The sequence below is a fragment of the Geodermatophilus sp. SYSU D00815 genome (genome assembly GCF_054050035.1).
Genome location: NZ_JBJGYO010000025.1, coordinates 1 through 56140, shown reverse-complemented (window position 1 = coordinate 56140; position 56140 = coordinate 1). Strand labels below are relative to the sequence as shown.

General features: G+C 75.1%; 55 protein-coding genes and 1 pseudogene (1 of these 56 cut by a window edge). 19 read left to right on the top strand and 37 right to left on the bottom strand.

Features of this window, described 5'->3' with window-relative positions:
- From ACI78S_RS20855 to ACI78S_RS20835, 5 genes are all read right to left on the bottom strand, one after another.
- Window positions 1-635: the 5' portion of a M15 family metallopeptidase gene (locus tag ACI78S_RS20855; protein ID WP_456976888.1), read on the bottom strand. 52 nt of this gene lie to the left of the window's left edge; only the first 635 of its 687 coding nucleotides appear in the window; it begins with the start codon at window positions 633-635; its stop codon lies off the left edge, out of view.
- Complete coding sequence (locus tag ACI78S_RS20850) at window positions 632-1642, bottom strand: hypothetical protein (RefSeq protein ID WP_456976887.1); 1011 nt, start codon at window positions 1640-1642, stop codon at window positions 632-634. The genes ACI78S_RS20855 and ACI78S_RS20850 overlap by 4 nt, the downstream gene beginning before the upstream one ends.
- Window positions 1643-1738: 96 nt before the next feature.
- Window positions 1739-2851 (bottom strand): hypothetical protein, encoded by a 1113-nt coding sequence (locus ACI78S_RS20845; RefSeq protein WP_456976886.1) that lies wholly within the window; start codon window positions 2849-2851, stop codon window positions 1739-1741.
- Window positions 2852-2880: 29 nt separating this feature from the next.
- Window positions 2881-4404 (bottom strand): Mur ligase family protein, encoded by a 1524-nt coding sequence (locus tag ACI78S_RS20840; protein WP_456976885.1) that lies wholly within the window; start codon window positions 4402-4404, stop codon window positions 2881-2883.
- Window positions 4401-5141, bottom strand: a complete 741-nt coding sequence (locus ACI78S_RS20835; RefSeq protein WP_456976884.1) for an alpha/beta fold hydrolase — start codon at window positions 5139-5141, stop codon at window positions 4401-4403. The genes ACI78S_RS20840 and ACI78S_RS20835 overlap by 4 nt, the downstream gene beginning before the upstream one ends.
- Window positions 5142-5196: 55 nt before the next feature.
- Here ACI78S_RS20835 and ACI78S_RS20830 point away from each other — a divergent pair, with 55 nt between their 5' ends.
- Entirely contained in the window at window positions 5197-6633 is a 1437-nt protein-coding gene (locus ACI78S_RS20830; protein WP_456976883.1) for a phosphatase PAP2 family protein, read from the top strand.
- A gap of 6 nt (window positions 6634-6639) precedes the next feature.
- Here the strand turns inward: ACI78S_RS20830 and ACI78S_RS20825 are convergent, their stop codons facing one another.
- A complete protein-coding gene (locus ACI78S_RS20825) occupies window positions 6640-8331 on the bottom strand; it encodes an alpha/beta hydrolase (protein WP_456976882.1) in 1692 nt (563 codons plus the stop codon).
- Window positions 8332-8625: 294 nt separating this feature from the next.
- Here ACI78S_RS20825 and ACI78S_RS20820 point away from each other — a divergent pair, with 294 nt between their 5' ends.
- From ACI78S_RS20820 to ACI78S_RS20805, 4 genes are all read left to right on the top strand, one after another.
- Entirely contained in the window at window positions 8626-9126 is a 501-nt protein-coding gene (locus ACI78S_RS20820) for a GAF domain-containing protein (RefSeq protein ID WP_456976881.1), read from the top strand.
- Window positions 9127-9244: 118 nt separating this feature from the next.
- Window positions 9245-10198, top strand: a complete 954-nt coding sequence (locus ACI78S_RS20815; protein ID WP_456976880.1) for an alpha/beta hydrolase family protein — start codon at window positions 9245-9247, stop codon at window positions 10196-10198.
- Between the two features lie 121 nt (window positions 10199-10319).
- Window positions 10320-10898: a DoxX family protein gene (locus ACI78S_RS20810; protein ID WP_456976879.1), complete on the top strand. Its 579-nt coding sequence runs from the start codon at window positions 10320-10322 to the stop codon at window positions 10896-10898.
- The gene (locus ACI78S_RS20805; RefSeq protein ID WP_456976895.1) at window positions 10895-11956 is read left to right on the top strand and encodes a PHP domain-containing protein; all 1062 of its coding nucleotides are present in this window, start codon (window positions 10895-10897) and stop codon (window positions 11954-11956) included. Before ACI78S_RS20810 ends, ACI78S_RS20805 begins: the two co-directional genes overlap by 4 nt.
- Here the strand turns inward: ACI78S_RS20805 and ACI78S_RS20800 are convergent.
- Window positions 11950-12459 carry a sugar transferase gene (locus ACI78S_RS20800; protein ID WP_456976878.1) on the bottom strand — a complete coding sequence of 170 codons (510 nt, stop codon included), beginning with the start codon at window positions 12457-12459 and terminating at the stop codon, window positions 11950-11952. The two genes, ACI78S_RS20805 and ACI78S_RS20800, sit on opposite strands and share 7 nt — an antisense overlap.
- Window positions 12460-12782: 323 nt before the next feature.
- Complete coding sequence (locus ACI78S_RS20795) at window positions 12783-14006, bottom strand: hypothetical protein (RefSeq protein WP_456976877.1); 1224 nt, start codon at window positions 14004-14006, stop codon at window positions 12783-12785.
- 282 nt (window positions 14007-14288) lie between these two features.
- Between ACI78S_RS20795 and ACI78S_RS20790 the strand changes: the two genes are divergently transcribed.
- Window positions 14289-14477, top strand: coding sequence for a hypothetical protein (locus ACI78S_RS20790; protein ID WP_456976876.1), 189 nt, complete (start codon window positions 14289-14291; stop codon window positions 14475-14477).
- Between the two features lie 17 nt (window positions 14478-14494).
- On the opposite strand, the gene ACI78S_RS20785 is transcribed toward ACI78S_RS20790, so the two are convergent.
- From ACI78S_RS20785 to ACI78S_RS20775, 3 genes are all read right to left on the bottom strand, one after another.
- Window positions 14495-15565 carry a GNAT family N-acetyltransferase gene (locus ACI78S_RS20785; protein WP_456976875.1) on the bottom strand — a complete coding sequence of 357 codons (1071 nt, stop codon included), beginning with the start codon at window positions 15563-15565 and terminating at the stop codon, window positions 14495-14497.
- Between the two features lie 79 nt (window positions 15566-15644).
- Window positions 15645-16712 carry a GNAT family N-acetyltransferase gene (locus ACI78S_RS20780; protein ID WP_456976874.1) on the bottom strand — a complete coding sequence of 356 codons (1068 nt, stop codon included), beginning with the start codon at window positions 16710-16712 and terminating at the stop codon, window positions 15645-15647.
- A 53-nt stretch (window positions 16713-16765) separates the two neighbouring features.
- Window positions 16766-17794, bottom strand: a complete 1029-nt coding sequence (locus ACI78S_RS20775) for an acyltransferase family protein (protein WP_456976873.1) — start codon at window positions 17792-17794, stop codon at window positions 16766-16768.
- Window positions 17795-17881: 87 nt separating this feature from the next.
- Between ACI78S_RS20775 and ACI78S_RS20770 the strand changes: the two genes are divergently transcribed.
- From ACI78S_RS20770 to ACI78S_RS20755, 4 genes are all read left to right on the top strand, one after another.
- Window positions 17882-18403 (top strand): serine O-acetyltransferase, encoded by a 522-nt coding sequence (locus tag ACI78S_RS20770; protein ID WP_456976872.1) that lies wholly within the window; start codon window positions 17882-17884, stop codon window positions 18401-18403.
- A 150-nt stretch (window positions 18404-18553) separates the two neighbouring features.
- Window positions 18554-19678 (top strand): GNAT family N-acetyltransferase, encoded by a 1125-nt coding sequence (locus ACI78S_RS20765; RefSeq protein ID WP_456976871.1) that lies wholly within the window; start codon window positions 18554-18556, stop codon window positions 19676-19678.
- Window positions 19679-19934: 256 nt separating this feature from the next.
- Window positions 19935-20948, top strand: a complete 1014-nt coding sequence (locus ACI78S_RS20760; protein WP_456976870.1) for a hypothetical protein — start codon at window positions 19935-19937, stop codon at window positions 20946-20948.
- Window positions 20945-22267: an O-antigen ligase family protein gene (locus tag ACI78S_RS20755; protein WP_456976869.1), complete on the top strand. Its 1323-nt coding sequence runs from the start codon at window positions 20945-20947 to the stop codon at window positions 22265-22267. Before ACI78S_RS20760 ends, ACI78S_RS20755 begins: the two co-directional genes overlap by 4 nt.
- Here ACI78S_RS20755 and ACI78S_RS20750 read toward each other — a convergent pair.
- A complete protein-coding gene (locus tag ACI78S_RS20750; RefSeq protein WP_456976868.1) occupies window positions 22243-23283 on the bottom strand; it encodes a hypothetical protein in 1041 nt (346 codons plus the stop codon). The two genes, ACI78S_RS20755 and ACI78S_RS20750, sit on opposite strands and share 25 nt — an antisense overlap.
- The gene (locus tag ACI78S_RS20745) at window positions 23280-24845 is read right to left on the bottom strand and encodes a lipopolysaccharide biosynthesis protein (RefSeq protein WP_456976867.1); all 1566 of its coding nucleotides are present in this window, start codon (window positions 24843-24845) and stop codon (window positions 23280-23282) included. The genes ACI78S_RS20750 and ACI78S_RS20745 overlap by 4 nt, the downstream gene beginning before the upstream one ends.
- Window positions 24846-25045: 200 nt before the next feature.
- On the opposite strand from ACI78S_RS20745, the gene ACI78S_RS20740 reads away from it, so the two are divergent.
- From ACI78S_RS20740 to ACI78S_RS20725, 4 genes are all read left to right on the top strand, one after another.
- A complete protein-coding gene (locus ACI78S_RS20740; protein WP_456976866.1) occupies window positions 25046-26683 on the top strand; it encodes a WecB/TagA/CpsF family glycosyltransferase in 1638 nt (545 codons plus the stop codon).
- Window positions 26680-27951, top strand: a complete 1272-nt coding sequence (locus ACI78S_RS20735; RefSeq protein WP_456976865.1) for a glycosyltransferase family 4 protein — start codon at window positions 26680-26682, stop codon at window positions 27949-27951. Before ACI78S_RS20740 ends, ACI78S_RS20735 begins: the two co-directional genes overlap by 4 nt.
- A gap of 133 nt (window positions 27952-28084) precedes the next feature.
- The gene (locus ACI78S_RS20730; protein ID WP_456976864.1) at window positions 28085-28771 is read left to right on the top strand and encodes a hypothetical protein; all 687 of its coding nucleotides are present in this window, start codon (window positions 28085-28087) and stop codon (window positions 28769-28771) included.
- Window positions 28772-28835: 64 nt separating this feature from the next.
- Window positions 28836-30167, top strand: a complete 1332-nt coding sequence (locus tag ACI78S_RS20725; RefSeq protein ID WP_456976863.1) for a hypothetical protein — start codon at window positions 28836-28838, stop codon at window positions 30165-30167.
- Window positions 30168-30213: 46 nt separating this feature from the next.
- Here ACI78S_RS20725 and ACI78S_RS20720 read toward each other — a convergent pair whose 3' ends face one another.
- From ACI78S_RS20720 to ACI78S_RS20685, 8 genes are all read right to left on the bottom strand, one after another.
- On the bottom strand, window positions 30214-31410 hold the full coding sequence (locus tag ACI78S_RS20720; RefSeq protein ID WP_456976862.1) for a hypothetical protein: 1197 nt from the start codon (window positions 31408-31410) through the stop codon (window positions 30214-30216).
- A 258-nt stretch (window positions 31411-31668) separates the two neighbouring features.
- Window positions 31669-32619: a glycosyltransferase family 2 protein gene (locus ACI78S_RS20715; RefSeq protein WP_456976861.1), complete on the bottom strand. Its 951-nt coding sequence runs from the start codon at window positions 32617-32619 to the stop codon at window positions 31669-31671.
- Window positions 32616-33281, bottom strand: coding sequence for a polysaccharide deacetylase family protein (locus tag ACI78S_RS20710; RefSeq protein WP_456976860.1), 666 nt, complete (start codon window positions 33279-33281; stop codon window positions 32616-32618). The genes ACI78S_RS20715 and ACI78S_RS20710 overlap by 4 nt, the downstream gene beginning before the upstream one ends.
- The gene (locus ACI78S_RS20705; protein WP_456976859.1) at window positions 33278-33421 is read right to left on the bottom strand and encodes a hypothetical protein; all 144 of its coding nucleotides are present in this window, start codon (window positions 33419-33421) and stop codon (window positions 33278-33280) included. The genes ACI78S_RS20710 and ACI78S_RS20705 overlap by 4 nt, the downstream gene beginning before the upstream one ends.
- Window positions 33422-33437: 16 nt before the next feature.
- The gene (locus tag ACI78S_RS20700; protein ID WP_456976858.1) at window positions 33438-34925 is read right to left on the bottom strand and encodes a sugar transferase; all 1488 of its coding nucleotides are present in this window, start codon (window positions 34923-34925) and stop codon (window positions 33438-33440) included.
- Between the two features lie 265 nt (window positions 34926-35190).
- A complete protein-coding gene (galE, locus tag ACI78S_RS20695; protein ID WP_456976857.1) occupies window positions 35191-36171 on the bottom strand; it encodes a UDP-glucose 4-epimerase GalE in 981 nt (326 codons plus the stop codon).
- Between the two features lie 296 nt (window positions 36172-36467).
- Window positions 36468-37787, bottom strand: coding sequence for a UDP-glucose dehydrogenase family protein (locus ACI78S_RS20690; protein ID WP_456976856.1), 1320 nt, complete (start codon window positions 37785-37787; stop codon window positions 36468-36470).
- Window positions 37788-37806: 19 nt separating this feature from the next.
- Entirely contained in the window at window positions 37807-38469 is a 663-nt protein-coding gene (locus ACI78S_RS20685) for a hypothetical protein (protein WP_456976855.1), read from the bottom strand.
- Between the two features lie 228 nt (window positions 38470-38697).
- Here ACI78S_RS20685 and ACI78S_RS20680 point away from each other — a divergent pair, with 228 nt between their 5' ends.
- Window positions 38698-38868: a hypothetical protein gene (locus ACI78S_RS20680; protein ID WP_456976854.1), complete on the top strand. Its 171-nt coding sequence runs from the start codon at window positions 38698-38700 to the stop codon at window positions 38866-38868.
- A 99-nt stretch (window positions 38869-38967) separates the two neighbouring features.
- Window positions 38968-40062 carry an LCP family protein gene (locus ACI78S_RS20675; protein WP_456976853.1) on the top strand — a complete coding sequence of 365 codons (1095 nt, stop codon included), beginning with the start codon at window positions 38968-38970 and terminating at the stop codon, window positions 40060-40062.
- A gap of 10 nt (window positions 40063-40072) precedes the next feature.
- On the opposite strand, the gene ACI78S_RS20670 is transcribed toward ACI78S_RS20675, so the two are convergent.
- The 8 genes from ACI78S_RS20670 to ACI78S_RS20635 all read right to left on the bottom strand — a co-directional run bounded on the left by ACI78S_RS20670 (window position 40073) and on the right by ACI78S_RS20635 (window position 44627).
- Entirely contained in the window at window positions 40073-40258 is a 186-nt protein-coding gene (locus ACI78S_RS20670; protein WP_456976852.1) for a hypothetical protein, read from the bottom strand.
- A 34-nt stretch (window positions 40259-40292) separates the two neighbouring features.
- The gene (locus tag ACI78S_RS20665) at window positions 40293-41165 is read right to left on the bottom strand and encodes a hypothetical protein (RefSeq protein WP_456976851.1); all 873 of its coding nucleotides are present in this window, start codon (window positions 41163-41165) and stop codon (window positions 40293-40295) included.
- Window positions 41166-41230: 65 nt separating this feature from the next.
- Window positions 41231-41440: a hypothetical protein gene (locus ACI78S_RS20660; RefSeq protein WP_456976850.1), complete on the bottom strand. Its 210-nt coding sequence runs from the start codon at window positions 41438-41440 to the stop codon at window positions 41231-41233.
- A 34-nt stretch (window positions 41441-41474) separates the two neighbouring features.
- Window positions 41475-42140: an arsenate reductase/protein-tyrosine-phosphatase family protein gene (locus tag ACI78S_RS20655; RefSeq protein WP_456976849.1), complete on the bottom strand. Its 666-nt coding sequence runs from the start codon at window positions 42138-42140 to the stop codon at window positions 41475-41477.
- 93 nt (window positions 42141-42233) lie between these two features.
- A complete protein-coding gene (locus ACI78S_RS20650; protein ID WP_456976848.1) occupies window positions 42234-42962 on the bottom strand; it encodes a PP2C family protein-serine/threonine phosphatase in 729 nt (242 codons plus the stop codon).
- A 127-nt stretch (window positions 42963-43089) separates the two neighbouring features.
- Window positions 43090-43536 (bottom strand): DUF4190 domain-containing protein, encoded by a 447-nt coding sequence (locus ACI78S_RS20645; RefSeq protein ID WP_456976847.1) that lies wholly within the window; start codon window positions 43534-43536, stop codon window positions 43090-43092.
- 182 nt (window positions 43537-43718) lie between these two features.
- A complete protein-coding gene (locus tag ACI78S_RS20640; RefSeq protein ID WP_456976846.1) occupies window positions 43719-44105 on the bottom strand; it encodes a hypothetical protein in 387 nt (128 codons plus the stop codon).
- Window positions 44106-44471: 366 nt separating this feature from the next.
- Entirely contained in the window at window positions 44472-44627 is a 156-nt protein-coding gene (locus tag ACI78S_RS20635) for a hypothetical protein (protein ID WP_456976845.1), read from the bottom strand.
- A 193-nt stretch (window positions 44628-44820) separates the two neighbouring features.
- Between ACI78S_RS20635 and ACI78S_RS20630 the strand changes: the two genes are divergently transcribed.
- Window positions 44821-45411 (top strand): hypothetical protein, encoded by a 591-nt coding sequence (locus tag ACI78S_RS20630; RefSeq protein WP_456976843.1) that lies wholly within the window; start codon window positions 44821-44823, stop codon window positions 45409-45411.
- Between the two features lie 14 nt (window positions 45412-45425).
- Here the strand turns inward: ACI78S_RS20630 and ACI78S_RS20625 are convergent, their stop codons facing one another.
- Complete coding sequence (locus ACI78S_RS20625) at window positions 45426-45629, bottom strand: hypothetical protein (protein ID WP_456976841.1); 204 nt, start codon at window positions 45627-45629, stop codon at window positions 45426-45428.
- A gap of 29 nt (window positions 45630-45658) precedes the next feature.
- Entirely contained in the window at window positions 45659-46255 is a 597-nt protein-coding gene (locus ACI78S_RS20620) for a hypothetical protein (protein ID WP_456976839.1), read from the bottom strand.
- Window positions 46256-46491: 236 nt separating this feature from the next.
- On the opposite strand from ACI78S_RS20620, the gene ACI78S_RS20615 reads away from it, so the two are divergent.
- Window positions 46492-47295, top strand: a complete 804-nt coding sequence (locus ACI78S_RS20615; protein ID WP_456976837.1) for a hypothetical protein — start codon at window positions 46492-46494, stop codon at window positions 47293-47295.
- Window positions 47296-47723: 428 nt separating this feature from the next.
- The gene (locus ACI78S_RS20610) at window positions 47724-47897 is read left to right on the top strand and encodes a hypothetical protein (protein WP_456976835.1); all 174 of its coding nucleotides are present in this window, start codon (window positions 47724-47726) and stop codon (window positions 47895-47897) included.
- 26 nt (window positions 47898-47923) lie between these two features.
- Here the strand turns inward: ACI78S_RS20610 and ACI78S_RS20605 are convergent, their stop codons facing one another.
- The 6 genes and pseudogenes from ACI78S_RS20605 to fdh form a co-directional block, all read right to left on the bottom strand.
- On the bottom strand, window positions 47924-48856 hold the full coding sequence (locus ACI78S_RS20605) for a diguanylate cyclase domain-containing protein (RefSeq protein WP_456976833.1): 933 nt from the start codon (window positions 48854-48856) through the stop codon (window positions 47924-47926).
- Between the two features lie 93 nt (window positions 48857-48949).
- On the bottom strand, window positions 48950-49768 hold the full coding sequence (locus tag ACI78S_RS20600) for a glycosyltransferase (RefSeq protein ID WP_456976831.1): 819 nt from the start codon (window positions 49766-49768) through the stop codon (window positions 48950-48952).
- Window positions 49769-49891: 123 nt separating this feature from the next.
- The gene (locus tag ACI78S_RS20595) at window positions 49892-50482 is read right to left on the bottom strand and encodes a carboxymuconolactone decarboxylase family protein (protein ID WP_456976829.1); all 591 of its coding nucleotides are present in this window, start codon (window positions 50480-50482) and stop codon (window positions 49892-49894) included.
- 98 nt (window positions 50483-50580) lie between these two features.
- Window positions 50581-51609, bottom strand: coding sequence for an NrfD/PsrC family molybdoenzyme membrane anchor subunit (nrfD, locus tag ACI78S_RS20590; protein ID WP_456976827.1), 1029 nt, complete (start codon window positions 51607-51609; stop codon window positions 50581-50583).
- Complete coding sequence (locus ACI78S_RS20585; RefSeq protein ID WP_456976825.1) at window positions 51594-52676, bottom strand: 4Fe-4S dicluster domain-containing protein; 1083 nt, start codon at window positions 52674-52676, stop codon at window positions 51594-51596. Before ACI78S_RS20585 ends, nrfD begins: the two co-directional genes overlap by 16 nt.
- Window positions 52673-55960: pseudogene (gene fdh, locus ACI78S_RS20580) on the bottom strand (formate dehydrogenase). The gene ACI78S_RS20585 and the pseudogene fdh overlap by 4 nt, the downstream one beginning before the upstream one ends.
- Between the last annotated feature and the right edge of the window lie 180 nt (window positions 55961-56140).

Here is a 56140-nt window from a genome sequence, read left to right as displayed (position 1 = left end):
CAGCGCTGGTCGCCGTACGACCAGTGCCACCACTCCTCGGCCAGCGGGGCCAGCCCCTGCGCGGTGAGCGCGCCGGCGAGCAGCCGGCGCAGCCGCCGCACCAGGTCGTCGGCACCGGGGGCCTCGAACCGGTCGACGGCGGCGGCGCCCTCGAACGCGTCGAAGTCGGTGCCCAGCGCCAGCGGCCGGCCGTCGTGGGCGAGGGTGAGGTCGACCGCCCCGCCGGTGACGTGCGGCGGCGCCAGGTCGGCGTCCCCCGGGTCGGAGACGAACCCGTCGAGGTCCTCGTGCCGCCCGGAGTAGTAGTCCAGCAGCTCCCGCTGGAAGTCGAGGGACCGCCAGCCGTCCAGCACCACCAGGGAGAACGGCGCCGGCAGCGCGGCGTCGGCGTCCACCAGCCGCTCGGCCAGGCCCTGCCGCAGCAGGGTCCGCGCGGGCAGCGCGCGCAACGGCAGCTCCGCGTAGACCCGGCGCACCGGGAGCGGCACCGGGACCAGCGGCTCGCCGTCGTCGGCGATCGGCACCTCCCGGGCCCGCTCGGCCAGCCGCGCGGGGACGACGACCGGCTTCCCCGCCGGCAGGGCGTCGGCGCGCAGGCCCAGCCGGGCGGGGTCGGCCAGCCAGGCCCCGGTCACGGCAGCCGCGGGCAGGTGTGCCAGTCGAACAGCACGCCGCTGCCGGGCCACAGGATGCTGTCGCTGCCGCTGCTGAACGACGCGACCTTGCACAGGTCGTTCTCGCCCTGGACGACGTCCTCCCGCCGCTCCTCGCCGAGCCCGCGCGCGAAGAAGCTGTGCACGCGCAGCGGGGCGTCGGCGCCGAGGCCGTAGACCTTCGCCGTCACCACGGTGGCGCCCGCGCAGTAGTAGCCCCGGAAGAACACCGGGAACTCCTCGATGCCGGGGCTGAGCGGGAAGGTGAACGACACCCGGAGGGGGACGTGCGTCGTCTCCTCCTTGCCGGGGGTGAAGTACCAGCGGACGACGTCGGCCGCCTCGCCCTCCTTGCGCCGCACCTCCGGGTACGTGCCGTTGATCTCGACCCGCAGGTCGCACAGCTCGGCCATCGCCGCGTACCACTCCTCGGTGGGCAGCGGCACGCCGTCGTCGTCGCGCAGCTCGACGATCTCCCGGGACAGGCAGCCGGGAGCCGAGAACTCGTGGTCGAGCGCGAGCGGGGTGCGGGCCACGCTCACGAAGAACCCGTCGACCGGCGCCCGCGGCAGCCGGCGCAGGCTCACCGACGTCGTCTCCACCTGGGTGATGCGCAGGACGCGGTCCCCGACCGCGACCTTGCGGTCCAGGTGCACGGCGACGGTGTAGTCCATGTTCTTGACGACGACCTCGGGCGCCTTGGCGGCCGCCATCAGCGGCGCCACCGCCTGCCGGTGCACCAGGTCGTCCCACTCCGCGTCCTGGGAGTCGGCAGACAGCAGCGAGCGCAGCATGCCGTCCCGGCGGTGCCGCGGGACCAGCTTCTCGACCTCGTCCCGCGACAGGCGCCACAGGTCCGAGGACAGCTCGGGCAGGAAGACGGCGCTGGCCGCGACACCGGCCAGGATCAGCGCGACCTGCTGCAGCTCGTCGCGGCCGGTGAACTCCCAGCGGCGCAGCAGCGCGTAGAAGGCGACGCTGAGCAGCATGAGGACCACACCGGCCCGCGCGCGGGACCGGGTGAGGTGTCGCGCCAACCGGTGGACGACGTGGACGGTGCGGCTGCGCCCCTGGGCCACCGCCGGCTACCGGCCGAGGCCGGCGAGCTTGGCGGCGATGCCGCCGGCAGCGCGCAGCGCCTCGCCGCGGGCGAAGGCCGCCACCTCCTGGCCGGCGCGGAACGAGGCGACGGCCTGCTCCAGCGCGCCGAGCAGCAGCTGCGACGGCGAGTCGTCGGGCCACAGGTACAGCGACATCGCGCCGGGGATGTTGTTGACCTCGTTGACGTAGAGCTCGTCCTCGCCGTTGCTGAGGAAGTCCAGCCGCGCCAGGCTGCCCAGGCCGACCAGGTCGCTCACCTGCTCGGCGAGGGTGCGGATGCGGTCGGCGAGCTCGTCGGGGATCGGCGCCGGCATCTCGCGCGGGGCCCGGTTGATGCCCGACTCGTGCAGGTACTTGTCGCGGTAGCTGTAGAAGGTGTCGTCGCCCTCGCGCAGCGGCTTCTCGATGAGCGAGGTCCGGAACTGCGGGTGCGTGACCACGGCGATGTTCAGGTCGAACAGGTCGGGCCGGTAGGGCTCGACGACGGCGCCGGCCTGCAGGTGCACGCTCTGCTTGACCAGCCCGGTCGCCGTGGCGAGGTCCTCGACGATCTCGATGCCGATGCTCGAGCCGCCGAAGCGCGGCTTGACGATGTACGGCCCGTCGAACTCCGGCTCGCGGAAGCCCTTGCCCAGCGCCACCCGCGGCAGCGCGGGCAGCCCCGCGGCGGCCACCGTGGAGCCGAACGACAGCTTGTCCACCGACAGCGCGCCGGCGTACAGGCTGCCGCCGGTCGAGGGCAGGTGCATCGCGTCGAAGATCGCCCGGCCGCCGCCGGCCTCCGCGGTGCCGCCGTGGAACGTGCTCAGCACGGCGTCGGGCCGGTGGTGCTTCGGGCGCAGGCCCTTCGTCGTCCGCCAGCCGCCGTCGGGGCCGAGCACCGGCTCGACGCGGGTGGCCGCCTTCGGGGCGCCGTCGACGAAGTCGCGGGCCTCGCTCTCGACCGGCACCAGGTGCCAGGCGCCGGAGCGGTCCCAGTAGAGCGGGAGCACCTCCTTGCCGGCCTGCTCCAGCAGCCGCGCCGCCTGCAGACCGGTGAGGATGCTGATGTCGTGCTCCGACGAGGGGCCGCCGAACGCGACAGCTACCCGCTGCATGGTTCCTCCTGCCATCGGTCGTCCACCCGTCACGGGTAGTGGTCGGGTAGGTCGTTCTCGAAGAGGACGACGTCGCCGGGCCCGGCCGACGCGCCGACCTCGGTCATCGCCTCGCGGCGGCTGCGGGCCAGGATGCGCCGCTCGTCGGTGGAGCCCTCCACCAGGGCCCGCCGGTTGGTCTCCCCCACCACGACCAGCGTCGCCTGCGGCACGGCCATCACCTGGCGGGCGAACTCGGCGTTGCGCGCGTGCTGCTGGTCGCCCAGCTCCACCATGCCCGGCGTGACCACCCAGAGCCGGTGCCCCTCGCTCAGCGCCGCGGCGTGGTCGAGCGCCTGCTTCGCGCCGTTCGGGTTGGCGTTGTAGGTGTCGTCGATGATCGAGATGCCGCCGGCGTCGACCTGCACCTCGGCGCGGTGCGCGACCCCGGGCAGCCGGCGGCGCAGCGTGCCCACGATGCCCGGCCACCCGACGCCGAGGGCGCGGGCGATGCCGATCGCGACCGCCAGGTTGGTCGGGTGCCCGGTGCCCGGCGGCTCGGCGATCACCGTCTTCCGCTCGGTCGCGTCGCGCACCTCCCAGGTGCCGCCCTCGGCGACGACGGCGACGTCGGCGTCGGTGCCCGGCTGCGTGGAGACGCGGACGACGGTCTTGGTGGCGGCCAGCTCGTCGGCCGCGGCCGCCAGCTCGGGGACGTCGACGTTGAGGACGACGATCTCGGCCTGCTCGACGATCTCCAGCTTGGCGCGCACGATCGTCGCCCGGCTGCCCATGCGCTCGAGGTGGGCCTCGCCGATCGTGGTGATCGCGGCGACCCTGGGCGGGAAGATCTTCGTCAACCGCGAGATCTCGCCCGGGCCGTAGGTGCCCATCTCGGCGACGAACACCTTGGTGCCCGGCGCGAGCCCGTCGTTGACGCTGCGGGAGAGCCCCATCAGGTTGTTGAAGCTGGCCGGGCTGGCGTAGACGCTGGTCTCGCCGGCCAGCAGGGCCTCGGTGTAGGCCTTGGTCGAGGTCTTGCCGTACGAGCCGGTGATGGCGACGACGTCGGGGGCCACCTGCGCCAGCTTGGCCTGCGCGCTGGTGACGAACTTCCTCGACAGCGCGTTCTCGAGCGGCTTGAGCGCGGCCAGGACGCCGTCGGTGATCGGCGCGCCGAACGGGATGAGGACGGCGTTGACCGTCGGGTTGCGGAAGGCCACGGCGACCGCGGCGTGCAGCAGCACCCAGCCGCCGGCCAGCCGGCGCAGCCGCGGGGTGAACGCCGGCCGCGGGAACGGCTTGCGGATCACCAGCCCGGTGGGGGCGGCGGCGAACGACAGCGCCGCCGGGGCGACCAGGCCGGGCACCCGGGCCGAGGCGATCGCGAAGGCGGCGCCCAGCGCGTACGGCGCGCCGGAGGACGGCTTGCGGGTCAGCCACAGCCGCAGCGTGGAGGTGCAGCGGCCCGGCTCGTAGTGCTCGCGCTGGGCGACCCGCCACCAGGTCAGGCCGGCGGCCGCGGTGCCGGCGGCGGTGGCCACCCACTCCGCCGCGGTGAGCCAACCGTTCACGCGGCGTCCACCATGGCGCGCACGCGCTCGTGGATGGCCTTGGCGAGCGCGGCGTCGAGCAGGTGCGCCGAGCCGTCGACGACGGTGAGCGTGCCGCCGGTGCGCTCGGCGATCTGCCGGGCGGTGTCCAGCGGGGCGGCGGTGTCGTGCTCTCCCCACACCAGCTCGACCGGGCCGTGGAACTCCCGCAGCCGGGCCAGGACGTCGTCGTAGGTCTCGTTGACCGTGCGCACCAGCACCGCGCGCAGCACCCCCTCCGCCGCCTTGTAGTCGGCAGAACCGTACTTGCGCCGGGCCGCCTCCATGCGCACCTCGCCGAGAACGCCGACGCGGTGGGCCAGCTTGGCGGCGCGGTAGCCCAGCGGCGGCTTGCGCCTGCCCGTGTCCCTGCGCACCAGGGGGACGCCGGTGAGCAGCAGCCCGCCGACGAGCTCGGGGTGGCGGGCGGTGAGGCGGGCGGCGACCCGGCCGCCGAAGGAGTGCCCGACCAGCACCGGCCGGTCCAGCGACTCGACCAGCGGGACCAGGTCCTCGGCGTACTCCTCGGTGCCCCAGCCCTCCCCGGGGGCCGGCGAGGAGCCGAAGCCGCGCAGGTCGAGGGCGAGCGCGTCGAGGCCGGAGAGCACCGGCGCCCAGTCGTCGCGGGTGCGGCCCCAGCCGTGCAGCGCGAGCACCCGGTCCGGTCCGCGGCCGAAGCGCTCGGCCACGTAGCGGTCGTCCAGGAGGCTCACGAGCACTCCCGCAGGCTACCGGCCGGGCGCGGAACGGCAGGTCCGGCACTACCGTCCACCCGTGCCCCATCCCCGGACCTGGGACGCGCGGCTGCACGCGTACATCGGCCGCCTGCCCACCACGCCGGCCGACCGCTGGCTGCGCCGGCTCTCCCGCGCGGCCGACCACGGCCGGCTGTGGCTCGTGCTCGCCGTCCTGCTCGGCCTGCGCAAGGGGTCGCTGCGCCGCGGGGCGCTGCGCGGCGTCGGGTCGATGAGCGTGTCGAGCGCCGTGGTCAACCTCGTGCTCAAGCGCCTGTTCGGGCGGGTCCGGCCGGACATGGCCAACCTGCACGCCGACCGGAAGCTGCACCGCTCCCCCGTCACGCTGTCGTTCCCGAGCGGGCACTCGGCCTCCGCGGCGGCGTTCGTCACCGGGGTCGCGATGGAGAACACCCTCGCCGGGACGGCGCTGGCGCCGGTGGCGGCCGCGGTCGGCTACTCGCGGGTGCACGTGGGCGTGCACTACCCGGGCGACGTCGCCGCCGGGTTCCTGGTCGGCGCCGCGGTGGCCACGGCCGGCGAGCACTGGTGGAAGGTGCGCCCGCGCACGCCGGCCCTGGTGCGGCCGGCGCACGCCGCGCCCGCGCTGCCCGACGGCGAGGGCCTGGTGGTCGCGGTCAACCCGCGTTCGGGCACCGACGACTACGACCCGGCCGAGGAGATCCGCAAGCTGCTGCCCCGCGCCGAGGTGCGCGAGATGGGCGAGGACCACGGGGTGGACGCGATCCTGCGGGAGGCCGTCCGCGCCGGCGCCCGCGCGCTCGGGGTGGCCGGCGGCGACGGCAGCGTGGCCGCGGCCGCCGCCGTGGCCGTCGAGCACGGGCTGCCGCTGGCCGTCGTCCCGGCCGGCACCCTCAACCACTTCGCCCGGGACGTGGGGGTGGCGACGCCGGAGGACGCGGCCGCGGCCGTCACCGGCGGATCGGCGGTCAGGGTCGACGTCGCCACCGTCAACGGGACGACGTTCCTCAACACCGCGAGCATCGGTGCCTACCCGGCGATGGTCCGGCGGCGCGACCAGCTGGCCGGGCGGATGGGCCGGTGGGCGGCGATGACCGTGGCGGCGGCGCAGGTCCTGCGCACCCACGTGCCGGTGTCCCTGCTGGTCAACGGCCGGCCGGTGCAGGTGTGGATCCTCTTCGTCGGCAACTGCTGCTACACCCCGCGCGGGCTGGCGCCGGCCTGGCGGCCCCGGCTGGAGGACGGGCTGCTCGACGTGCAGTTCCTGCGCGCCGACGTGCGCTTCAGCCGCACGCGGGCGGTGCTCGGCAGCCTGCTGGGCATCAGCGAGCGCAGTTCCGGCTACGCGCAGCTGCAGGTCGAGTCGCTCGACGTCGTCTCGCGGTCGGGCCCGCAGCAGGTGGCCTACGACGGCGAGGCCGGCGAGACGACGGAGCGGTTCCGCTTCCGCAAGGGCGGGAGCCTGACCGTCTACTGCTGCCGCACCGACCGGTAGCCGGCGCTACCGGCTGCCGACCGGGAGCGTGAGGCGCCCGGCCGAGGCGAGCACCGAGGTGGCGGTCGACGCCTCCACCGGGACCGGCGCCGTGAACGGCACCTCCTGGGCGCACACGGTGCCGGGCGCCGGCAGCGCCAGGTCGACCAGGTAGGCCTCGGTGGCCGCGTCGACGCAGGGGCTGTTGCCGCCGTAGGCGGTGTGGCCGTCACCCTCCATCGTGAGCAGCCGGGCGTTGCCGAGCTGGGCGGACAGCTGCTCGGACCAGGCGTACGGCGTCGCCGGGTCGTAGGCGGTGCCGATGACCAGCGGGGTCGGCGAGGAGGCCGGCACGGTCCACGGGCCCCCGAAGGCGTCCGCGTCGTCGACCGGCCAGAGGCCGAAGCTGACGTCCGGGTAGCCGGTGTTCCACCAGAAGTGCGGGAACGAGGCCCAGGAGTTCGCTCCCACGTCGAGGTGGAACTCCACCTCGGGCCGGTACCGCTGCTCGGAGCCGGCGATGGTGAAGAAGCGGTCGCCGCCGGGGTCGAAGGTGCCGTCCGGCCGGCGCCCGTAGAAGGCCTCGTCCACGGCCGCGCGCATCGCCGAGCCGTCGCCGGCCGCGGTCTGCGCCAGGAACGCCGCGAGGTCGCCCCAGAACTGCTTGGCGTACATCGCGATGAGCGTGACGGCGCGGATGTCGTCGCCGTCCACCGGCCGCGGGTCGGGTGCGTAGCCGGGCGCCGGGATCGGGTTGGCGTCCGCCGCCGCGACCAGCTGGTCGTACGCCAGCCGCGGGTCGGCTCCGCCGAAGCCCGAGCACGCGACCTGGTCGACCGCGCACGCCTCGAGGAAGCGGGAGAACGCCCGCTCGAACCCGGCCGTCTGCTCCAGGCCCAGGCCCGAGGGGTCGTGGACGTACTCCTGCGGGTCGACCGCGCCGTCGAGGACCAGCGCGCGGTAGTTGTCCGGGAACAGCGAGGCGTAGGTGCTGCCCAGGACCGTGCCGTAGGAGAAGCCGAGGTAGTTCAGCCGCTGATCCCCCACGGCGGCGCGCAGCACGTCGAGGTCGCGGGCCACGTTCGCCGTCGAGACGTGCGCCAGGATCTCGCCGTTGGCCAGGCAGGCGTCCACGTAGGTCTGCGACTTCGCCACGAAGGCCGGGACGTCGACGTCCAGCGGCGTCGGGAAGGGCTGCGAGGCGAGGCCGACCGCCTCCTGGTCGACGCGGCAGTCGATGGCCGGCGTGCTCTGCCCGACCCCGCGCGGGTCGAAGGCGACGAGGTCGAAGCGCTGGTTGAGCGTGGCCAGGAAACCCGCGCCGGCCGTCTGCAGGAAGTCCACGGACGACGCCCCGGGACCACCGAAGTTGAAGAACAGCGAGCCGATCCGGTTGGCCCGGTCGACGGCCGGCACCCGCGCGACGGCGATCTGCACCTGCGCGCCTCCCGGGTCGTCGTAGTCCATCGGCAGCCCGGCCGTGGCGCACTCCACGCCCGCGGCCGTGCCCTCCTGCGTGACGCCGCAGGGCGCCCACGTCAGCGTGGGGACGAGCACGCCGGGAGCGACCGGCATCGGCGCCACGGCCACGGGCCTGCCGGGCGTGGGGACGTGCGCCTGGGCCGCGGTGGCGCTCAGCACCACCACCACGAGCAGCGCGAGCGCGGCGGCGAGCGGGCCGCGACGGGGGGTGACGGGACGAGGCCGGCTGTGGGACATGGGCGGGTCCTGTGTTCCTCGGCGCCCGGCTGTGAGCGCGCTGTCCACCTGCGCCGGGCAGCCAACCCGACCGCACCCGACGGGGGCAACGGTTCCGTGACGGATCGGTCCGGTACGGATCCGTCCGACGGCAGGTCGCGCGGATGCGTGACGACGCCCGCCGCCCTCCGTGAGGGCGGCCCGCTGTGTGTCGTCCGCGACAAGAACGGCTCCAACCATCAAGTCGGACCAGGAAACGGTCGATGACGGGAGCGGGTCGTTGGGAGCAGCGGCCACCGAACGCGAGGAGATCCCGTGGACACCGCCCTGCCCGCCCGCCAGGCCGCCCTGATCGACGAGCTGGGCCTGCTCGACGACGTCGTCGCCGACGACCCGCAGCTGCGCGCGCTCGTGCACGAGGCCGCGGTGGCCACCGGCATGGCGCAGGCGACGATCAACCTGCTGCACGGCCCGAGCCAGTGCCAGATCGCCACGCACGGCTTCACGGGCGGCGACACGCCGCGCGAGGACTCGCTGTGCGCCCAGGTGACCGGCTGGGAGCCCGACGTCTACGCCTTCACCGACCTCACCACCGAGACCGGCTTCATCGGCAACCCGTGGGTCGACGGCCGCCTCGGGCACGTGCGGGCCTACGCCAGCGCCCCTCTGGTCGTCGCGGGCACGATCGTCGGCACGCTCTGCGTCTTCGACGAGGAGCCGCGCTCGCTGTCGCTCGACCAGTGCGACCGGCTGGCCGCCCTGGCCACCGCCGTGGTCGACCTCTTCACCCGCCGCCTCGCCGCCACGCCCGCCTGACCCGGCGCGCCCCCTCCTTCGGGGGACGGCGCGGCTCCGGCCGGGGCGCGGGCGTCGCCGGCGCCCGTAGCGTCGGCGGGTCCGATCGACGAACGGGGGAACGACCATGCCGCGGCGCGTGCGAACCGCCCTGCGCACCGCCGGCGTCCTCGCCGTCGCGCTGGCCCTGACCGCCTGCTCGGGTGCCGTCGGCGCGGTCCGCCCGTCGACGCCGGCGTCGTCGCCCGCGGAGACGGCGGTGCCGGTCCAGGAGGGCGTGCGCAGCCGGCAGCTCGAGCTCACCGACCCCACCCGCGCGACCGACCCCACCCCGGCGCAGGCCGGCGCCGACGCGACGGCCGGGCGGGTCCTGCCGACCACGCTGTACTGGCCCGAGACCGGCGACGGGCCGTTCCCGCTGGTGGTGTTCAGCCACGGCCTGGACGGCACGCCCGCCTCCTTCTACCCCCTGCTGCAGACCTGGGCCGCGGCCGGCTTCGTGGTGGCCGCCCCGCTGTTCCCGCTGACCTCCGCGGGCAGCCCGGGGGTGGTGGAGGACGTCGTGAACCAGCCGGCCGACGTGTCCTTCGTGATCTCGTCGGTGCTCGAGCTGGCGAGCACCCCCGGCGACGAGCTGGCCGACCGCGTCGACGCCGACCGCATCGCCGTCGCCGGCCACTCCCTCGGTGCGGTGACCACGCTCGGGCTGCTGACCGACTTCGCCGCCGACCCGCGGATCGGCGCCGCCGTCCTGCTCGCGGGCACCTCCGCCGGCCAGGCGCTGCCGTTCGCGCAGCCGTCGGTGCCGGTGCTCTTCCTGCACGGCACCGACGACGACACCATCACGCTCGACGACGGGCGGGCGGTCTACGCGGCGGCCCCCGCGCCCAAGGCCTTCGTGGAGCTGGTCGGCGGCGGGCACAACGACCCCTACGCGGACCCCTCCCAGCCGTGGCACGCCGTCGTGGAGGCGGTGACGACGGACTTCCTCCGGTGGGCCGCGACCGGTGACCCGGGGGCCCTCGTCGCGCTGCGCGCGGCGGCCGCGGTGCCCGGCGTCGCCACCCTCGCCGGCGACGAGCTGCCCGCCTGACCTCGGCGGACCAGCAGGGGGTGGCGGCCACCGCTACGGTCCCCACCAGGGGGTTGCCGCAGGAGAACGCGGGGAAGGCAGCCCCGACGATCACGCGCACCGCCGAGGGAAAGAGGTCACCATGTTGGTCCGCCGGATCGCCCGGCCGCTGCTCGCCGCCCCGTTCGTCGTCCTCGGGGTCGACGCGCTGCGCAACCCGGCGCCCCGCGTCGCCGCCGCGCGGCCGGTCGTCGAGAAGGTCGCCGAGCAGGCGGACAAGCAGCTCCCGGTCCAGGTGTCCCAGGACGTCGAGCAGTGGGTGAAGATCAACGCCGGCGTGATGGTGGGCGCCGGCGGCCTCCTCGCGCTCGGCCGGTTCCCCCGGCTCTCCGCCCTGGCGCTGACCGGCTCGATCGTCCCCACCACGGTCGCCGGGCACCGCTTCTGGGAGAAGCAGGGTCCCGAGCGCCAGCAGCAGCTGATCCACTTCCTCAAGAACGTCGGTCTGGCCGGCGCCACGCTGCTGGCCGCGGTCGACACCGAGGGCCGGCCGTCGGTCGGCTGGCGCGCCCGGCGGGCCGCCCGCCGGGCCGGCGAGGCCACCGAGAAGCAGCTGGCCCGGGCGCAGAAGCGGGCCGAGAAGGTGCAGCGCAAGGCGGCCAAGCAGGCCCGGGCGGCCCGCAAGCAGGCCAAGAAGCAGGCGAAGAAGGTCAGCAGCTGAGCTCACCGCAGGGCCCCGCGGCCGCGCTCCGGAGGATCGCCTTCCTCCTGGAGCGCGCCCGGGAGCCGTCGTACCGGGTGCAGGCGTTCCGCTCGGCGGCCGCCGTCGTCGAGGCGATGGACGACGCCGAGCTGGAGCGGCGCATCCGCACGGGCACGCTCAAGGACCTCAAGGGCATCGGCCCGAAGACGGCGACCGCGATCGTGCAGGCCGCCCGCGGCGAGGTGCCCGAGTACCTGGCGAAGCTGGAGGAGCAGTTCGCCGAGCTGGTGCCGCTCGCCGACGACGTGGCCGAGTTCCGCGCGCTGCTGCGCGGTGACCTGCACGCGCACTCCGACTGGTCCGACGGCGGGTCGTCGATCCGGGAGATGGCCGAGGCGGCGATGGCGCTCGGGCACGACTACCTGGCGCTCACCGACCACTCCCCCCGGCTGACCGTCGCCAACGGCCTCACCGCCGAGCGGCTGGAGCGGCAGCTGGACGTCGTCGCCGCGCTCAACGAGGAGCTGGCGCCGTTCCGGGTCCTCACCGGCATCGAGGTGGACATCAACGTCGACGGCTCGCTCGACCAGACCGACGAGCTGCTCGGCCGGCTCGACGTCGTGGTCGCGAGCGTGCACTCCGAGCTGCGGGCCGACTCCGCGACGATGACGCGGCGCATGCTCACCGCGATCGCGAACCCGCACACCGACGTGCTGGGCCACTGCACCGGCCGGCTGGTGATCGGCCGCCGGCAGCGCGACGGCACCCAGCGGCCGCGGCCGGAGTCGCAGTTCGACGCGGAGGCGGTGTTCGCCGCGTGCGCCGAGTCCGGGACGGCGGTCGAGATCAACTCGCGCCCCGAACGGCTCGACCCGCCGCGGCGGCTGCTGCGGCTGGCCGTCGAGGCCGGCTGCGAGTTCGCCATCGACACCGACGCGCACGCCCCCGGCCAGCTGGACTGGCAGGGCAACGGCTGCGAGCGGGCGGTCGAGTGCGGCGTCGACCCCGACCGGGTGGTGAACACCTGGCCGGCCGACGAGCTGCTGGCCTGGACCGGCGCACCGCCGCCTCAGTAGGCGTCACCACCGCGGCCGGCCGTCCGCACGCTGCGCCACAGGATGGCCAGGTCCATCCGGAGCGACCAGTTCTCGACGTAGCGCACCAGGCTCCCGGCGTCCTCCCCGGAGCCGGCCCGGTCGGCCAGCGGGGCCAGCCCGGTGAGCCCGGGGCGCACCGGCAGGTCGTCGGCCGGGTCGAGGTCCTCGACCCGCCGGGGCCGCGGCCCGACGACCGACATCTCGCCCCGCAGCACGTTGACCAGCTGCGGCAGCTGGTCCAGGCCCGTCCGCCGGAGCAGCCGGGGCAGCCCGGTGTCGCGCGGGTCGTCCTCGTCGGTGCGGAACGTCAGCAGGTCGAACGGCCGGCCGTGCTCGCCGACCCGCGGCCGCCGGACGAGCACGGGGCCCGGGCGCTCGAGCCGCAGACCGAGCGCGGCGCCCGCCAGCAGCGGGAGCACCAGCAGGAGCAGGACGGCGGCGACGACGCGGTCGAGCAGGTCCTTCGCGAGCGAGACCTGCACGGGGTGCACGGTGAGAGGCGCGGGCGGCCGGTCCCCTCCGGAACCGCTCCGCGGCGTGGGGACGGGGTTCATCGGGGACGCCACCCCTCCGCCGGGAGCGGACGGCGACCTCGTGGAGCGCAGCCGAACCTGCGCACGATCGGTTGCATGACATCGGTCCTCGTGGACGGCGCACCGGCGGCGGTGCGCTCCGGACGGCCCTCGGGCCGCAGCTGACAGCGGATGGGCATCCCGGCGGCCGCTCGGACGAGCGGGGGCCCGGGATCCCTGCGCCGGGCAGCACGAGGCCCGGCGCGACGCGGGGGGCTGCGTCGCGCGGAAGGTCAGTCCGGCCTGGTGGCCGGGTCACCGCCCCGGTCGAGCGGCGGTGCCGCGTCGGACGCCGGCGAGGGACCGGCGGAGGCGTCGAGATCGAGCAGCGGGTGACCGCTCAGCATCGCTGCGGGCAGGCCGTCGTCCCGGTCGTTGTGGGAGCCGCCGGACCCCGAGCTCCCGGCGGCCGCGGCCGAGCCGGGCGCCGGCCCCACGGGCGGGGGCGCGTGGAACGGGGTGGGCGCCCACGGCGGCCCGAGGGGCGCGGTGGCGGGCTCCAGGCCGGTCGGCGCCCCGGCCGGCGCGGCGGCCCGCCGAGGGGCCTCGGCCGACCCGGTGGACGTCGCCGGGCGGGCGACCGGCCCGAACACCGGCTGGTCCGGCGCGGGCAGCGCCGTGGCCGCGTCCTCGGCCGGGACGGCGGACTCGGGGTCGCTCGGCGGCGTCGCCGTGGTCGTCGGCGCCGGCGGCTCGGCCTCGGCGCCGCACGGGTCCGCGGGCGCCGCCGGGGCGGCGGGCGCGGGCTCGGCGGGCGCCGCCGGGGCGGCGGGCGCCGGCTCGGCGGGCGCGGCGGGCGCCGGCTCGGCGGGCGCCGCCGGCGCGACGGCGGGCTCGGCCGCGACCGCCGGGGCGATCGCCGTCGCCGCCGCCGTCGCGGTCACGGTGGTGGCTCCCGCCGCGGTCGCCGTCGTCGCCGGCTCGACCGGTCCCACGGGGCACGACGCGGGCACCGGCTCGGCCGCGGGAGCCGGCGCGGGGGCCGGCACCGGCGCGGGGGCGGGGGCCGGCGCAGGGGCCGGAGCCGGGGCGGGCGCCGGCGCGGCGGGCACCACGACCGGGACCGGCGCGGGAGCCGGCGCCGAGGGGACGACGACCGGTTCCGGCAGCGGGGGCTGCGGCGGTGGCCACGGCTCGTGCCCGGGGTCCTCCCCGGCGCCGTCGTCGGGCTCGGCCGGCGGCAGGTCCTCCTCCGGCGCGTCCGGGTCGCTCTCCGGACCGGCGTCCTCCTGGACGGGCTCGGGCTCCCCGTCGTCGGCGTACGGGTCGGCGAAGGGTTGGGTCGAGCCCGCGAGCTCGACGTCCCGGGAGACGGGTTGGTCACCGGCGCGGGCGGTCGAGGAGGCGAGGACCAGGAGGAACCAGACGCCGGCGAAGAGCAGGGCGGTCAGCAGGGTCCGCCGGAGGGTCGCGGGCAGGCGAGGGCGCGCGCGCTGCGAGCACACCTCACCGGTCACCCCAGCGAACGTGGTGAGCGGAGGCGACCGGGTCAATCGGTGGCGCCGTCCGGGAGAACGATCACGGCGTGTGGGTCACGGTGCGTGAGCGACCGGCGGCGGAGCCGCGACGCCACCCCCGGGCACCGGGCGCCTGGCTGTGCACTTCCTCAGAAGTTCAACGATGCAATTGCCGAGGTCGGCGCCGCGCGGCACGATGTGGTGGTTCGCCATCCCTTCCCACCGGCCCTCGTAAGAACTTGGGACGAGATCATCGCCGGTCCATCCACCGAGGACGGGCCCATGACATGGGTGCTGATCATCGCAGTGGTCTGGGTGGTGCTCGGGTTGGTCACGGCGCTCACCATCGGACGCGCCATCCGCATCGCCGAGCGGCGGGGCGACGACGGCGGCGTCGTGCTCAGCTACCGCGCCGGCGCCTCGCGCGGGAAGCGCCGCCCGCCCGACCGCCCGCCGACCGTGCGGCACTGAGCGGGCGCATTCGCACCTCACCCGACGTCGATGCGCCAGCGCAGCCGGCCGGCCGCGGCGTGCGCGGGGGTCCGCCGGGCGATCCCCCACGCGATCCGTCCCGCCGTCGTGACCGCCATGGCGAGCGGGTGGCCGGGGACCACCGCGCTGCGCACCGGCGTGCTCCCGGTGATCCACTGGTGCTTGTAGGCCTCCACCCCCTTGCCGACGCCGATCGTGCGCACGCCGGCCGCGGCGGCGGCGCGGACGAGGTCGAGGAAGAGCACGTTGCCGGGTGAGTACGTCGCCCAGGTGGGGTCGTAGGCCGGGAACCACGACGCCAGGTGGTCCCCCGACCGCAGGCAGAACTCCACCGCGACGAGCTGGCCGCCGACGCGGAGGGTCGACAGGACGCCCGCGCACGTCGGGTCCGCCGAGGCGTGCAGACGCTCCAGCAGCTCCGGCACCCACGGTCGCCGCATCTGGTCGAAGGCCCGCGTGCGGCGGTACTGCTGGGACTTCCACGCGATCAGCGCCCGCACCCCGGCGGGATCGGGGTCGTCCCACGTGAACGTCACGTCGCCGCGTGCGCGGTCCAGGCGCCGGCGCATGCGGGCCGCGTGCCGCGGTGCCCCCCGGCCCTGCCGCCGGGCCTCCGCCACGTAGCCCTCGAAGCCACCGCTCAGGTCGAGGTGCAGCGACTCGTCGGAGGCGGTGACGTACGGGGCGAGGGCCGGTTGACCGTCCACCAGGTGGTCGAAGGACAGCGAGCGGAGCCCGGCCCGGCGCACGACGGCGCGCGGGTCCCAGGCGTGGTCCGGGTGGACGACGGCGCCCTGCGCGTCGGAGAGCTTGCGACCGAGCGGCCGCCCCAGCCGCGTCGGGCTGGTGTGGAACGGCAGGAAGCCGGCGATCCCTCCTGCGGGGCCACCGTCGCGGAGGACGGCGACGAGGGCGTCGCGGCGCACCGCGCCGACCTGGGCGGCGTAGGCCGCGCTGAGGAAGGCGCTGCGCAGCGCCGGCCGGTGCGCACGCAGCTGCTCCCAGCGCTTGAGCTCGGACGGTCCGAGCTCGCCCAGCGCCACGACCTGGCACTCCCCGTCGAGCACGCGGCGCATTATGCGGACAACGGCCGCCGTGGTGGGCGCTCTCGCGCCTGGTGAGGCCCGGGCGGGGGTGGCGCCGGCCTCAGCCGACGTCGAGCCGCCAGTGCAGCCGGGCGGCCCGCTCGCGCACCGGGGTGCGCCGCGCGACCCCCCAGACGAGCCGGCCGGCGGTGCCGAGGACGCCGCCGACGGCCGTGCCCGGGACGACGGCGGTGCGCACCCGCGCCCGGCCGGTGGCCCACCGGTCCTTGTAGCTCTCGGCGCCCTTGCCCAGGTCCAGGGCCTGGACGCCGGCCTCGGCGGCCGCGCGCGCGGTCTGCAGCAGCAGCACGTTGCCGGGCGAGTGCTTGGCCCACGCGGTGTCGTAGGCGGGGAACCACGAGGTGAGGTGCCCGCCCGACCGCACGCCGAAGTCCATCGCGACGAGGTCGTCGCCGACGTGCAGCGTCGAGAGGACGCCCGCGCAGGAGGGGTCCTCCGAGGCGTGCAGGCGCTCGAGCAGCTCGGCGACCCACGGGCGCTGCATCTGGTCGAAGGCGCCGGTGCGCCGGTACTGCTCCGACTTCCAGGCCATGAGCGTGCGCAGCACCGCGGGGTCCCGCTCGTTCCAGGTGAACCGGACGCCGTGGGTGCGCTCGAGCCGCCGCAGCTTGCGGGCGGCCTCGTGCGGCCCGCCGCGCCCCTCCGCCCGGGCCGTCTTCACGTACGTGTCGAACCCGCCGCACAGGTCGAGCTGCGGCGAGGGGTCGGACGCCGTCACGAACGGCGCGAGCGCGGGCTGGTCGTCGGTCAGGTGGTCGTACACCAGGGCCCGCAGCCCGCTGCGGCGGACGACGGCGCGCGGGTCCCACGCGTGGTCGCGGTGGACGACCGGCCCCTGCGCGTCCGACAGCTTCCGGCCGATGGGTCGCCCCAGCCGCGTGGGGCCGGTGTGGAAGGGCACGAAGCCGACGATCTCGCCCCCCGGACCGCCGTCGCGGAGGACGGCGACGCGGGCGTCACGGCGCACCGCGCCGACGTGGGCGGCGTAGGCCGCGCTCAGGAACGCGCTCTCGAGCGCGGGCCGGCCGGTCCGCAGCTGTTCCCACCGGTCCAGCTCGGCCCGGCCGAGCTCGCGCACTGCCACGATCTGGCACTCCCCGTCGAGCACGCGGCGGATTATGCACACCGAACGGACTCATGGGGACCGTTTCACCCGCGACGTCAACCTCGCGGGTGATCCGGCGCCGCGGCGGCGGGCGGTGCCAGCGCCACGGAGGCCGATCCGCCGCGCAGCAGCCGGTTCACCGGCCGCTCGACGGCCAGGTGCAGCGCGACCGCGGCCGCGGCCGCGACGGCCAGGAGGGCGGCGGCCTGCGCCCACGCCGGGCCGTGCAGGTGCGCGCGCAGGTTCACGATGACCAGCTCGTGCACCAGGTACAGCGCGAAGGAGGCCTCCCCGGCGAAGACGAGCGGTCGGCTCGTGAGCCAGCCGGTGCGCCCGGCCAGGTCGCGGTCGGCCGCGGCCAGGACGACCACCAGGAAGACCGCGCCGACGAGGGGGTCGGCCACCGACGGCGGGGCGAGCAGGCACCCGGCCAGCCCGGCGGCGAGAGCGGCCCACGCGGCCGGCGCGGGGACGCGCGGCCGCCAGCCGTCGCGCAGCGCGAGACCGGCCACGACACCGAGCAGGAACTCGGCGAACCGGACGACGGGCAGGGTGCCCGACCAGCTCGTGACCTGGTAGGCGACGAGCGCGAACACCAGGCCGAGCACCGCCGCGCCCCACCGCGCCCACGCGGGCACCCGGCGGAGCACCAGGACCGTCAGCGGGAAGGCCGCGTAGAAGAACGCCTCGCACGACAGCGACCACGAGACCCCGTTCATCCCGTAGACGACCTCGGGGTCGCGCCACCACGCCTGGACGAGCAGCAGGTTCGGCAGCGCCACGTCCCACCCGCGGGCCACCTGCACCACCGGGACGACCGCGGCGATGCCGAGCACCACCGCGTGGCTGGGCCAGACCCGGGCGAACCGCCGCCGGTAGAAGGTGCGCGCCGGCAGCCCCGGCCGGGTGCCCCAGGCGAGCACCACCCCGGAGAGCACGAAGAAGAACGAGACGCCGATGTAGCCGACCGACGACAGCCCGGCGGGCAGGGAGGCCACGTGCCAGGCGTCGAGGTGGAAGAAGACGACCGCCACGGCGGCGAGGACGCGCAGCGCCGTCAGGCGCGGCAGCAGGCCGGGGGTCACGGCAGGCGACGGTAACCCGCTGGTCGGCGTCCTGCCGGTCCGGTGCTCCGACGGGTGGCCCGGAGGCGTCGTGTCAGACTGCCCGGCGTGTTGGAGGAGGGCTTCCTGCGGACGCTGCGCGCCGACTACGCCGTCAACGAGTTCTTCGACGCCCGCGCGACCCTCCTGGTGTGGCGGGCGGGGCAGGCGCTGCGCGGCCGTCCGGGCGTCCTGGCTTTCCTCCTGCGGCGGGTGTGCCAGGTGGCCGACTTCGTGTGGACGCGCGGCTACATCGGGGCCGACCTGCCCTTCTCGGCGATCGCGGGCCCGGGCATCCGGCTGCCGCACGGCGGTCGGGGCACGGTGCTGCACCCCACGGTGCGCATCGGGGCGCGGGCGGTGCTCTACCACCAGGTGACGATCGGCGTGCGGGAGGAGGACCCCGCGGCCACCCTCGGCGACGACGTCTTCATCGGCGCCGGCGCGAAGATCATCGGCACGGTCCACCTGGGCGACGGCTGCCGGGTGGGCGCCAACGCCGTCGTCCTCACCGACGTCCCGCCCGGCGCGACCGCCGTCGGCGTGCCCGCGAGCATCCGCCGCAAGGCGGGGGACGCCGCGGCCGGGTAGCCGCCGACCGGGGGAACCGGATCGCCGGCGTCCCTCGAACGGGTGACACGAGGCGTCGTGCGGCAGGCCCGCCGGCCGCGCCGGGACCAGTCTGCGATCGGCACCGTGGTCTCCGGCACACCGCCGGTCGGTGCCCCGGGGAGGACGGACATGGAGGAGTTCGCCGTCGAGCGCCTCGACGCGGAGGCGGAACGGGCCTGGGACGCCCTGGCGCTGGCGAGCGGGACGTCGCCGTTCCTGCGCCCCGGCTGGGTGCTGGCCTCCGTGTCGGCCTTCGGCGACGACGACGCCCTGCGGCTGGCCTCGGTGCGCCGGGACGGCGCCCTGGTGGCGGTCCTCCCCCTCGTCCGGCGCCGCGGCGGCTTCTCCGCCGTCAGCAACTCGGAGACCTCGGAGACCGGCCTCGTGGCGCGGGACGACGACGCGGCCCGGGCGCTGGTCGCCGGCCTGCTGCGCCGGCGCGTCCCGCAGGTCGACCTCCCCGGCCTGCCGGTGTCGGAGCTCACCGCCCGCGTGCTGCGCCAGGTCGAGCCGGGCAGCCCGCGCCCGTTCCTCTGGTACCCGGCCGGCCAGAACCCCTACGTCGACGTGTCCGGCGACTGGGCCGGCTACGAGGCCGAGCGGCTCAGCAGCAAGCGCCGCCAGCGGCTGCGGAACATCGAGCGGCGGCTGGCGAAGCTGGGCGCGGTGGAGTTCCAGGTCGTCGCCGCCCCCGGCGCCGAGCTGCCCCGGCTGCTGGAGGAGGGCTTCGGGATCGAGCTGGCCGGCTGGAAGGGCCGGGCCGGCACCGCCGTGCTGTCCGCGCCGACCACCCGGGAGCTGTACTGGCGGTCCGGCGCGTGGGCCGCCGAGGCGGGCATCCTCCGGCTGGCGTTCCTCCGGGTGGGCGGGCGGCCGGCCGCGTTCGCGATGAACCTGGAGCAGGACGGTCGCCGCTACGGCCTGAAGTTCGCCTACTCGGAGGAGTTCGCCCAGCACTCCCCGGGCACGCTGATGCTGCAGCGCATGGTGCGGCACGGCTTCGAGGAGCCCGGGCTGTCCCGGTTCTTCTTCCTGGGCGCGCCCGACGACTACAAGCTCGTGTTCGCCGACGGTGTCGAGGAGCTGGTGCGCGTCCGCATGTTCGGACGGGGTCCGGCCGCGATCGCCCGCCGCGCCTACCAGCGGGCCCGGTCGACGGCGCGGGCCCACGTGCCCGAGCGCGTCCTGCGGCGGCTGCCGCGGTGGACCGGCGTGGAGCAGTGGGTCGGCCGGCACAGCGGTGACAGCGAGTAGCTGACGCTTCACCTGCAGTGGTGCCCACGTGGCCTTTCCCCGTACCGCGCGGCGGCCGTCGTCGCTGTGCGTGAGGATCCGCGTGCCCCGAAGTCCCCGAATTCCGGGTCCGCTGTGTACCTTCGGCCCGGTGAGCCGGTGAGGCGGCCGGTGTCCGGCGGCGGCCTCGGGGACTGCGTCGTCCCCTCCACCGGTACGACGGACCGTCGGACGACCGCAGCGCGGCCGTCCACGAGGAATACGCGAGGAACCTCCTGTGAGTGATGTCGTGGCGGCACGCAAGCCGACCCCCATGACGGCGCTGCGCCGGCACGTCGTCGTCAGCCTGGTGCTGGTGCTGGCGTGCACGGTCGTCGCCTTCTACGTCGGGAAGGAGCGCCCGCGGGTGTACACGGCCGAGGCCCGGCTCGCGGTCTCCGGCCGGGGGCTCACGTCGGACAACGTGGCCTCGTTCCCGCTGGCCTCGTCCGAGCTGGCCGCCGACTACGCCCGGTACGTCAACAACGCCCAGGAGCAGCGGAACCTGGAGGAGACGCTGAAGGTCGAGGTCGGGTCCATCAAGGACGTGACCGCCTCGCCCATCCCCGACTCCAACGTCGTGCGCATCGAGGTGACCGCCGCCGAGCCCGGCATCGCGGTGCAGGCCGCGCAGAACATCGCCGACGGCCTGGTGACGACGATCAACGACACGACGGCGCACGACGAGCTGACCGCCACCACGCTGCAGCAGTACACCGACGTGAGCAACCAGCTGGCCACCGCGCAGCAGGCCTCCGCGGCGGCCCAGCTGGCCCTGGACACGGCGCGCGGCCGGGCCTCCTCGGGCTTCCCGCGCGCGGGTGACGACCTCAACGCGCTCCAGGCGGCGGCGGCCGCCGCCGCGGCGCAGGTGCAGCTGCTCACCGTCCAGGCCGACGCCCTCGGGCAGAAGTACCAGAACCTGGTGAGCACCGTCGGCACGCCCGCCACCCTCCAGGTGATCCAGCCGGCCGCGCGGCAGGGCGACGACTTCGTCGCCACCGCCGGGCGGTTCACCCTCGCCGGGCTGGCCGCCGGCATCCTGCTCGCGCTCGGGGTGGCGACCCTGCTGGAGCGCCGCCGGGCGCACCGGCAGGCCGCCGGCGGCAAGCAGGCCGCGCCGACGACGGCGGAGCCCGCGACCGGGCAGCCCGCCGGGAAGCCGGCGGCGCAGCCGGCCGCGGCGGAGGCGGGCGCGGAGCCGGCCGAGGACCAGCGGGTGCTCGAGGACGCGCGCGGCGGGAGACGATGACCGAGGCGATCGAGGACGACCACCCTCGGTCGCGCTACTGGGGGGTCCGGCTCGTCGTCGCGGGCCTCGTGCTCTCGGTCCTGTCGAAGTACAGCGACCAGGTCGGGCTGCCGGTCAGCCCCGACCGCCTGCTGATCCCGGCCGGCGTCGGCCTGCTGTTCCTCGGCGGGCACCTGCGGGTCCCCGGCGGCTTCCGGTGGCGGTGGGTGCACACCCTGATGGCCGCCACGGTCGCCTGGATCGTCTGGTCCGCGGTCGGCGCCGGCACGCTGACCACCTCGGAGGGCTTCTACGCCCTCGCCGACCGGGTGGCCGTGCCGTTCGTCCTGTTCGCCCTGGCCCCGCTGGTGTTCCGCACGGAGGACGACCGGCGGCTGCTGCTCAAGGCGCTGATCGGGCTGGGCTTCTACCTCGGCCTGATCGCGATCTTCGAGATGGTGGGGCCGACCGCGCTGGTCTTCCCGAGCTACATCGCCGACCCCACGATCGGTGACGTCTTCGGGCGCGCCCGCGGCCCCTACGTCTCCGCCGAGGCCAACGGCATGCTCATGGCGGCGGCGCTGTTCGCCGCGCTGGTGGGGGCGCTGCGCTTCCGCCGGGCCTGGCGGGTCGTCTCGGTCCTCACCGTGCCGCTGTGCGCCCTCGGCGTCCTGCTCACGCTCACCCGCTCGGTGTGGGTGGGCACCGTGCTGGGGCTGCTGGTGGTGTGCCTGATCACGCCCACCCTGCGCCGGCGCCTGCCGCTGCTGGCCGGCGGCATGGTCGCGACGGTGGGCGTCGTCCTGCTCACCGTGCCGGAGGTGACCCGGCTGGTGGTGGAGCGGCTCACCACGCAGCGCTCGGTGTACGACCGGGCCAACACCAACGCCGCCGCGCTGCGGATGGTGGAGGAGAACCCGCTCGAGGGCATCGGCTGGTCGCGGTTCATCCAGGAGAGCGCCGACTGGGTGCGCCAGTCCGACGCCTACCCGGTGACGAACGTGAACATCGAGGTCCACAACGTCGTCCTGTCGCGGGCCGCCGAGCTCGGCCTGATCGGCGCCGCCCTCTGGCTGGCGTGCGTCTTCGCCGGCCCGGTGCGCGCGGCGCTGAGCCGCCCGGCGCGGCAGGACCTGGCCGACTGGCGGGTCATCCTCGTCGGGTTCGGCTGCGTCTGGGGCGTGGTGATCATGCTCAGCCCGCTGCCGTACCCCCTGCCGAACACGCTCATCTTCCTGATGGCCGGCATCGTGCTGCGCAACCACCTGCTCCCCCGCCGCGACGAGGTGGCGGCGGCGCCCGCGGACGCGCCGGGTCAGGCGGCCGGGGTCAGCCCGTAGAAGTCGTCGAACCGGCGGAGCAGCTCGAGGCAGCGCGCCGCCCGGTCGGGGTCCGACCACGGCCCGCGCACGACGGCCTGCAGCTTGTCGCGCATCCGCCGGTAGTTCTCGCCGTCCTCGGCCGCGTAGCCGACCGCCCGCTCGGGGTCGCCGGCCCGGCCGAGGCCGGCGGCGAGCGCCTCGACGTCGGGCAGGCCGTAGTCGTCGCCCTCCCGGGCGAAGAGGTCGACGAACAGCCGGATGAGCAGCAGCCGGAAGCTGTCGTCGTGGAAGGGCCCGCTGCGCCGCTGGTAGGCCCGGTACGTGCTGATCACGTAGTTCAGGTGCACGATGCGCGCCTCGAACCCGTCGCCGACGGCGATCCGCGCCGGGTCGCTGTGCAGCTGCGGCCAGAACGTCGTGTCGAAGGTGTGCCGCTCGCCGCCGACGACGGCGTCGTGGCCGAGGTGGCGGTGCGGCGGGAAGGCGCGCAGCCAGTCCACCCGCGCGACCTGCTCCCAGGTGGCGGCGAGCGTGCGGCCGCGGGCCGCGTACCAGGGGTCCCAGGGCGGTGAGACCCCGAGGACGTCGAGGTCGCGGGCGCGGGCCAGGGCGTACTCGTCCTCGTGCACCCGCGGGTCCATGAGGAACAGGTCGGCGTCGTGCAGGACGACGTGCGTGCTGGTCGCGGCGTGCACGCCCCGGATGAGCTGCGCCCCGTGGTTGCGGCCGGGGTCGCCCAGCCGCGGCAGGACCGCCCGGTCGACGGCGGGCAGCGGCAGCAGGTGCAGCGGGCCGGGCCAGGTGGGTGCGGCCTCGTCGACCCGCCGGCGCACCTCCTCGCTGGGCACGTCGGGGATGACCAGGGTGGCCAGCCGGTGCTCGGCGGCCTGGGTGCGGCAGACGGCCAGCGCGAGGTCGAGGAACACGGGCAGGTCGCCGGGGACCGGCAGCAGGAGCGTGTAGCCGGGGCGCTGCGCGGGGCGGCGCCCCCACCGCGCGAAGCGCAGCCGCCAGAACGCCGAGCGGACCGTCACGCCACCCCTCCCGTCGTCTCCTGCCGCCGGAACCGGTCGCGCACGAACGCCAGCGACCGGGCCGGCCCGAAAGCCAGCAGAGCGTAGAGGGCCAGCCCGGGCGCGGCCACCAGCCCCGAGAGGACCAGGCCCAGCGGGCCCTGCGGGACCAGGGGCCGGAACAGCAGCTCCAGGGCCAGCACCAGCGCGGCCGCGGCGAGGGCCGGGAGCACCGGGATCTCCCGGAGGAAGCTGCGGGTCGTGCCCGGCAGCTTGCGCCGCGCCAGGCGCAGCAGCAGGAACGACGCGACGATCTGGCTGACCGCCGTCGCGGCCACGGTGCCGAGGATCCCGAACGGGTGGACCAGCACGAGGGTGAGCACGAGGTTCACCACGACGGCCACCGTCGCGCACCGCGCCGGCAGCTCGGGCCGCTCGAGGGCCTGCGTCCACACCGTCAGGACGTCGGCCCACAGCGTCACCTGGTAGGCGAGCAGCATGACGACGGCCACGACGCCGGAGATGGCGAAGTCGTGGCCCAGCCAGGCCGTGATGCCGAACCACGCGGCCGCCACGGCCACCGCGCCCCACCCCGTCGTCCCGACGACCCACAGCCGCTGCAGCCGCTCGAAGTCGGCCCGGGCGCCGTCCGGGCCCTTGGCCCCCACGGACTGGCCCAGCGTGCTCTGCATGGGGATGAGGGCGTTGAGCGGGACCTGGCGCAGTTGCAGCGCGAAGTTCGCCCCGGTGCTGTAGTAGGCCACCTGCCGCACCGGCAGGAAGGCGCCGACGACGATGGCGTCGGTCTGCAGCGTGAGCAGCAGCATGATGTCGGCCCACTGCGTGTGCAGGGCGTAGCGGAGGAACGGCTTGAGCTGCGCCCACGGGGTCAGGCCGACCGACCGCAGGTCGAGGTGCCGCAGCGACGCCGGGACGATCACGAACGTCGCCAGCACCTGCTGGACGACGAGCGTGACCCCGATGCCGTACAGACCCCAGTCGTGCCGGACGGTCAGGACGACGCCGACGATGTAGACGACGTACCCGAGGTTGTTGGTGATGCTGGTCAGTGCGAACCGGCCGTGCGCGTTGAGCACCGCGGCGAACAGGTTGCGCAGCTGCGACATCGCCGTGATGAGGATCAGCGCGCGGAGCAGGAAGGTGCCCTCGCCCAGCAGCTCGTCGGGGATCTGCAGCAGGCGCAGCACGTGGGGGGCGGCCCAGAAGAAGGCGCCGAAGGCCGCCGTCCCGACCGCCGCGACGAGCAGCACGGCCGTGGTCAGCAGGCGGGTGAGCCGGACGCGGTCGCCCTCGCCGGCGTAGACCGAGAAGTAGCGCAGCGCGGCCCCGCCGAAGCCGCCGTCGGCCGCGGAGAGCACCTGCGCGATGACGAGCACGAGCAGGTAGAGGCCGTACCGGTCGATGCCGAGCCCCGCGATGATCAGCGGGGTCATGACGATGTTGACGACCAGCGGCATGATCTGGGCGGCGGCCTCCCAGCTGCTGCCGCGCAGGAGCCGGCCCAGCAGTCCGCGATCGCCGGGGGCCTGAGCCTCGGCGGTCGACTCCGGCGCCGAACTCACGCGCTGGAGGTTAACCGCACGCACGGTGACGGGGGCGGCCGCACCCGTCCCCGTGCACGAGATCACGCGGAGGCCGGTCCCCCACGTACGCCGTCCGGATGACATCCTGCACCGCGGGGGACACGACCGTGTGCAGACAGAGAGGGGAACGCTCAGTGACGAACCGGGACACCATGCCCCGGCCCGCCACCTGTTCCGTCGTGGTTCCCGCGCACGACGAGGCCGCCGTCCTGCAGGACCGGCTCGGCGCGCTGGTGGACGAGCTCGGCCCCGACGAGGCCGCGTTCGTCGTGGTCGCCAACGGGTGCACCGACGACACCGCCGCCGTCGCGCGCACGCTGCCCGGCGTGCGGGTGGTCGAGCTCGACGAGCCGTCGAAGATCGGCGCCCTCAACGCCGGCGACCGCGTCTCCTCGGTGTTCCCCCGGGTGTACCTCGACGCCGACGTGCGGCTCGACGGCCCCGGCCTGCGCCGCCTCGCCGAGGCCCTGGAGACCGACCGGCCGGTCGTCGCCGCGCCCCGCGTCCGCTTCGACGTCTCGCGGTCGACCTGGCCGGTGCGCGCCTTCTACCGGGTCTTCGAGCAGCTGCCGTTCGCGACCGAGGGCTTCTCCGGCCGCGGGGTCTACGGCCTGTCCGAGGCCGCGCGGCGCCGGTTCGACGCCTTCCCCGACGTCGTGGCCGACGACCTGTTCGTCGAGCGCCTGTTCGCGCCCGAGGAGCGGGTGGTCGTCGACGCCGACTCCGAGGTGCGGGCGCCGCGCACGCTGCGGGCGCTGCTCGCGGTGCGCACCCGCGTGGCCCGCGGCAACCGCGAGATCGCCCGGCGCGGCGAGGAGATCCGGCTGAGCGCCGACGCCGCCGCGCCCACCGGCGGCGGGACGCTGCGGGCGCTCGCCGGGCTGGTCCTCCGGCGTCCCCACCTGCTTCCGGGGGCCGCTGTCTACGTCGGCGTGACCCTCGCCGCCCGGTTCCGGGCCGCCCGCGCGGCGGCCGGCACCGCCTGGGAGCGCGACTCCTCGACCCGCGAGGCCAACTTCGCCGTCGAGCCGAACGTCGTCGCCGACCCCGCCGCGCCGCCGCAGCGGGTGGTCATCGACGGCATCCCCGCCGACGCGGTGACCCACGCCGGCGCCGTCCGGCACGTGATGTCCAGCCTCGAGGGCCGCCGGGGAGGCCGGATCGTCACGCCCAACCTCGACATCCACCGCCAGGCCCGCGGCGGGCGCTACGCCGACCTGATCGACGACGCCGAGCTCATCGTCGCCGACGGGATGCCGCTGGTGTGGGCCGCCCGGTTGCAGGGCCAGCCGCTGCCGGAGCGGGTCAGCGGCGCCACCCTGGTGTGGGACCTCGCCCGTGCCGCAGCCGCGGAAGGGCGCAGCGTCTTCCTGCTCGGCGCCCAGCCGCCGGAGGCAAAGCGCGCGGCCGCCCGGCTGGCGGCCGAGGTGCCCGGGCTGACCGTGGCCGGCACGTACAGCCCGCCGTTCGGCTTCGAGTCCTCCCCCGAGGAGCTGCGGCGGATCACCGAGGCCGTCCGCGCGGCCGACCCCGATCTCGTGTTCGTCGGGCTCGGGTTCCCCAAGCAGGAGCGGCTGATGCTGCGGCTGCGCCGAGAGGTGCCCTCCGCCTGGTTCATCGGCTGCGGCGGGAGCATCGACTTCATCGCCGGCCGCACCCGGCGGGCGCCGGAGCTGGTCCAGCGGCTGGGGCTGGAGTGGGCGTTCCGGCTCGCCCAGGAGCCGCGGCGGCTGTTCAAGCGCTACGTCGTGCACGGCCTCCCGCACGCCGCCGGCCTCCTGACCCGGGCCGCCCTCTCCGGCCTCCGGGGCCGATGACGGCGCTCCCCGCGCCCGGCCGTCCCCGGCTGGCCTACCTGGTCAGCCAGTACCCGGAGATCAGCCACGCCTTCATCGAGACCGAGATCGAGGCGGTGCGGGCGCTCGGCGCGGAGGTGCACACCTTCTCGGCGCGCGAGCCCGAGCCGGCCGACCTGGTGACCGAGCGGTCGCGGGAGGAGGCCCGCCGCACCGCGGTGCTGCAGCGGGCGGTCGTGCCCACCCTGCTGCGCGCCTCGCTGGCCCTGCTGCGCCGGTCCCCCGCCGCCCTGGGCGCCGGGCTCGCGCTGGCCCTGCGCAGCGGGCCGCGCACCCTTCGGGCGCGGGCGATGCAGGTGTTCTACCTCGGCGAGGCCGTCGTCCTGTGGTGGCGGATGAGCCGGCTCGGCCTGCGGCACGTGCACGTCCACTTCGCCAACAACGGCGCCGACATCGCCCGCCTGGCGGTCGCCGTGGGCACGGCCGCCGACGGCCCCGACGCCGGCTGGGCCTGGTCGCTGGCCATGCACGGGCCCACCGAGTTCGAGGACGTCTCGCGCTACGACCTCCCCGCCAAGCTGGCCTCGGCCGCCCGGGTCGCCTGCATCACCGACTTCTGCCGCAGCCAGGTGCTGCGCTCGCTGCCGTCGGAGCAGTGGGGCAAGGCCGGCCTGGTGCGCATGGGCGTCGACACGCGCCGCTTCTCGCCCGCGCCCGCCGCCGACCGCCCGCCGGGGGCGCCGCTGCGCGTGCTCAGCGTCGGCCGGCTGGTGCCCGAGAAGGGTGCCCCGCTGCTGCTCGACGCCGTGGCGCGGCTGGTCGCCGCCGGCACCCCGGTGCACCTCACCCTGGTCGGCGGCGGGCCGCTGCACGACCTGCTCGCCGCCGAGATCCGGGCCCGCGGCCTGGACGACGCCGTGGAGCTGGCCGGCCCGCGCGGGCAGGAGGAGCTGCCGGACCTCTACCGCGCCAGCGACGCCTTCTGCCTGCCCAGCTTCGCCGAGGGGCTGCCGGTCGTGCTCATGGAGGCGATGGCCAGCGGCCTGCCCGTGGTGACGACGACGATCGCCGGGATCCCCGAGCTGGTGGTGCACCGCGGGACCGGGCTGCTCGTGGCCCCCGGCCGGGCCGACCTGATCGCCGCGGCGCTGAGCGAGCTGGCCGAGGACCGCGCGCTGGGCCGCGCGCTGGGCGAGGCCGGACGGGCCGCGGTCGTGGCCCTCCACGACCCGGCGGTCAACGCCCGGGCCCTGATCGACCTGGTCACCGACGGCCGGTCGTCACTCTGAGCGATCATTCCAACGCTGCTTGCTTCCGCCAACTAGCGTTCTAGCTGCGCCGTCCCAGCGACCTGACCACGGGCGTTCACCCTCAGTTAAGCTCCGCGTCTCCGGAACGCCAGAGGAACGGAAGAGCGGACGCATGCACGCACGATTCATGAACCCCCGCGTGGTCACGGCGGTCGCGGCCGTCGTGGCACTCGGCTCGCTGCTCCTCTACTACCTCGACTTCGACCTCCTGGCGCAGCTCACCACCGAGGACGGCGTCTACGAGTACCTGCAGGCGCTGTGCTACCTGCTGGCCGCCGTCGCGTTCGTGGTGGCGGCGGTGCGGAGGCGCACCCCGTGGCTGTGGGCGGCGCCGCTGGCCGTGCTGTCGGTCCTCGTCGCGGGCGAGGAGGTGAGCTGGGGCCAGCGCATCTTCGGGATCTCGACGCCGGAGGAGCTGGACCGGATCAACGAGCAGGGCGAGTTCAACCTGCACAACATCGAGGGCATCCACGAGAACATCCGGCTGATCGCGTTCCTCTTCCTCTGCGCGGCGTTCGTCGCCTACCCGGTCGCGGTCCGTCGCCTGGCGCCGGTGCGGCGCCTGGCCACCCGCCTGCGCGCTCCCGTGCCCGACCTCAGCGCCAGCATCCTGGCGGTCCTCGGCCTGCTGTTCATGGTCGTGCCGCGGATCGTGGCCGACGGGGTCTCCTTCCAGCTCGACGAGGTCGGCGAGCTGTACGTGGCCGCGGCGTGGTTCGCCTTCGCGGCGGTCACGGCGGCCGCCGTCCGGCCGGCCGCCCGCACCGCGACGACGGGGGCACGGGCGCTCGCCCGCTGATCGTGGCAACCTCGGCCCTGCCCGACCGACCGCGCCGCCCGACCGACGGAGTCTGAACGAGGACATGTCCACGCCGCACACCGACAGCGGGGACCCGTCGGCCCCCGCGCCCGACCGGCTCGCCGAGGAGCGGCCCGCGCGGGAGATGAACCGCCGGCAGCTGCTCATCGCCGGCGGCGTGGGCCTGGCCGGGCTCGCCGGCGCCGGCATCGCCTACGGCGTCTTCAGCGGCGGGTCCTCCGGCGGCGGGACACCGCAGCCGACCACCCCCTCGTCCGCTCCCCCGCCCCCGACCTCGGGCGGGCCCGCTCCCACGGCGGGGCGCCGGCTGCCGCACCCGTTCTGGACCGAGCCGCTCCCGGCCGAGGCGCCGCTCGCCGCGACCTCCGACGACTACGTCGCCCGGCTGGCCTTCCAGGCGCAGCTCGGCCCCGACTCCACGCCGGTCTCCTTCGGCTGGGCGGCGCCGTACAACACCGCCGTCTCCACCACCGACTACTCGCTGTGCATCTACACGATGCCCGCCGACTGGCCGCGCACGAAGGTCTACTCGCGGCGCGAGAAGACCGGTCTGCAGGAAGTGCTCGACCGCGGCGTCCCGGTGCCGGACCCCGCCGACCTGCCCGACGGGAACATCGCCCCTGAGGGCACCGACGGCGCGATCATCATCATCCAGGGCACGGAGCTCTGGGAGTTCTGGCAGTTCGGCGAGGGCGGACCGTCGGGCTACGACTGGTCCTGCGAGCAGGGCGGCCACATGGCCGACTACACGACCCACCCCGGCTGGTGGGCCGGCTCCTCGGCCTTCGGCGGCGGGTCCGACGGCCGGGTCGAGGGCTACGACTGGGGCGTCTCCGCGTGCGGGCAGTCCTACCTGGGCGGCATCCTCACCGCCGAGGACTTCTACGCCGACGCCATCCGCCACCCGCTGCCGCTGGCCCTGCCCATCACGGGCGCGGGGTCGGCGTCGCCGTCGCACCTGCTGCCGGCCACCCGCTACGACCAGAACAACTTCACCGACGCCGACGACGCCACCGCCGACCCCTACCGGCTGCCCGAGGGCGCCCGGTTCCGGCTGCCCGCCGACTTCGACATCGAGGGCTGGGTCGCCGAGCGGGCACTGCCCCCGGAGGAGGCCGGCGACGACGGGTCGACGGCGGAGGTGCTGAGCAAGGTGCTCGTCTGCCTGCGCGACTACGGCCTGTTCATCGCCGAGTCGGCCGGCATCGTCGGCTTCTCCGGCGAGCACGAGAAGGTGTACGGCACGCCGTACCACCCCTACCCGGCCGACCAGATCCCGCTGTGGGGCAACTTCGGGCAGCAGCTGCCCTGGTCGTCGCTGGTGCAGGTCGAGCCCCCCACCACCGACATCTCGGTGCCCGCGTCCGACGCCTGAGCCGCCCCCGGATCGCGGGCGGCGTGCGTCGGCGTCAGGGGTGGGCCTACGGCTGGCCGTAGCCGGCCGGCAGCGCCTGCACGCTCCCCCACGGGAAGTTCTCGAGCACCGAGTACTCCTCCGTGCCGCCGAGCAGCTCCGCCCACGGGTCGACGCCCGTGACCAGCTGCTCACCGGCACCGCTCTCCGTGGGCACGGCCACCGCGCCCGAGTAGTCGGTGACGATGAAGCCGTACTTCTGCGCCGCCTCGGCGATCATCGCCGCGACCGGGTGCAGGCCGAGGGAGGCCACGTCGATCGACGGGTCGAGGCGCAGCCGGGTGCCCTCCGGGATGGCGTTCGGGTCGCTGCTGCCGCCGTCGCCGCGCTGGGCCGGCCAGACGAACCCGTCGGCGGGGTCGGGGATGGCCAGGGCCAGGGCGTGGTCGATCGACCCGGCGCGGACGTCGGCCAGCCGGACCATGCCGCCGGTGTGCGCCAGCCCGCTGGCGCTGGCGCCGAAGCCGTCGTCGTGGAAACCGAGGCTCTGGCTCACGTTGTCGATGCGCCCGCCCCAGCAGGCGCTCCACTGCCCGTCGGCGTCCTCCTCGGCCACCCAGAACTCCCAGAGCTGGTCGGTGGACGGCGAGTAGATGGACATGGCCTTGTCGTCGCCGTTGGCGCCCACGGCGCCCTCGGGGATGGGCACGCCGGTGAACTCCCCGCCGGGGCCGGTGAGCCCGTCGGGCAGGTAGCCCTTGCCCTGGCAGTCGTTGAAGGCGACGTCGACCAGCGGGGTGCCGGCCGGGGCGACGAAGTAGCTGTTGTTGTACTGGCTCACGTTCAGCGCGGCGACGCCGCCGTACCGGGAGGTGACCGACTCGGCGAGGTGGGCGGCCATCGCGTCGGCGTTGGGGGCCAGCGGCGCGTCGGAGATGTCGTCGAGCCACACGCTGTCGGGGCCGAACGGGTAGTCGGCCGGTGCCGTCGCCGCGGGGGCGGGCGCGGGGGCGGGGGCGGGCGCCGGAGCCGGGGCGGGCGCGGGAGCCGGGGCCGGCGCGGGGGCCGGCTGCGGCGCCGGGACGACGGCCGACGGCGACGGCAGCGCCTGCTGCGTGCTGGAGAGCCCGGAGTCGGCGGTGGACACCTGGGCCGGCTTCTCGGCCTTCACGGCCAGCGGGGTCTCGCAGGCGGTGGCCAGCGTGAGCAGAGCGGCGGCCCCGAGCAGCACGAGCGGGCGGCGTCGGGTGGAGCGAGGGGACACGAACGGCCTCCGGGGAAGACTCGCGGGCACCCCACGCGAGCGTGTCGTTGACGAGGAGATACCAAATCGTGACACAACGGAGGCGGATGTCGACATGTCGATCCGCGAAGTGCCACTCACGTCACACGAGCCCCACCGGTCCCGGCGCGTGGCGGCGGTCCGGCCAGGTCACCCGGGTGCCGACGCGTGGCTCAGGCCGGCGGGACACCACCACGGGTCGGCACCGGGTGGCATCCGGTCGGGGACGGGACCCCGGTGTCAGCGGGCGACGGGCTGCTCGGCCACCCCGGAGGCCTCCATGCGGCCGCGCCGCAGCCAGGCACGCGCCCGCGCCGGCAGCACCCGCATGGCCGCCCAGCGCGAGAGGTACCAGGCCCAGAAGCGCCAGCGCGGCTCGAACGCCGTCCGCGCCTGGTCCAGGCGCTCCCGCCGCTCGGGGGTGAGCTGGTCGTGCTCGGCCAGGAACGCCTCCAGCCAGCGGATGTAGCGCAGCGTCGCCGGGTCGCGGTGCCCCCGCCCGGGCGAGCGGTGCACGGCCGAGGAGCGGTGCTGGCGGTACAGCGACGTCGACTCCGCGACCGCGACCGCCGGCGCGCGCACGGTGAGGCGGGAGACCATCGTCTGGTCCTCGAACAGGCCCCGGAAGAGCGGGTCGGCGGGGCCGTCCGGCGGCACGACCGCCCGCCGGAACATCAGCCCGCAGGTGGGCACGGGGGCGCCGCCGCTGAACGTGGTGGAGCGCAGCAGCTCTCCGGGCGGGAGGAGGACGTCGGCGTCGTACGGCAGCGGGCGGACGGCGTCGGCGCCCTCGCCGCGCCAGGTCACCCAGATCGTGGCCGGGGAGACCACGATGCCGGCCTCGGGGTGCCGGCCGGCGGCGGCGAGCTGCCGCTCCAGGTGGTCGGCAAGCCAGACGTCGTCGCCGTCGAGGAAAGCGATCCACTCCCCGCGCGCGTGCGCGACGCCGAGGGCGCGGGAGGCCCCCATGCCGCGGTTGGCGCCGCCGGGGTGGGTGAGGACGACGACGCGGGGGTCCTCCGCGGCCCACCGGCGGGCGACGTCGCCGCTGCCGTCGCGCGAGCCGTCGTCGACCAGCAGCAGCTCGAGGTCGGGCACGGTCTGGTCCAGCACGCTGGCCACGGCCTCGTCGAGGTAGGGGCCCGGGTCGAGGAAGATCATCACGACCGAGACCTGCGGGGTCGTCGTCATGCGAGGGGTGCGAACTCCGTTCCACGGCGCTTGAGCTCGCTCAGCGCCTCCGGCAGGTACTCCTGGAGCAGCGAGCGGGGCGGCGCGCCCTCGACCGCCTCCTCCAGGCCGTCGTGCATGAGGACGACGTCGCCGGCCGCGGCGCCGTCGAGGACGCGCAGCGCGCTCTCCGCCGTCGTCCCCGGGGCGTAGTCGGCCGGGTCGACCGTCCACAGCCACGTGCGCAGGCCGCTGCCGCGCAGGGCGCGGGCGCCGCCGGCGTCGATGCGGCCGTGCGGCGGGCGGAACAGCGGCACCGGGCGGCCGAGGACGTCCTCGAGCGAGCGCCGGCCGGCCAGGTAGTCGGCCATCGCCTCGCGGGCCGGCAGCCCGGTCACCCGGTGGGTCTCGGAGTGCGAGCCCACCGCGTGCCCCTCGGCCACCATGCGGTGGACCAGCTCGGGGTGCTCGCGGGCGCGGTACCCGACGCAGAAGAAGGTGGCCGGCACGCCGTGGGAGGCCAGCACGTCGAGCACCGCCGGGGTGCTCTCGGGGTCGGGGCCGTCGTCGAACGTCAGCGCCACCGACGGCGACGCCAGCCGGCGGTCGGCCCGGGCCAGCCGGCTCAGGGCCAGGTACAGCCGCCAGCGGACCGCCGTCCGGACGCGCTCGGCCGCGCTCACGCCCGGACGAGGAAGACGACGAGCACCAGCGCGGCGACCGCCACCGCCGCGAGGGCGCCGACGAGCGCGTCGCGCAGCTCGCGGTGGGCGGCCAGCCACCGGTGGTCGAGCGGGCCGAGGTGGAAGTGCCGGACCGTCATGGCTGCGACCCCCGCATCAGTACGCGCCCTTGCTCTTGGCGACGGCGCCGACCGTCTTCCACATGATCATGAAGTCGAACATGAGCGACCAGTTCTCGACGTAGCGGACGTCGAGGCGGACCGAGTCGTCCCACGACAGGTCGGAGCGCCCGCTGATCTGCCACAGGCCGGTGATGCCGGGCTTGACCAGGAAGCGGCGGTGCATGTCGGCCCCGTACCGCTCGACCTCCCGGGCCAGCGGCGGCCGGGGGCCGACCAGCGACATCGAGCCGAGCAGCACGTTGAACAGCTGGGGCAGCTCGTCGAGCGACTTGCGGCGCAGCCAGCGGCCGACCCGGGTGACGCGGGGGTCGCCGTGCATCTTGAACAGCACGCCGTTGCCGTCGTCCAGCGAGGTCAGGGTCGAGACCATCCGCTCGGCGCCGTCGACCATGGTGCGGAACTTCAGCATCTGGAAGCGGCGGCCGTCGCGGCCCACCCGCTCCTGGCGGAAGAGGACCGGGCCGGGGCTGCTGACCCGGACGGCGAGGGCGATCCCGGTCATGATCGGCGCGAGCACGACCAGCAGCACCGCGGCCAGGACCCGGTCGACGACGTCCTTGGCGAGGCGGCGGACGCCGCGCAGCTCGGGCCGCTCCATGTGCAGCAGCGGCAACCCGCAGACCGGCCGGATGCGCACGCGGGTGCCCACGACCTCGGTGACCGACGGCGCCAGCAGCAGCTCGGCGTTGGTCTTCTCCAGGTCCCAGCCCAGCCGGCGCAGCGCCGGCCCGTCGAGCTCGGGGCAGGGCAGCACGGCGACGGTGTCGATGCGGTGCCGCTCGACCACGGCGGGCACCTCGGTCAGGTCGCCGAGGACGGGCAGGTCGTGCAGCGCGGAGGTGCGCCCCGTCTGGCCGGGCGGCAGGCAGCAGCCGACCACCTGGTAGCCGTGGTAGGCCTCGTTCTGCAGCTGCTGGCGCAGGGCCTGGACGGCGGCCTGGTGGCCGACGACGAGGGTGGTCTGCAGGTACCGCTGCCGGCGGCGCTGGCGGTGCAGCCAGCGGCGCTGCCCGTAGCGCTGCAGCAGCGTCAGCGACGTGGCCAGCGGCAGCGCGATCACCACGAAGCCGCGGGCGACCTCGAGCTGCAGCGCCCACGACACGGTGCCGAGGACGGCGAGGAAGGCGGCGGCGGCGCCGAAGACGCGGCGGAACTCCTCGGGCCCGACGAACAGGTGCCGCTCCTCGTAGCTGCGGGAGACGAGCATCAGCGCGAGCCAGACGAAGGGCAGGGCGAGGGCGGCCCACAGGGAGGCCTGCGAGTAGACGAGGGTCTCCGCCTCGGTGCCGAAGCGGGCCAGCAGGCCGACCGCGACGGCCACGCAGGCGGCCAGACCGTCACCCAGAGCGATGCGCCGGACGTAGCCGCGGCGCCACGAGCGCTGCGATTCGGGAGCCGCGCCCTGCTCGATGGCCGGCGGGACGGCGACGACTTCCGTCTCGGCAGCAGCCTGCTGGGTCACGTGCAGCCCGGAAATGGTGCGACTCCTGTCCCTCTGCACCGCTCACCCCGCTGAGCAGTGCGTTCGTCCTGATGGCGCCCGGACGTTAAGCCGAGACCCCTGAGGACGGTAGACAGTTGCGCGCGGCACTTCTCACCCGGGTAATGGCCGGGAGCGATTCTGGAACAGGCAGTCAGGAGGCCGTCACAGCACGTTCATGAATCGCCGCGACGGCCACTTTCCGCGATGAGCCGGTGACTACGGGGAGTGACGGCGAACGGCGAGCTCAGCGGCCGCCACGCAGGCGGGTCCAGCCCTCCCACGCCGAGCGCACCATCTCCTCGGCCCCGAACGCGGCCCGCCAGCCCAGCGCCTGCTCGACGGTGTCGGCGGCGGCGACGACCCGCGGCGGGTCACCGGGACGGCGCGGCTCGACCACCGGCGCCGACCAGGCCTCCCCGGCGGTGCCGGTGACCGCGCGGATCGTCTCGACCATCTCGCGCACCGAGACGCCCTCGCCGCGGCCGATGTTGGCGGTCAGCGCCGTCACGCCGCCGTCGGCCAGCGCCCGCGCCGCGGCGACGTGGGCCGAGGCGATGTCGGCCACGTGCACGAAGTCGCGGACGCAGGTGCCGTCGGGGGTGTCGTAGTCGTCGCCGAAGATCCGCGGGGCAGCGTGCCGCGACAGCTGCTGGAAGACCATGGGCACGAGGTTGGAGACGCCGACGTCGGTCAGGTCGGGGGCGGCGGCGCCGGCGACGTTGAAGTAGCGCAGGTTGGCGTAGCGCAGGCCGCTGGTGCGGGCGACGTCGGCGACCATCCACTCGCCGACCAGCTTCGTCGTGCCGTAGGGGTTGACCGGCCGGCAGGGGGTGTCCTCGCGGACCAGGTCGACGTCGGGAGCGCCGTAGACGGCGGCGCTGGAGGAGAAGACGAAGGAGTCGACCCCGACGGCGCCGGCGGCCTCGAGCAGGACCCGCAGCCCCTCGACGTTCTCGCGGTAGTAGTGCAGGGGACGGCGGACCGACTCCTCCACCTGCTTCTTGGCGGCCACGTGCACGACGCCGCGCACGCGGTGCTCGCGCAGCGTCCGCTCGACCAGGGCGCCGTCGAGCACGCTGCCGACCACGAGCGGCACCTCGGGCACCCGGCTCGCGTCGCCGGTGGAGAGGTCGTCGAGCAGCACGACGGGCTCGCCCGCCTCGAGCATCGCCCGCGTGATGTGCGCCCCGATGTAGCCGGCGCCGCCGGTCACCAGCCACGTCATGGCCGCAGAGACTAACCACGATCACGGGCCCCGCGGCCCGCCGGCCCGCGCCAGGCGCTCGCTGACCGCTCCCGAGCGCCGTTGCAGGCCCGGCGCCCGCCGCCTCGGCGGCGTACCAGCGGGCGCGGCGGGCCCGCTCACGGCGGCGCGTGGTGGCCGCGACGGCACCCAGCCAGACGCTGCCGGCGGCCGCGGCCAGCGACCAGCGACCAGCGACCAGCAGCCATCCCCACCACGGCACGGCAGGCAGCATCCCGGGGCGTGACCCGGGCCACGAGCCCCAGTGCGGGACAGGGTCAGCTGCCGCGGCGGCCCAGCGCCCGGTAGGTCCAGCCGGCGGCGACCCAGGCGTCGCGGTCGAGGGCGTTGCGCCCGTCGAGCACCCGCTTCTGCGCCACCACCCTGCCGAACTCGACCGGGTCGAGCTCGCGGTACTGCCGCCACTCGGTGAGCACCAGGACGGCGTCGGCCTTCTCCGCCGCCTCCTCCGGGGTGGCCGCGTAGTCGAGCTGCGGCCACAACCGCTGGCTGTTCTCGATCGCGGCCGGGTCGGTCACCCGCACGTCGGCGCCCTGCAGCTGCAGCTGGGCGGCGACGTTCAGGGCCGGGGAGTCGCGGATGTCGTCGCTGTCGGGCTTGAACGCCGCGCCCAGGACGGCGACCCGCTTGCCCAGCAGCGAGCCGTCGCAGACCTCGCGGGCCAGCTCCACCATGCGGATCCGGCGGCGCATGTTGATGTTGTCGACCTCGCGCAGGAAGGTCAGCGCCTGGTCGGCGCCGAGCTCGCCGGCGCGCGCCATGAACGCGCGGATGTCCTTGGGCAGGCAGCCGCCGCCGAAGCCCAGGCCGGCGTTGAGGAACTTGCGGCCGATGCGGTCGTCGTAGCCGATGGCGTCGGCGAGCAGCTTCACGTCGGCGCCGGTGGCCTCGCAGAGCTCGGCCATGGCGTTGATGAAGGAGATCTTCGTGGCCAGGAACGAGTTGGCCGCCGTCTTCACCATCTCGGCGGTGGCGTAGTCGGTGACCACCTGCGGGGTGCCGCGCTCGACGATGGGCCGGTAGACCTCGTCGAGCAGCTGCCGGGCGGTCTCGCCGGCCTCCCCCTCGGGCAGCCCGTAGACGAGGCGGTCGGGGTGGAGCGTGTCCTCGACGGCGAAGCCCTCGCGGAGGAACTCGGGGTTCCAGGCGAGCAGCGCGCCGGGCACCTTCTCGGCGACGAGGGCGCTCAGGCGGGCGGCGGTGCCCACCGGCACCGTGGACTTGCCGGCCACGAGCTCACCGGGGGCCAGGACGCCGATCAGGGACTCGGTGGCCGCCTCGACGTAGCGGAGGTCGGCGGCGTACTCCCCGCGCTTCTGCGGGGTGCCGACGCAGAGGAAGTGGACCTGCGCGCCCGCGGCGTCGGCGAAATCGGAGCTGAAGCGCAGCCGGCCCGAGGCGAGCGTGCGCTGGAGCAGCTCCTCGAAGCCGGGCTCGTAGAACGGGGCCTTGGCGTGCGCGAGCGCGCTGACCTTGTTCTCGTCGACGTCGATGCCGACGACCTCGTGCCCCAGCTCCGCCATGGAGGCGGCGTGCACGGCGCCGAGGTAGCCGCAGCCGATGACCGAGATGCGCATGCAGCGGACGGTATGGGTGTCAGGCCCCGCTGCCAACCGCGACGGGCGGCGCCATCCGCACGGATGCGGCAGTTCGCACGTCCGGGGTACCCGGGCGGGCCGGACGGCGTGGCAGGAGCGCCACGAGGACCGCCACGAGCAGCCCGACGGCGGTCAGCGCCTCACCGCTCTCCTCGACGAACGTGGCGAACGCGGCCGACACCGGCCCGCCGGTGGCCCGGGCGTAGGAGGCGATCGCCGAGAGCCCGACGGCGGCGAGCACGTGCGCGCCGAGGACGGCGACCAGGCGGTTGCGGTCGCGGCCCCGCCCCAGCCCCCAGACGAGCGCGGCGCCGGCGACCACCAGCAGCCCCAGCACGGCCGGCAGCTGCAGGCGCAGGTTGCCGGCCAGCTGCGCGCCGGCGAGGACGGCCAGCACCGCCGCCGCCGCCGTCCACCACCGGCGCCGGGCGGGCTGGGTGGCGACCCCGAGGACGGCGGCCAGGACCGCGGCGCCGAGCACCGCCACCACGAGCCAGCGGGCGAGCGAGCCGGGGGCGTCCATCGCCAGCAGGTGCCCGAGGCGTCCGCGGACCTCGAACAGGCGCACGGCGAGCCCCGTGGTCTGCAGGAGGGCCACCGCCGCGGCGAGCGTGGCGGCGAGCGACGGGACGACCGGGTGCACTGGGACGGACCGGTTCACCCGCCTTGTGTAGCCGGGCGCCGACGCCGGTCCGGGCTGCCGCGCAGACGGGGCTCCGGACGCCGTCCCAGCCGTCCCAGGGGCACCACGCGGCCCGCAGGACGTCGCGGCCGGCACGGAGCGCGACCACGCGCGGACGCTGCGCCCGGACGGGCGACGCCCGTGTGAGGTCAACTGTTCACACGAGCAGCACTTTCGTCACGGTCGGCCATCGGTCAGACTGGCGCCGTGCTCACCCGGACGAGTGGCCGCTCCGACGCGCCCCGGCCCCGGTCGCCCGGCGACCGGCGTCGCGGCGCGCCGCTGCACGTGCACTGGTTCCGGTGGTCCGGCGACGACGCGTTCGGCCCGTCGAGCCTCTACGCCTGCCGCTGCGGCGCCGTGCGTCCCGGCCTCTGAAGCACCGGCCGCCGGCCGTCCCCCTGCCGGGTGAGAGCGCCTCCCCCGACGCGCACGCGCCCGTACCCTCGGGAAAGACGCACGTCACACGGGGGTTCCATGCGCGCGGACGAGGACGAGGCTGCCGACCGCGGCGCCCACGCGAGGCCTGAGGAGCCGATCGCGGGGCAGGGCTCGCACCGGCGCCGCCGCACGGCGCTCCGGCGGACCCTGATCGGCGCCGGCGTCCTCGCGGTCGCCCTCGCCCTGGTGGTCGGCGGTGGGCTGTGGTTCGTCACCGCCCGCTACGCCGGCAACATCGACCGGATCGACGACGTCTTCGCCGACCTGGAGGAGGAGGCCCGCCCGGCCCCGGCGACGGCCGCGGAGGAGGCCACCGCCGATCCGGTCACCTTCCTGCTGGTCGGCTCCGACACCCGGGGGCACGCGGCCGACGGCGAGGACCCCGACGGCCGCTCCGACGCGATCATGCTCGCCCGGCTGTCGGCCGACCGGCGGCACGCCCAGCTGGTCTCCATCCCCCGGGACTCCTGGGTGGAGATCCCCGGGCACGGGATGAACAAGATCAACGCGAGCTACGCCTTCGGCGGCCCCACGCTGCTCATCCAGACGGTGGAGCAGCTCACCCAGGTGCGCATCGACCACTACGTCGCCATCGACTTCGACGGCATCGCCGAGGTGACCGACGCGCTGGGCGGCGTCGACGTCGTGGTCGCCGAGACCACCGAGAACGAGGGCCACGTCTTCGAGGCCGGCGTCAACCACCTCACCGGCGAGACCGCCCGCTGGTACCTCGGCCAGCGCTACGGGCTCGAGGGCGGCGACTTCGACCGGGTGAAGCGGCAGCAGCAGTACCTGCGGGCGGTGTTCCAGAAGCTGTTCAGCTCCGACACGTTCACCGACCCCGCCGAGCTCGACGCCGCGCTGCGGGCGCTGACCGGCGCGGTGGCCATGGACGACACGCTGAGCAGCACCGGCCTGCTGGGCCTGGCGGTCTCGATGCGCGACCTGACCCCCGACGACGTCGACTTCTTCACCGCGCCCGTGCTCGGCACCGGCACGGAGGGCGCGGCGAGCGTCGTCTACCTCGACGACGTCACGTGCGAGCGCATGTGGGCCTACCTGCGAAGCGACTCGCTGTCGCAGAACGCCGCGGAGTTCGCGGCCGAGGCGCTGCCCGAGACGCCGCGCTGAGCCCGGGCGGTCAGCCGGCGAGCTGGCTGTCGGCGATCAGCGTCTTGGCGCCGCAACGGCGGCACAGCTCGTGGACGCGGGTGCCGGGGCGGAACGCCGGGTCGAGGCGGTCGGGGCCGCGGCGGACGGCCCGCGACTCGGTCAGGACGACGTCGTGGCTGCCGCAGAGGCCGCAGGGGTGGTCCAGCCGGGCCACCGTGAACCGGTGACGCCGGAGTTGCCTGCCGGGTTCACGCCTGGGCGTCGCGCACGCCGCGTCGGCCGGGCACGGCGTCCGGCACGTCGAGGGTCTGGGCGTCGACGGTGCGGCGCAGCGGCCAGTCGGCCGGCAGCACCAGGCGCGGGGCGACACCGGCCAGCACGGCGATGAGGAAGGCCACGCCGGCGAGCGCCTCGCCCGACTCCTCGACGTAGGTGGCGGCGGCGTACCACTCCGCGCTCGCCGCCCCGGAGACGGCGGAGAGGCCGACGGCGGCGACGGCGTAGCCGGCCAGCGAGCCGAGCACGCGCCGCCGGTCGCGGCGCTCGGTCCGGCTGAGGAACCACAGGGCGCCGACGACGACGCAGGCCAGGAGAACGCTCAGCGCGGTCGCGGTGGTGGTGCCGACGGCGTCCTGCAGCGCCGACAGCGCGTCGGCGTGCACGGTGCTGCCGGCCTTGACGGCGGCGACGAGGCCGGCCACCAGGCCCACACCGGTCCACCAGGTGCGGCGGCCGGGCACGGCGCCGGCGCCGGTGAGGGCGATCAGGGCGGCGGCGGCGAAGAGGAGGGCGACGAAGAGCCGCGGCACCGAGTAGGGGGCGTCCATCGACAGGAGGCGGGAGGTCGACCCGGTGAGCCGGAGGACGAAGCCGATTGTCTCGAGCGCGACCGCGATCGCCGCGAGGGCGATGCCGATCGGCGGCAGCGGGATGCGCCGGCGCCGCACGCGCACCGCGGGCGCCACCTCGCCGGAGGCGGCCAGGCCGGGCACGTCGGCCGTCGTCAGCACCTCGATCTCACGCCATTCGGCGAGCCGGATGCCCCGGCCGATGACGACGCCGACGAGAGCACCGACCACCAGCCACGCGACCAGCCCGCCCAGGACCCACCACACCCACACGACCGGACTATCGGCAGGTCAGGCGGAAAACCTGAACGGGAGCGGCCGGATGTGGCGGATGTGGCTCAGGCGGAGGCGAAGCCGGGGATGTCGGCCGTGGTGAGGACGGCGCCCTCGTCGGCCGAGCGGCGGTCTGCCAGTCGGATCCCCCGGCCGACGACCAGGCCGACGAGGAGGGCAACCACGAGCCACACGGTCAGCCCGCCGAGGGCCCACAGCATCCACACGCTGTGGTCATCGGCGGACTCCGCCGCGGCTCTGACCATGGCCGTCACGCGTGCAACATAGATCACACGCACCTCGACCGGCTCAGCGGCCCGGCCGCACCAGCCCGGCGACGCCGTCGGTGAACGGCACGCCGACGCCCGGGTCGTCCGCGACGAGGTCCGCGAACCGCTCGAGCAGCGGGAGGAGCGCGGCCGCGACGAGGTCACCGGCCTCCTGGTGGGCCTCCAGCGGCAGGTTGATCGGGTCGAGGACGTCGTCGTCCTCGCCGCCGACGTGCCGCGAGCGGCCGGTGGCCATCGCCCGCACCAGGTCGCGTGCCCGGCTCGGCAGGTCGTCGCCATCGGCCTCGACGTCGCCCAGCAGCGTCAGGACGTCGGCCGCCTCCCGCAGCGTGAAGGTGCGGGCCAGGGTCCGGGGCGCCAGCTGCAGCACGTGGTGCCGGTGCGCCCGGGTCATGGTGAGGACCAGGTCGGCGCCGGCCGCGTGCTCGGGCTGCAGCTGCCGCGCGGCGAAGGCGCCGGGGTCTCCCCCGAGGCCCGCCAGCACGAGCGCGCTGTCGGGGTGCATCCCGCTGCCCACGACCGCGCCGGTGCCGGCGCTGGACAACCGGATCAGGCCGGCGTCGTCGCCGAGGACGTCGTCCAGGTATGCCCGGCCCAGCCGCTCGGCGAGGGCGGAGCGGCAGATGTTGCCGGTGCAGACCAGGAGGATCCGGAACTGGTCTGTCGGGTCCTGCTGTCCGGGCACCGGGACAGTGTGCGGGTCAGCAGGCGCCGGAACCACGCCGGACCACACCTGGGCTGAGCGCGATCGCCACTGCTCGTGGGGGACACCCCGCCGTCACTGGCTGACGCAGACGACGACGATCGTGACGTTGTCCTGGGCCGCTACATCGACGGCTCGTGCGACCAGCGCGTCGGCGAGACCCGGATTCTCCTGCTCTGCCGCCGTCACGTCGGCGATCTGGACGTCGCTCAACTCTCCCGTGAGGCCATCGGTGCACACCAGCAAGCGTTGCCCGGGGGCAACTGGGACGTACTGGAAATCCGGTCCGCCACGGTCGCCGAAGCCGAGCGCTTTGGTGATCATGTGCCGCTGGGGGTGGGTGAGAGCACGCTCCTCGGTGATGGCGCCGGCGTCGACGAGGGCCTGCACCACGGAGTGGTCGGTGCTCACCTGCTGCAGGCCGTCGGCCTCCGACCAGCGGTAGATGCGCGAGTCGCCCACGTTGAACGTCACCCAGCAGATCTCACCCTCGTGCTCGGTGAGCGCGATGCCGGCGACCGTCGTACCCGGCCTGCTGCCGGCCTCGATGGACTGGCCGAGGGCCTGGATGTCCTTGTCCGCCTGCTCGAGGGCGGCCTTGATGGCCTGCACGCTCACCGTCGGGCCCTGCGCGATCTCGGCCAGGCGCGCCACGGCGATCTCGCTGGCCTTCTTGCCCTCCGCGTGGCCGCCCATGCCGTCGGCCACGGCGAAGATCGGCGGCGCCGCCAGGTAGCTGTCCTGGTTCTCGGCGCGCTGCCCCGTGTGGGTGGCTGCTCCCCAGCTCAGCTCGGGCAGTTCCATCGACGCTCCCGTCCACGACGTTCTCGACCCTCGACCGACGGCCGCCCCCCGTGGGCGAGCGCGCCGAGCGTATGCGCCGCTCGTCACCTTCCGCGACGGCAGGGGCACGGGTCGCGCGGTCAGCGGCTCAGGACGTGCCCACCGACAGGAATGCGACGAGGAAGATCAGACCCGGGATCGCGCCGATGATCCCGCACACCAGGCCGGCGATCGCCAGGCCGTTGCTGGCCCCGGTCCGCTTCCCCTGGTTCATCCCGACCGCGCTCAGCACGATGCCCGTGCCGGCGAGCAGGAAGCCCAGGACCGGGATCCAGCACAGCACCAGGCCGGTCAGCCCGGTGACGAAGCCGGCGATGCCGACGCCGTTGGCCGGCTGCGGTGGCGCGTACACCGGGTAGCCCGGCGCCGGATAGGGGGCGCCGTACCCGTACGGCGTCGGCTGGGGCGGGACCGGTCCCGGCGGCGGGACGAACCCCGGCGGCGGCGCGCCCCACGACGGCTGCGGTTGAAAGGGCGGCACGCCGTCCTCCGGCCGTTCCGGCTCGTCCTCGTGCCGGCCGTTCTGCTCGCTCACGACGTCCTCCCGCTCGGTCCCGCGGACGCCACGGACGTCCGCGTCCAGTGTGGTGGCCGGCGCCCCGGCGCGGGCGCTGCCGCTCCCCCGCGTCACCCCCAGGGAGGGCTCGAACGACGACGGGCCGGCGCCCAGCCACCGCAGTGACCGGGACGCCGGCCCGCCGAGCGCGGCCGCTGCCGTCAGACCGACGACAGCGAGGACGCCACCGAGAAGACGAAGGCCAGCAGGAGGATCCACACGAGGACGGCGAGGATGCCGCAGACCAGGCCGGCGATGGCCAGGCCGGTGCTCGCGCCCTTCTTCTTGCCCTGGGAGATGCCGATCCCGCCGAGCACGACGCCGACGAGGCCGAGGAGCATGCCGATCCACGGCACCCAGCAGAGGACGAGGCCGACGAGGCCGCAGACGAAGCCGGCGACGCCGAGGCCGTTGCCCGGCGCCTGCTGCGGCGCGGGGTAGCCGTAGCCGGGCTGCGGCGCCGCGTAGCCCTGCGGGGCGGGCGCGGCGTAGCCCTGGGGGGCCGGCGGGTTCGGCGGGTAGGTGGGGTCGTACTGCTCGGTGGACATGGCGTTCCCCGTTCGGGTCCGTCGTCGGCTCGTCCGACGTTCCGGGGCAGGGTCGTGACCGAGGTCGCCGTCGCCAAGCAGGCTCACGTGTTGCGCATCGTGTCGTGGCCCACAGGGCACACCCACCTCTCCCGTGCGGCCCCTGTCACCTGCGCGGGGTACTCGGGCCCCGTTGCGTGGAACTGGCCCGTCCAGAACCCTGTGGCCCAGACACGGAGCCGACCAGGGGCTCCGCATCACGGGCCTCGAGCCATGGGGCACCGGGTTCCCTCTTCTCCGGCGTGCGCCCGCGGACCGACCGTGCCCCCGTCCTCCCGTGCGCACCACGACCGGCAGTCGTCCGGCCCGCGGCGAGACGTGCTCCCGTCAGTCCGTCGTCCGGTCGCGGCGGTGGACCGACGGACGACGGCGCTCCCGCGCCACACCCTCCCGGACGTCGGCGTGCGCGACGACCGCCCCGAGCAGGAGCGCGCCGCCGGCCGCCAGGCCCACCCACACGGTCACGATCAGCAACCACCACACGGCGCGCACCTCCTCTCGGTGTGACGGAAAGCCTCCGCTGGGGCAGGGCGCTCGGACAATCGCCCAGTCCTGGGGGACGGACTCGTCCCCGCCGTCCCACCCGGTCCCGGCCGTCGCACCTGCCACGCCGCCTCCCCCGCCCCGGCACCGCCGCTGCCTAGCGTGGGCGCGGACCGGAGGAGGGAGGCGTCGGGTGGCCACGATCGGGGTCGTCGGCCGGCACCGCGCCGGCTCCCTTCCACGGGCGCGATGCCGGGGGACGGCGGGCGAACGCCGGGCCTGGCTCGCGCCGCTGCTCGCCCTCGTGGCCATCGGCCTGCTCCCCGTGCTCGGGCACGGGCTGACCTGGCTCGGGACGGTCGCCACCGATGCGCCGGCCGCCGCGACCGGCACGACGACGCCCGCCGCTCCCCGGTCGACCGCCGCGGCCCGACCGGCGCAGCCGGCGACCGCCTCCCCGAGCACCGGGGCCACGGCGACGGCGACCCCGCCCGACGCCGCGGCGCCGTCGGCCCCCTCGACCACGGCCGGCGCCGCCCGGAGCACCACCCCGGCCCGCGCCACGGCACAGCCGCCCGCGGTCGCCCCGGCGCCCGTGGTCGTCGCGCCGCCGGGCTCGGGGACGGGGACCGGGACGGGAACGGGCACGGTGGAGTCGCCGGTCGACCCGGTCGAGGAGCCGCCGGTGGTCGGGCAGCCGCCGCCGGAGGCGCCGCCGGTCGAGGAGCCGCCGGTGGAGGCGCCGCCGGTCGAGGAGCCCTGCACCACCTGCGGCACTCCCTGAGCGCCGCCGGCCGATCAGCGGTCGGCGCGCCGCCGCTCCCTCCAGGCCGAGCGCAGGACGGGGCCGCAGGCCACGGCCGAGACCACGAGCATCCCCACGCCGAAGACGATCGTCTCGGTCGCGCCGAGCAGGAACAGCGAGACGGCGACACCGATCACCGCGACGAGCTCGACGGCGATGACGACGACGAGGAACGCGAGCAGGAGCCGGGCGGCCACGGGCCCATCGTCCCCCATCCGCGCGGTGCTCACGGCACCTGCGGCGGCTCCACGGGCTCGGGCGTCTCCGACGGCTCCTCCTCGGAGCGGTCGGGATCGTCGGCGGGGTCGGTCGGCTCCGTGGCCTCGGGCCGATCCGTGGGTTCCGGCGTCTCGGGCTCGGCCGGTGCCGGCGGGGCGGGCGGGACCGGCTCGGGGACCAGCACCGGGACGGGCGTCTGCGCGTCGTCCGCCGGGGTCGTCGCCTCCGGGGCCGGTGCCGCGACGGGCTCCTCGGTGGCGGACGGCACCGGCGCGGGCGTCTCCGCGGACGACGACGGCGCGGTGGACCGGCCGCCGGCGGACGAGCGCGGCGCCGAGGAGGTCGCTGCGTCGTCCGGCCCGCCCGTGGTGGTCGCCCAGCCGTCGCCGACCTCGGCCCGCCGCCACGGCTCGCCCAGCTCGCCGTCGGACGCCGGACCGGCCGAGGTGGCGACGGCGGAGCTCGCGGCGTCCTCGGCCCGCACCTGCGGGGCGTCGGACACGCTGACCGCGACGAGGACGGCGACGCCGAGGACGGCGTTGCCCCCGGCGATCCCCCACCAGAGCCGGCGGCGCGACCGCCGGATCGCGTGCCGAGCGCTCATCGGACGCACGCCCTGATGACCAATGCCACACCCCCGTAAGCGGCACGTCGACTTGAGAGTTTCAAGCTTGTCATTCCCCTGGCCTGCACGGAAGGGGTTGGCTGACCCTTTGTGACCAATCCGTCACAGGGGCTGTGGCGAGGGGCGCGGGACCACTGTGACGGCCGTGCCGGGGAGCGTTCCGACACGCTCCGGTATCACCGTGCGCGTCCGTCCCCGCCCCTAGCCTTCCGCCCATGTCCTGTCCCAGCTGCGGGACGACGAGCGCACGCACGCAGCTCCTGCCGGGGTACTGGCGGTGCGACGCCGTCGTCGAGGTCGACGAGCTCGTCGGCGCCGGCTCCGGCACCGCGCCGGCCGGTGGGGAGCCCCGCCGGTGCGGCGCGGTCTACCTCCAGACGCGCACCGACGACTCCGGCCCGCAGACCTGCCGGTGCGGGGAGCCGGCGGTGGGCGAGTGCGCGGAGTGCACGCGGCTGGTGTGCGCCGACCACTCCGACCTCTGGCAGGGCTGGCGGGTGTGCGACCGCGACCTGGCGACCGCCCGCATGCGCGCCCGCGCCGCCGCGCTGGCCGAGGAGCGCCGGATCCAGGAGGCCGCGGCCGCCGCGGAGGCCGAGCGCCGCCGGCTGCGCAACACGCTGCTCGACCTCTCCCCCGCCCAGGCGCTCGAGCTGCTCTACGTGCAGCAGCCGCGCACCGAGCAGGAGATCCGCTCGGCCGACACCGTGCTGCGCCGGCTCCCCGGCGCCGCGTTCACCCGGCTGTGCCTCGACGTCCTCCCGGGCCTCGGCGCCCCGGAGAGGACCAGGCGCAGCGGCCTGCGGCGGCTGTCGGGGTGGCCGTTCGCCGGCCCGCACTACCACGGCCGGTCGTGGCTGCTGACCCACAAGGGCGACTGGTACCGCAGCGGCTCCTACGGGATCTCCGGCGCCGAGCAGGGGCACCGCGGGGAGAAGGTGCCGTTCGACGACACCGAGAAGCGCGCGGTCATCTACGAGATGGCCTGGCAGCAGTCGGTCGCCAGCGGCGTCGCCTGACCCGCGCTCCCCCAGCCGAACGGCCGCGGCCTCCTGGATCCGGCGCCCTCGACCCCCGCGCAGCCGTCCAGCGGCCGGCCCTCCACGAGACCGGCGGTCTCGTGGCTGTCACGCCCCGGAACAGCACGAGAACGCAGATCTCACCGTGGGGTCAGGGTGGGGCGACGGCGGCCGGCAGCCCGTCGTCGCCGGCGGCTGATCCCGCTGGCCACGCGGCTGCCCAGCACTGGACCGTCCTCGACTTTGGTCGTACGACAGCTCGCCGGAGCCCCCGCACGCGGCGGATCGCCGCCAGAGTGGTTCCCGCGACGGGCCGCCTGCCTCCCCCCGTGGGCCGGCGGCCCGTTGCGCGTTCCGCGGCACATCCACTCCCAGAGCGGCGCGGAAAGGGGTGCGCGATGCCGTCCTACCGGTTGTTGGTCGGATCCGTGACCGAGGAGTTCGACGCCGAGGGTGACGAGCACGCCATCGGCCACGCGCACGAGCTGACGCGGGGTCTGCCGCCGATCGAGTCGGGCGACGCCCTGTCGAGCGTCCTGCGCCTGGAGAAGCACGGCCACTCGGGCTGGGGGCTGATCTTCGCCTGGCGGCCCGAACGCTGAGAGGCCGGAAGGCCCGGTTCGGCGCGTCAGGCCCGGTGCGCCCGCCGGACGCTCTTCACGCCGTACATGGCCAGGTCGGCCTGGGTCATGACGCCGTCGGCGTCGTCACCGGGCCGGCCGGCGGCCGAGCCGATGCTCGCCCCGATCCGCACGACGACGTCGTCGATCTCGAACGGCTGGTCCATGAGCTCCTCGAGCCGGCGCACCCGCGCGGCGAGCGCGTCGCCGTCGAGCGCCGGGGCGACCAGGACGAACTCGTCGCCGCCCAGGCGGGCCACGATGTCCTCCGGGGCGGCCAGCCGCCGCAGCCGCTCGGCGACGGCGACCAGCAGCCGGTCACCGACGGCGTGCCCGTACCGGTCGTTGACCTCCTTGAAGCCGTCGAGGTCGCAGAACAGCAGCCCGCACCCACCGCCGCTCTCGGGGTCGAGGTGGGCGCGCAGGGCCGCGAACAGCGCGCTGCGGTTCGCCACACCGGTGAGCGGGTCGGTCATCGCCAGCCGGCGCGCGTGCGCCTCCCGCAACCGGTGCACGGTGACGTCGATGCCGATGAAGGCGACCGCGTAGGGGCGGCCGTCGGCCGAGCTGAGCACGCTCGTCTGCAGCTCGATGCGGCGCGGCTCGCCGTCGCCGTTGACCCAGTCGACCTCGCCGGGGATCTGCGGCTGCCCGGCCAGGACGGCGGCGATGCCCAGGCGGGCGATCTCCACCTCGGCCGGCTGCACGACGAGGTCGTAGAGCATGGAGCCGATCAGCTCGTCCCGCGTCCGCCCGGTGAACCGCTCCAGGGCGGGGTTGCCCAGCAGGATGCGGCCGTCGCCGTCGCAGACGAGCACGAGGGCCGACGTCGCCTCGATGGTGGCCATCGCCAGGCCGTCGAGCACCGACGACGGCACGGGCACGCGCGCGGCGCGACCGGCGACCGGCGCAGCCGGTGCGGATCTGCGGGTGGCGCGCACGTGGACGTCCTCTCGGGCGGTGGCCTGACGAGGACGACATCGACCTGACCAGGCACGACCTTGCGCCCGGACCCCCCGATCGGGTGACGGCGGCTACCGGCGGCCCACCCGGGTCCCGCGCAGGCCCAGCCGGCTCTCCAGGACGCGGACGGTGTCGCTGAGCAGCACCCGCGGGGTGTCGGGCGCGTCGGCGAGCGGCGGGAAGTGCACCCGCCAGTGGCGGCCGTACTTGCGGCGCAGGCCGCGGCGCATCTCCGACGTCGCGTACCTCGTGTACACGGGCAGCACCGCGTCGGCGGTGACCCCGGAGGCGTGGGTGAGGTAGGCGCGGTGCGTGACGGCGCAGCCCCCGCCGAGGGCCCGGTTGCGCAGCACGTAGTCCTCCATGGCACCCCACCCGTGGCGGCCGAACGCCGTGGCGTCGAGCGGGCCGAGCGCGCGGTACCGCTCGGTCGTGAACGCGAAGCACGTCCCGTCGATCAGCGGGACGCCGAGCTCCACGGGCTCCGGCACGAACTCCTCGACCGGCCCGCGGTGGTAGCGGTTCTGGGTGGGCACCGCGTCGTCGTAGCAGGGCGCGACGAGGTCTTCCGGGCGCCGCTCGAGCGCCGCGCGCAGCCCCGCGAAGAACCCGTCGGAGAGCCGGGTGTCGTTGTTCAGCGGGACCAGCCAGTCGCAGCCGGCGGCCGCGGCCGTCGCCACCCCCAGGTTGGTGCCGCGCAGCCAGCCCAGGTTCTCCCCGGGCCGGAGGACCTGCACCCCGCGGCCGGCGGGCGCGGTGTAGTCGCCGGCGTTGTCGACGACCACGACGTGCACCAGGTCGGCTTCCCGCAGGCAGTCGGCCACGACCTCCGCCGTCATGTCCGGCATCCCGTAGGCGGGGATGACGACTCCCCCGCGGTTCAGCTCCACGGGCGGGGACGCTGGCCAGCCGAGCTGTGCAGAACCCGTGCGGAGGATCGCCGAACCCTTCGGCTCAGCCGGACGACCCGGGCCCCTCCGCGTCGCGGAGGGGCCCGGGTCCTCGCCCCGCGGTCAGGCGCTCGCCGCCGCGACCGAGGGAGCCGCGAGCGGCTTCAGGTCGCACGAGGCCGCCAGGCCCATCGCCTCGATGCCGAAGGCGGTGTTGGTGCGGGTGTAGAAGTTCGCCAGCCCGATGAACGCGGTCAGCTCCACCAGCGCCGGGGCGCCGAGCTGCCTGAGCAGGCTGGCCGACATCTCGTCGGTGACCGCCGGTGGGGTCTGGCTCATCGCCTCGGCGTACGCCATGACCTCCCGCTCCAGCGGCGTGAACACGTCTGACTCGCGCCAGCGCGGCACCTCGCGGGCCTTGGTGAGGTCGAGCCCCTCGTTGTGCGCCTGGAAGTAGCCGAGGTCGAGGCAGAAGCTGCACCCGACGTAGCTGGCCACCGCCATGTGCGCGAACGACTTCAGGCTCAGGTCGCACGCGTCCCACTTCTGCGACCTGCGGCCCAGTCCGAAGCTGAAGTTCAGCACCTTGCGGTTGTGCCACATCACGCCGAGCCCCTCGGGCACGTCGCCGAGCATCTTGCGCGACATCCGCTTCACCACCGCGCCGTAGACGCCGGTGAGCTCCGCCTCCGGGATGCGGGTCCTGCTGGCCATGTCTCCTCCTCCGAGTGGGTGTTCTCGGACATGGAGACGCGGGCCCCGCCCCGGATGTGACATCGCGGCCGCGGGGCCTGGAGCAACAGGGCGTGGCGCTAGGTCGTGACCGTGGGGGCGTGGCCGTTCTGCCGCGCCGCGAGCCGTTCCCGCTGCGGGACGACGGTGTACTTGGGGTCGCGCGCGCTGGCCACGCCGGCGTCGTAGACGCCGAACCGGGTGAGCGCCGAGCCGGCCGCCAGCAGCGCGCCGGCGGCCACCGCGCCCAGCCGGCGGCGCCCCGCCACCACGGTCAGCGCCGCCCCGGCCGCGGTGCACGCCTTGGCCGCGCGCAGCAGCCGGCCGGGCCTGCCCTCGTGGAACGGCTCGCTCACGATCCCGTGCCCGGTCTCGACCTTCTGCATCACGGCCAGCTCGATCGCCGCCCCGGCGACCGCCATCCGGCGCGCCGGGGCCGCCTCGGCCACCGGCGCGAGGGCCATCGTGATCCCGCCGCCGGCCGCCATGCCGGAGGCCCCGAACACGTAGGGCAGCTGCGTGCCGGCCGCGTGCCACGACGGGACGGCGGTGTTGCCCAGCAGCACCCCGGTGTAGGTGGCCAGCGGCCCGGCGAACACCGCCGAACCGACCGCGCCGAGCTTGCGCAGCACCGGGAACCGGCCGAGCACGTGCAGCCCCGCCGTCGCCACGGCCAGCGCGCTGAACGGCGAGAGGATGTAGGTGCCCACCGACAGCGGCGACGTCGGTTTGAACACCCGCAGCATGTGCAGGAACCGCTCCGGCCGCCCCAGGTCGACCACCAGCAGCCCCACCGACGCCAGCGCCCCGCCACCGGCGAACAGGTGCGCCGCACGGGTCAGCTTCGGCCGGTCGGTGAACTCCCCCAGCGCCCCCAGGACCGACGTCGCCCCGGCCGCGCCACCGAAGAACAGGTACAGCGGCACCTCGGGGCTCTTCCAGGCCGGTTCCTTGATGATCGGGCGCCCGTAGTAGGAGGTGAACTCGGCCTCCGGCACCATCGCGACCTCGCCGCGGCCGCGCCCGCCGCCCTTGCGGCGACGCCTCTGCAGGGCCGGCCCCATCGCCGACCGCCAGCCCTGCCCCGGACCGGTCACCTGCGCCGCCACGACGTGACGAACGCCGACACCGCCACGCCGACGATCATCGCCGCGCCCTTCGCCGCCGCCTTCCACATCGCCGGCAGGTCGCGGGTGGTCACCACCGGGTCCGGCGGCAGCCCGTACACCTCCGGCTCGTCGAGCAGCAGGAAGAACGCCCCGTTGCCGCCCACGCCGTCGTCCTCGTCGCGCCCGTACAGCCGCGCCGTCTCCACGCCCTGCGCCTTGAGCGTGGCCAGCCGCGCGTCGGCCCGCGCCTGCAGCTCGTCGAGGTTGCCGAACTGGATCGACTGCGTCGGGCACGCGGTGGCGCACGCCGGCATCAGCCCGTCGGTCAGCCGGTCGTAGCAGAGGGTGCACTTGAACACCCGGCCGTCGTCCTCGCGCCGGCTGATCACCCCGTACGGGCAGCCGACCACGCAGTAGCCGCAGCCGTTGCAGATGTCGCCCTGCACGACGACGGTGCCGAACTCGGTGCGGAACAGCGCCCCGGTCGGGCAGACGTCGAGGCAGCCGGCGTGCGTGCAGTGCTTGCAGACGTCGGAGCTCATCAGCCACCGGATCTGCTTGTCGGCGCCGCTCTGCCCCGTCTGCGGGTCGAACTCCGAGAGCGCCTCGGCGTTGAGCACCGAGGCCTGCGCGTTGGCCAGGCTGTCGGGGTGGGCGTTCGCCGGCGAGCGGCCCGCGCCCAGCGGCTCGTCGTCCTGCCGGTCGTCGCCGGGCCGGCCGAACGTGGGCATCGGCAGGTCGACGGTGCGGCTCTGCTCGATGAACGCCACGTGCCGCCAGGTGTTGGCGCCGAGCTGCCCGGTGTTGTCGTACGACATGCCCGACAGGCCGATGACGTCGCGCGTGCCGTGGGAGTCGTCCATCGGCAGCGTGTTCCACTCCTTGCACGCCACCTCGCAGGCCTTGCAGCCGATGCACACCGAGGTGTCGGTGAAGAAGCCCACCCGCGCCGGGTGGTCGCCGTCGTAGCCTGCCTCGGCCTGCACGTCGGGCAGCGGCCCGAACAGCCGGTGGTCGGGGTCGCGCCCGGCGAACGCCGCCGGGCTCGCGGAGCTGAAGAAGCTCACGTGGTCTCCTCACCGGTCGAGGCCTCCACCGGGGCCCGGCCGTTCACGCCGACCCGGCCCGACGGCACACCGGCCCGCAACCGGTAGGACTCCACCAGCTCGAGCAGCTCCCGCCCGCGCGGCCGCGGGCCCGGGCGGATGTCGCAGGTGGACACCTTCGACTCCTGGATGTGCGTGTTGGGGTCGAGCACGATGCCCAGCAGGTCGTTGGCGGAGTCGCCGGTGGAGATGCCGCTGTAGGCCCAGTGGTAGGGCATGCCGATCTGGTGCACGACGGTGCCGTCGCGCAGCCTGATCGGCCGCACCCGCTCGGTGACCAGCACCTTGGCCTCGACCGCCGTCCGGGCGCTGATCAGCGTCGCGAGCTCGCCGTTGGTGAGCCCGCGCAGCTCGGCGAGCTCGGGCGAGACCTCGACGAAGAACTCCGGCTGCAGCTCGGCCAGGTAGGGCAGGGTCCGGCTCATGCCGCCGGCCGTGTGGTGCTCGGTCAGCCGGTAGGTGGTGACGGCGAACGGGTAGACCGCGCTGCGGGTCGGGTTGGCCCGGTTCCACGGGCCCTCGATCATCTCGAGGGTCGGGTTCTCCTGCTGCTTGTAGAACGCGTTCTCCACCACCGACTCGGCCGGCTCGTAGTGCGCCGGCAGCGGCCCGTCGACCAGGCCGGCCGGCGCGAACAGCCACGCCTTGCCGTCGCCCTGCATGACGAACGGGTCGTTGCCGGCCAGCGCCGCCTGCGCCTGGGCGCCGTCCGGCGGGACGTAGTCGGGCCGCTTCTCGGCCTCGAAGTCGGGGATGTCCAGGCCGGTCCACCGGCCGGCCTCCTCGTCCCACCACACGTACTTCTTGCGCTCGCTCCACGGCCTGCCGTCGGGGTCGGCCGAGGCGCGGTTGTAGAGCATGCGGCGGTTGAGCGGCCACGCCCAGCCCCACTCGGAGGCGACCGGCCCCTGCTCCCGGCCCGGCTTGCGGCGGGCGGCCTGGTTCACCTCGTCGGCGTAGACGCCGCAGTAGATCCAGCAGCCGCTCGTGGTCGAGCCGTCGTCCTTCAGCTGCATGTACGAGTTCAGCGCCCGGCCGTCGGGGCCGACGCCGTTGATCTCGCGCAGCACCGCCTCGGCGTCGGGGTCCTGGGTCTCCCCGTGCAACGGGTAGTCCCAGGTCAGCTGCTGCAGCGCGCGGTCGCGCGGGTCGGTGGAGTCCTTCAGCCGCTCCCGCAGGATGCGGCCCAGGTGGTAGTAGAACCACAGGTCGCTGCGGGCGTCGCCCGGCGGCTCGACCGCCTTGTGCCGCCACTGCAGCACCCGCTGGGTCTGCGTGAAGGTGCCCTCCTTCTCCACGTGCGTGGCGGCGGGCATGAAGAAGACCTCGGTGCCGATCGTCTCCGGCGCCAGCTCGCCGGTCTCGATCTCGGGGGCCTCCTTCCAGAAGGTGGCCGACTCGATCATCTGCAGGTCGCGGACGACGAGCCAGTCGAGGTTGGCCAGCCCGAAGCGGTTCATCCGGCTGTTCGGGTGCCCGACGACGGGGTTCTCCCCCACCAGGAAGTAGCCGGAGACCTTGCCCTCGATCATGTCGGCGATCGTGCGGTAGCTGCTGTGGTCGCCGTCGATCTTGGGGATGTGGTCGAAGCAGTAGTCGTTCTCGGCGGTGGCGTGCTCGCCCCACCAGGCCTTGAGCAGGCTGACCATGTACGACCGCTTGTTGCCCCAGAAGCCGGCCTTGCCGGCCGCGTCGGCGCAGTACTCGTCGAGCGTCTGGTGCTGCAGGGCGTGCGGCTGCGGCAGGTAGCCGGGGAGCAGGTTGAACAGCGTGGGGACGTCGGTGCTGCCCTGGATGCTGGCGTGCCCGCGCAGCGCCATGATCCCGCCGCCGGGGCGGCCGATGTTGCCCAGCAGCGCCTGCAGGATCGACGCCGTCCGGATGTACTGCGCGCCGACGCTGTGCTGGGTCCAGCCCACCGAGTACACCCACGCCGTCGTCCGGTCGCGGTTGCTGTTCTCGGTGACCCACCGGGCGACCTGCTCGAAGACCTCCGGCTCGATGCCGCAGACCTCGGCCACCATCTCGGGCGTGTAGCGGGCGAAGTGCCGCTTGAGCACCTGGAAGACCGTGCGCGGGTGGTGCAGCGTGTCGTCGCGCTTGGGCTTGGCCGGGATCGGCGGCCCGCCGCTGCCGGCCGCCTGCGCGCGGTCGGCCTTCTTGACGTCGGGGTGGTCCTCGATGGCGTCCTGCTGGGCGGCTCCGGCCGGGTCGTCGGAGCCCGAGTGCGGCGGCTCCTCCGGCTCGTAGCGCCAGCTGTCCTCGTCGTAGGTGCGGGTCCCGGGGTTGAAGCCGGAGTACAGGCCCTCGAGGTCCTCGGTGTCGACGAAGTCCTCCCCCACCAGCGCCGCGGCGTTGGTGTAGGCGACCACGTACTCCTTGAAGTACTTCTCGTTCGTCAGGACGTGGTTGATCAGCCCGCCGAGGAACGCGATGTCGGTGCCGATCCGGATCGGCACGTGCAGGTCGGCGATCGCGCTCGTGCGGGTGAACCGCGGGTCGATGTGCACCACCTTGGCCCCGCGCGCCTTGGCCTCGCTCACCCACTGGAAGCCCACCGGGTGGCACTCGGCCATGTTCGAGCCCTCGATGACGATGCAGTCGGAGTTCGCCAGGTCTTCGAGGAAGTTGGTCGCGCCACCACGGCCGAACGAGGCACCCAGACCGGGCACCGTGGCGGAGTGCTATATGCGCGCCTGGTTCTCGATCTGGATCGCGCCCAGGGCGCTGTAGAGCTTCTTCATGAGGTAGTTCTCCTCGTTGTCGAGGGTCGCCCCTCCGAGGCTCGCTACTCCCATGGTCCGGTTGACGCGCTTGCCGTCGTTGACGTCCTGCCAGCCCTTGCGGCGGGCCTCCAGGACGCGGTCGGCGATCATCTCCATCGCCGTGTCGAGGTCGAGGTCCTCCCACTCCGTCCCGTACGGACGGCGGTACTTCACCGTGGTGACGCGGGTGGGGCTGGTGACCAGCTGCTTGCTCGCGCCGCCCTTGGGGCAGAGCCGGCCGCGGCTGATCGGCGAGTCGGGGTCGCCCTCGATCTGGACGATCTGCTCGTCCTTGACGAAGACCCGCTGCCCGCAGCCGACCGCGCAGTAGGGGCAGACGCTCTGCACGACCCGGTCGGCCGTGGCCGTCCGGGAGACCAGCTGCTCCGTGCCCTTGCTGCGCGCTGCCCTGCCGCGGCCGAGGGGATCGCTTCCGGTGAGCTGGCGGTACACCGGCCACGCGTCGAGCCAGGTCTTCACGGGTCGAACTCTGCCACCAGCGCGGCATCGCGGCACGCCGACGGCCGTCTGCCCCGCTAGGGCGTGTCTGACGGATCTTGGCGGTCCGGATCGGCAGGCTCCGGGCGATGCGACAGCATCGAGCGGTGGTCTCCGATGAGGCGTGGGCGTGGATGGAGCCGTTGCTGCCGTCCTCGGCCG

Excerpts from the sequence above, each read along its gene's own strand:
- galE (WP_456976857.1), bottom strand. The coding sequence starts at position 36,171 with ATGACGTGGCTGGTGACCGGCGGCGCCGGCTACATCGGGGCGCACATC.
- ACI78S_RS20735 (WP_456976865.1), top strand. The coding sequence starts at position 26,680 with ATGACGGCGCTCCCCGCGCCCGGCCGTCCCCGGCTGGCCTACCTGGTC.
- ACI78S_RS20755 (WP_456976869.1), top strand. The coding sequence starts at position 20,945 with ATGACCGAGGCGATCGAGGACGACCACCCTCGGTCGCGCTACTGGGGG.
- ACI78S_RS20725 (WP_456976863.1), top strand. The coding sequence starts at position 28,836 with ATGTCCACGCCGCACACCGACAGCGGGGACCCGTCGGCCCCCGCGCCC.
- ACI78S_RS20650 (WP_456976848.1), bottom strand. The coding sequence starts at position 42,962 with ATGGAACTGCCCGAGCTGAGCTGGGGAGCAGCCACCCACACGGGGCAG.
- ACI78S_RS20675 (WP_456976853.1), top strand. The coding sequence starts at position 38,968 with ATGCGCGCGGACGAGGACGAGGCTGCCGACCGCGGCGCCCACGCGAGG.
- ACI78S_RS20765 (WP_456976871.1), top strand. The coding sequence starts at position 18,554 with ATGGAGGAGTTCGCCGTCGAGCGCCTCGACGCGGAGGCGGAACGGGCC.
- ACI78S_RS20845 (WP_456976886.1), bottom strand. The coding sequence starts at position 2,851 with ATGCAGCGGGTAGCTGTCGCGTTCGGCGGCCCCTCGTCGGAGCACGAC.
- ACI78S_RS20825 (WP_456976882.1), bottom strand. The coding sequence starts at position 8,331 with ATGTCCCACAGCCGGCCTCGTCCCGTCACCCCCCGTCGCGGCCCGCTC.
- ACI78S_RS20640 (WP_456976846.1), bottom strand. The coding sequence starts at position 44,105 with ATGTCCACCGAGCAGTACGACCCCACCTACCCGCCGAACCCGCCGGCC.
- ACI78S_RS20730 (WP_456976864.1), top strand. The coding sequence starts at position 28,085 with ATGCACGCACGATTCATGAACCCCCGCGTGGTCACGGCGGTCGCGGCC.
- ACI78S_RS20790 (WP_456976876.1), top strand. The coding sequence starts at position 14,289 with ATGACATGGGTGCTGATCATCGCAGTGGTCTGGGTGGTGCTCGGGTTG.
- ACI78S_RS20705 (WP_456976859.1), bottom strand. The coding sequence starts at position 33,421 with ATGACGGTCCGGCACTTCCACCTCGGCCCGCTCGACCACCGGTGGCTG.
- ACI78S_RS20620 (WP_456976839.1), bottom strand. The coding sequence starts at position 46,255 with ATGAGCGCTCGGCACGCGATCCGGCGGTCGCGCCGCCGGCTCTGGTGG.
- ACI78S_RS20595 (WP_456976829.1), bottom strand. The coding sequence starts at position 50,482 with ATGGCCAGCAGGACCCGCATCCCGGAGGCGGAGCTCACCGGCGTCTAC.
- ACI78S_RS20715 (WP_456976861.1), bottom strand. The coding sequence starts at position 32,619 with ATGACGACGACCCCGCAGGTCTCGGTCGTGATGATCTTCCTCGACCCG.
- ACI78S_RS20615 (WP_456976837.1), top strand. The coding sequence starts at position 46,492 with ATGTCCTGTCCCAGCTGCGGGACGACGAGCGCACGCACGCAGCTCCTG.
- ACI78S_RS20690 (WP_456976856.1), bottom strand. The coding sequence starts at position 37,787 with ATGCGCATCTCGGTCATCGGCTGCGGCTACCTCGGCGCCGTGCACGCC.
- ACI78S_RS20850 (WP_456976887.1), bottom strand. The coding sequence starts at position 1,642 with ATGCTGCTCAGCGTCGCCTTCTACGCGCTGCTGCGCCGCTGGGAGTTC.
- ACI78S_RS20810 (WP_456976879.1), top strand. The coding sequence starts at position 10,320 with ATGTTGGTCCGCCGGATCGCCCGGCCGCTGCTCGCCGCCCCGTTCGTC.